This window comes from Blautia sp. HA8986 (assembly GCF_056504635.1).
This window is the reverse complement of sequence record NZ_JBWLUQ010000003.1, coordinates 173,015-230,129: the sequence shown is the minus strand read 5'-3', so window position 1 is coordinate 230,129 and position 57,115 is coordinate 173,015. Positions and strand designations below refer to the sequence as shown.

The window sequence follows — 57,115 nt, the reverse complement described above, 5'->3', positions numbered from 1 at the left end:
CATCAGCAGGGATTTCAGATAGGATTCATCCCATACATATTTCCCATTTTCCGGGTCTTTCTTTTCCCATTTTGTGTAATAGGTGCGGAGTCCCCGTTTCCGGTGCCACCATGACGGGCAGGGAATCTGCTGGCGTTCCAGTTCTCTGGATATAAAGTTAATCCCATGACCGTCCACCGCCCACTGGAAAATTTTCCGGACAATCGGTGCTGTCTCGTCGTCAATCAGGAGATGTCCCTTTTCCTCCGGGTCTTTCTGATATCCCAGTGGTGGAACAACACCTGTAAACTTTCCCTTGGTTGCCTGCAGGTGATAGGACGCATGGACTTTCTTGGAAATATCTCTGGAATACATCTCGTTCAGCACGTTCTTAAATGGGGCAATCTCATTGTCTCCGGCAAAGGTATCCACATTATCATATAATGCGATATACCTTACTCCATGCTTTGGGAAAAACTCCTCCATCAGAAATCCTGTCTGTACATGGTTTCGTCCCAGTCGGCTCTGGTCTTTGGTAATTACAAGATTCACCAGTCCTTTTTCACAGGCTTTGAGAAGTCTCTGCAAATCAGGTCGGTCTGTGTTCAATCCTGTATAACCATCGTCCTGAAACACATCCACCACCTGCCAGCCCTGTGACTGACAGTAATTCACCAGTATGTCTCTCTGGTTGGAGATGCTGGCACTCTCTCCGGTCAATTCGTCATCTTTGGAAAGTCGGCAGTATACACCAACTCTCCAGGTTGCATTTCTTTCTATATTGTTACTCATATATCTGTTGTTCATCTGATACCTCCGTTACTTTGCACATCCTACGCAGATTTCAGATTACTGAACTCATAATCATTATACTGCTTATCTTTCATTATTGCAAGTTTATCTTTTGTTTTCGTGTCACGTATTTTCTGTGCGATCACCTCTGCAAACACTTCTTTTGCGTCCTGATCACCGTCAAAATATACTCTGATGTTGATAATTTTCTTCTTCACTGCCATTGTAAAACCTCCATTTTTTGCAAAAAAAGAGCAGCTAATCCATTTTTACAGATTAACTGCCCAGACTGTTGGTTACATATATTAAAATTTTTGTATTAACATTTCAGAAATTGGGGATATAATAAAGACAGGGATAAATCCCTGTCAGATGAACTGCATATTTTAATTTTCCCATTGAAAACAAGAGGAATGTGTGGTACATTTGTTATAGGAAAAGCACCCACTCCAAAGTGGATGCCGCCTGAGTTGACTAAATGGTCTTACGACCACCGCCTATCCTGTTGGCAGACAGGATAGGCATTTTTATTTCCTCTTGTTCTTCCGATCAAGAAAGGCAATAATCGCAATTAACAGGCTACCAAAAGCGATCAGTAAACTGAGTACGCCTAAGAATATTGAGATAATCTCATAAGCTGTCATATCACGCACCTCCTTTCTTTCATCTCAGAACCCCGAAAGGCTCCGGTCTGTAAATATCAGGAGGCAGCCACACCCTGTCACAGGTGCTTCCCCGTAACATTGCTGTTACCGGATAATCATACCATTATATCCGCCATATTACAATTCATTTTTGTTCCAGATTCACAGCAATCCTTATTCTGTATGGATACCTGCTATTTCCGTTTGATTGCCTTGCACCGGCAGACGGCAGACGGCAGATAGGGTATCTATAAAGCCTGCCGTTCACTCCAAAATTCTGCCGTCACCCATTCTCCCTTGTTTTTTTAATCGAATGGTATTTTCCTGCTTTTCATTCATCCGATAATCCAGTTCTTCTTTCATCCGGCTTCTGGCTTCTCGCATGGTTCTCTGGGAGATTCCCTGTGCTTTTGCCTTTTCATCCAGTTCCCGGATTGTGACTGCATTTCCGTCTGCAAGCAGTTCATAGATCAGTTTCGTTCCCCGTTGCAGTTTTGTTTCTGTCGGCTTTCCTTCCTTTCCGTCCAGAAGATCATCTGCGGAAATCTCATAAGCTCCCACCCAGCGGAATCCTTCTTCATCTCCAAGTTTAAATGCCATCGTCTCACCTGGAGGTGCAAGAGAACTTTTCTCATGGATCAGTACTCTTGTTGTCGGGTCTTTCTTTACTTTCCCGATAAAAAGCAGGCTTCTCACCGCCGCCATGATATCAATAGAACCAAGTCCCCGGTAAGTACTCTGTGTCCCTGAAGATTTATTCAGATGTCCGATCAGCACAATCGCACAACCGGTCTTTTCAGCGATCATTCCCAGTTTCCGGAATACCGGACGGACTTCATTTGCCCGGTTCATATCCACATCGGCACCGATAAAAGCCTGTACCGGATCAATGATTAAAAGTCTGACCTGATTCTGACGGATTGCTTTTTCAATACGGTCATCGGATAACGTCAATGCTTCCTCTGTATCATCAATGACCATCACCCGACTCAGGTCTGCTCCTGCTTCCACCAGCCTCGGCTTAATCGTATCTCCCATACCGTCTTCTGCAGTCTGATAGATCACATTAAAAGGTTCAATCTCTTCCATGTTCGGGAAAGTCTTACGGTTCGTGCAGGCTGCGGTCAGCATCATGGCAAAATAAGTTTTTCCCTCTCCTGGATTGCCCTGAATAATCGTCAGTTTTCCAAATGGCAGATAGGGAAACCACAGCCATTCTACACTGGTCTGTTCAATGTCTTCATAACACAACATCGGCACCAGTTCTTCCTTCTCCGGTACTTTCATTGTAACTGTTTCAATGATTGATTTCTTCCTGTCTGCATTTTTATCACAGAGGATTTCATTCCAGTCCTTTCGGGACGGTTTCAGACGGATGACACTGTATCCGTCCGGGATTTCTATTGCCAATTTCTCACTGGCTTCATTCCCTGCATGGTCATTATCCAGGCACAGGAAAACCGAAGTAATCTGAGGGCGTTCAGAAAGAAAAGCCATCAGTGCCGCACTGGAAATGCCACCCAGACTCAGGTAGCTCCGCTTTTTCCAGTCTTTGGGAAATAATTGGATAAAAGAAAGCAGATCAATGGCTGCTTCAAACACAAACAACTGATTATCCGTCCCTCTGTGACAGAATCCGTAAGATTTATCAGATTCAGCCACATCTCCCCGGTATTTTGTTTCACCAGTTCCCCTGCAATGGGCATATCTTGGAATACCGTCTGCATCTCTGCCAACAAACACCACATTATGGTGCTTCTTTTCTTCATAAATATCCCCACTGCCGATCCATTCCTCCACCATATTCTTTTCAATCCCTCTGTTTTCTGTCAGATATCTGATGATTCTATCATTATTTTCCTCTTTCTCTGGTAATCGGAAGTCAGGGGACGGGGCGGGGCAGGTACTGTTCCTGCCTTCGCCTTCCTCCCCGGTTAGCATCTTGACAGCTTCCGGAAATGTGGCATTGTAAAATTCCATCACAAAATCCACCGGATAGCCACCCCTCCCCTGACTGTGCCTGTACCACCGGTTTCCGGATACCGTTACACTGTCATGCTTTTTCCAACGGTATTCCTTTCCGCTTTTCCCTAGTTGTTCTCCCTGTGCGCTCAGAAAAGAAACAAGATCTGTCTGATTTGCTCTTATAATTTGTTCTTCTGTATACTGCATTTTGCTCATCCTTTCCCGTCTGTCCTGCTGACAGACTGTTATAAACTCATGTCATAGTTTCGCTTTTTCTTCACTGCCTGTTGTTTTGCATCACGCTCTGCACACTCTTTCTTTTTTTCATCCAGTTTTCTCAGAAGAGAGGTCTTCTTTTCTGGATTCTGCTCCGACTGGTTCAACGGCTGTTGCTCTGCTTTCCCGTTTTCTTCAAGAATCTCTTTCGCCTGAACTGTGTAAAATGTCGGGAACTTCACCTGCTTCTCCCTTTTTTCTTCTGAACGCCCGGAAGTATCTGCTTCTGCCATTTCCCGGTCACGTCTGGCAATATCCGCACAGCTCTGTACCTTTTTCACAAAAGTTAGTTCCTCCTGGTACGGCTGATTATCTGCTTTCAGCTCTTCGATCCCCGCCTGAAGTTCTTCTTTCTCCCGTTTCCATCTGGCAGTTGGCACTTTTCCATTTTTATCCAGATGTTGTTTCAGTTCCCGTTCACATTTGCGGTAATAATTGATTTCTTTTTTATGCTGCTGATAATATCTCTCCCGTCTTTTCTGAAAATAGAAATGGTTATACTCATCAATCAATGGCTGATTTGTTTTTATTACCTCTGCCATCTTTTCCAGATTCTCAAGTTCCTTTAACTGTTTCCGCTTTTCAGAAATTTCTTTTTTACTGACAGAAACAACACCGTTCAGTTCCTCAATCCGTTCCTGCAAGTCATCCATCGTTTCTATCTGATGTGTCTGAAGATAACTGATGGATTTTGCAAACTCCTGTAAATTGGAGAGATTCTTACCTCTCTGTTTCATCTCCGCATAAAAATTGGGAAGTGGTGGTCTGCCCTGTGTCTTTTTATCATAATAATCCTGCAGGCTTTCCAGCAGTGTCGGGTTCTGCCTGCGATCCAGCTCTGCTTTCATTTCCTCATAAGCTGTCTTCATCCACTGAATGGATTCTTTCAGAGAAATAAACATCTGGTTAAACTGCCGGATTGCCCGGTTCAATTCTCCGATCACCGTTTTGATTCCCTTTTTCTCCATTGCCCGGACTTCATATCCCTCATGGATGGTCGGGATCAGGTCAATCCCCTGTTCTTTGTAGGAACGGTGGTCGATTCTGAATGCCATGTGGCACTCCCTGAATTTCCCATTTACTTTCTCTGTCCATGCCCGCCGCCATTCTTTTAAAAGCTCCGGATCATTCCATCCGGTAGTAGAAACAGCATTGAACATATCTTTTCCTTTGGCATCCTTCACCCGGTTTCCATCCTCATCAAGAATATATTCCCTTCTCTGCTTATTGCCCCAGATTCCTTCCTCTGTAAAAGGACGGATTGGGACAAGCACATGGAAATGGGGATTATCCGGTTCTTCTTCATTTTCCGCTTTTCCCTCATGGACTGCCAGATCCACGATCATGCCACGTGCCACAAACTGCTCCTGGCAGAACTCTTTTGCCAGTCTGATATTTTCCTCAAGTGTCAATTCATTCTGCAGTGCAATGTCAAACGAATAGGCAAGCTGTGCCTTGTTGTTCCGTTCCACATGCTCCACCTCGTTCCAGAGTGTTTCCCTGTCAGTCAGACGCTCTGGCACATACTCCGGTGTCAGGATTTCTGTAAATATCACACCTGACTTGCTCGTATAATCGTGTATCTTGTTGTAATAACTGTCAAAAATCCTCTGCCCGGAAATATAGGCTGCGGAAGCGACCACCATCTGCCCTTTCCCTCTGGATACATTCCTTACTGAAAAATGATACAGTGCCATTAACTGTCATCTCCCTTCTCTGTCTTTTTTACTGCTTCTGCAATCTGCTGTTGATCTTTGTGTAAGGCGGCTATATGAGCCTGCCGCACAATACTCTTGTTGTAACTGCTGTTCTGCAGTTGATTCATCATGTCCTGGACGTCTTCCTGTTCCAGATCTCTGGACAGCGGAAATACTTTCTCAAACTCTGCCCCTTTGACAATCAGCCGGTGGGAACGTTCCCTGCGTTCTACCAGCTTCTTCCGCTGCTCCAGAATGTTTTTGTGGTGAATTGCTGCCTCCAGTTCCTGTCTGCTCTTTTCCATGTTGGCCTTCAGTTCCTCCAATGACATGGATTCATACTTTGGATTTTTTGCTCTGCTCATTTTCTTGTACTCCTTCTTTTTTCTGTAAACAAAAAGAACCGGCTTATTCATGAATGCCGATTCCTGGGTATAAAAAACTGAGGTCGTTGTCCTGTGATTAGGAAATGCTGACCTCAGCGTTTTTGAAATATTTAATTGTTGCTCCTTGGAATGAAAGTCTTTGTCACCATTGTCGTATAAATTTAAACTCACATCCCATATCAGGATTTCTTTAATTCTTCCATATACAGTTCAGCTATATATGCCGGACCAGTGCACCACAGCTTTGTCTTCTCATCATACAGTGCTTTTCCTGTCTTTGAACACAAAAAATCTGTCAATACCTCGTTTCTGTCCTTGCCTGTCTCTTCTGCGATTTCATCTGTCACCATAGTGATCAGAAGGTCGATTGTATAATTCATTTTTTCCTTTGGAATTGTTACTTCAGCCATATCTTCTCACCTTTCACAAATTTCAGACACTCAATAGCTGCCTCAGTTTTAAAGCAGTATTGATCTTTCAATTTATTCGGCAGCAACTGTCTGATACAGAAATCGTCTGCTACTTTATCACCTGCAGTCCCAAAAGCACCCGCAAGATAAGCGGTAAGAGTAGCGTTTGTTGCATCATCCGCAATCTTTCCTGCAATGATATCATATTTTGCCATTTCACGTTCAACCTCAATAAACATTTTTTTCTTTCGGTGAGCGGCGATACAATGTAACCAGTCCACATCTGCATTTTCAAAAATATGCGTTTCAAGATTTTCTGAAAGTTTGAATTCAAAAGTTGAAATATATCCAAACTTCTGCCCCTCTTCAATTGTTCCGGTTGCGATGGCTTTGGCTATTGAGGTTCTCAGAAAACTTTCTGCCTGTTCCTTTGATGTGGTTAAATAAAATCCCTGTCCAAAATCTTTTCTCTTTGCACATTTGGCAAGATCTGGCTCTTTTACTTCACAATAACTTCCATGATAGAGAACAAATCCATCTTTTAACTCAAGCACTAATCTCTATCCCCTTTCTTTGCAAAAATTCAGTAATATCTTCAAGCACAGCTTCATCGCCTTCACAATGAAAAATCCCATAGCATTTTTCTATATATCCAAGAACATCGGCTTCTTTAAACAAGTGGATAATCTGTTCAACAGGTAAATGCCACTCTTCTGAAGCAAGCCGGATTAGTCTTGTTTGCATAAAAGTAATCTCTGTTTTCTCACTCATTATGAATCCTCCTCATTTTCTTAGTCAGTAAAACCGGAATTGTTGATTACCAAGGCATATTTCCAAATCGACTAATAAAAGTTACTGTTAGTCCGGTTTTATCAATCATTGCAAGTTTTACGATTGCGCCTGTACTGTTTGCTTTCCTCCGTCGACATTCAAATCTGTTGCCGTGGCACCTGGATCAGCGCAGTTCACCTCTTATGTCTTGGAGTCCTTTTGCATACTTCCAAAAGAACCCAGTCCGCTTGAAACATTTACGATAATAGTTTTATTTTTTTCTCATTGTCATACAATGCACCTACTTCCCCAGAATTTATTTTACCACGTATTCTTCTGTTCGTCTGTCACCTGCATCGTATCTGCATTTACCAGATAAAAATCTACCAATTCGGTCTCGTAATTGCCATCCGGATATACTTTTTCTAACACCAGTTCTTCGCAGGAATTACCATCTGCATCTGTCTTGGAACCATTATCGTACAGACAGTATCTCACATTCACCGTATTACCGTTCTTTGTTTCCTGCGTTTCGCTGACGACAGCATAGACTTCTCCCTTTGCATTCGCCGTGTAACTGAACGCCATATTTTGAAGTGTATTCTGCTCCTGAAGGTAATTATAAACTGCCAGCATTGCATTTTGAATTGTCAGACCATCATGCTGCCCTTCTGTCTCGTAATCTTCTATGGTATTTCCACTCTGAATATCCTCTGAATCTGTTGAATTCTCTGTATCCAAATCCGGTAATTCTGTAGTATCCTCTTCTTGATTATCTTCTTCATCTATTGTATCCGAAGACCACCACAGACCATCCATACTCTGCATAACAAATGGATTATTGGTTCTGTATCTCCGTTCACCACCATAATCTTCCTGCACAGTTATATACGTATATTTGCTGTCACAACCAGTCACCGTTTCTGTTCCATCCATTCCGAACACTACACTCAGACCACTCATTCCAATAATCAAAAGTGCAAATATCGCAGCAGCTCCATAGACAATTATCAATGCCACTTTGTTTTTACCGAATTGTATGGATAATGCCTGGCAATTGTGTCTGTATAAACTCACGATCCCCCAGATCAAAAGAACCGCCAGACTGATTGTAATAACAGTAATCGATATTTCTGCGAAACGATATCTCACTTCATATCCCATATCACGTTTTATACCATACCACAATCCATAGAAGAAGGTACTATACGCAAGAACCAAAGTAATGATACTGATCCGTATCGGATGCTCTTTTTTATCCGGCACTGCCTTCTTCAGTGCCTCTGCCATCTGCGCTGCCGCTCTCTGCTCTATCCACATAGCAAGCTCTGCTTTTGACGGATATGTGCATTTAGTATCCGGAATCCCTGCGTAACACATCTGGCTCTCTTGAATCCCTGTCGCATCTCCTGCTGCCATTGCTGTAACCACTTTCAGGTAATAATACAACTTCAACTGTGCTGGATTGAATTTATCTATACGAATATCTGCCAGCTCCTGTGCAGCCCGTTCATAATTGTTAAGGAGTACACTCATCCGTGCCATAACCAAAAGCATCTGATTCGCTACAGCAGGGTAACGGTGATATTGCTTCTCATATAAATACCGTGCATACTCATGTCGTTCTTCCGGTGTTAACCGATAGGACTTCTTTCTATTCTGTGCCAGCATCGCAATTCGCAGACCATAAGCCAATTCCAAAATTGCAATCAGCTGGCAGATAAATGCACCAAATCCCCAGATATCCGTTGTATACCGCACATAGGTCACCAACACAATGCCTAGCATTGCCGGAATCACGATCAACCATTTTGTCCAACCTGATCTTCTCATAAAAATCTCCTGAATTGTTTTTCTGAATATAGTATATTACCGCACACACCAATCGACCATATACATATTGTGACGATGCTGTTACTTACCATAACAGTTGCTGTTTCTAAGGTCATCTATTTATAGCCTGAGAAATAACTGGTTTCCCATCTCTGTCCAACAATGGAGTCAGTCCACCTGAATACCCACATGCATGATATAAATAATTCACACCAGTTTCCTTATCCACCCATATCTCAGTAGTAGTTAATGCTCCCTGAGAATATATTTTTTCAAATCTCTCTTCTTTCGCCATTTTCAATTTCCTCCCATAATCAATTTTTCGGTTTTATAAAAAATGTTTCTCTGTTACTTTCTCGATTGTATCATGACATACAGTTCCATCTTCGGCAATCGTCGATTTTCTGATAAATCTCGAATGATGCTTTAATACTCCATAAGCATACCAGTCATGGTTGCAAAATACTTTGCAGAACTCTGCATAGCCATGTTCCTTACAGGTATCGAAATACAGACACCTGCTGATTTCATAAGTAAATCCACTATCATCATCCTGCAAAATTTCTGTCTCCCAACATACCTTTTTTTCGCCCTCCAGATCATCTACCAGAGACTGTCTCACAATCTTATAGCCATTCGGCAATAAATCGACATGCTTTTTTCTCTTTTTCCGTTACCATATTTTCTCCCAACTTGCACACTAAGTCATAATTTTCCAAACACTAAAACTTGAATTTCTATTTCTGCTGCCATGCCATTACATAGTCTTTTTCTCCAGTAGCTTCATCCAAACCGCTATACTGAATCTCAAATCCTTCTCTTTGATAAAAGGATATTGCCCGTGTATTTTTTTGATATACATTTAAGATTAATTTGTTTCTTTTTCCCTTTACATAGTTTAGCAAAATTTTACCTATACCTTGAGATTGCATTTCGGCAGAAACAAAAATACCTTCAATGTATTCGTTACTTAACCCTATAAAACCCTGTATTTCCTGTTTATCCTCGTAAACATAGACAGTTGCCTGTAATAGAAGTTCTTTTACTAACTCAAAATTACTTTTCCAATATTGAGCAGAGATAAAATAATGTGTCTTTATATTTGTATCTAACCATATTTCTGCAACTTTATTTATATCCACTTTCCGTAATTCTCTAATCATAACGGTGATGCTCCTCAAACTCCGATTTTCTCAATTTTTCAGTCGAGTAGACTAAGACCTCTCAATCTTAGCCCCTCACAGATCCGTACGTGCGGCTTTCCCGCATACGGCTCCTCATAGTAACATTCGCTTCAATATAAACAATAGTACGTTTTAGGTTTTGCTAACGGGTAATACTTGAGCATTTCCACAAATCCATTCCATGTGTATGCCCGTCTACAACCTCTCCGATTCATGGCTTTGAATAGAAACTGTTGTACTCTATGCAGGAATGTTGTTATCTTCCGAAAATTCCATGTAACACCATAATACCGATAGTGTCCAATTAGTTTTACGTTCAACTCTTTAATTATTTCTCGCATTGGTCGATTTCGATTATCGTAAATCCAGTTCTTGTATGCTCTAACCTTTTGCTCTAACTTCTTTCTTGAAGTCTGTACCTTTGGCACGAAACCTCCCTTTCGAGTTTTGCTACAATAGAAGGTAAACCCCAGAAAATCAAATGTTTCAGGTTTACATTCTCCTCTTGCTCTACGATTCTGCTCTGCAAATCTCCCAAATTCAATTAGTCTGCTTTTACTACTTTCCAGCTCCAGTCCAAACTTTTCCATTCGTTCCTTTAACTCTTTATAGTATCTTTCAGCTTCTGACTTATATTGAAATCCTGCAACAAAATCATCCGCAAAGTTGACGAGAAAACACTCTCCCTGCATTTCCCTTTGCACCACCAGCTTAAACCACAGCGTCAGCACATGATGCATGTATATATTTGCAAGCATCGGACTCATTGCTGAGCCTTGTGCCGAACCTTCCTCTGTTGGCTCGAATTTTCCTTGCTCCATTATTCCTGCTTTAAGGTATTTACGTATTAGCCACAATAAGTTCTTATCCTGTATATTCCATTCAAGGAACTTCATCATCCAATCATGGTCGATATGGTCAAAGAAACCTTTGATATCGGCATCTACGATATAGCTGATTTTTCCATAGCTTATCCGTTGGTATACTTCTTTTATTGCTTCGTGACACCCCCTATTCGGTCTGAATCCATACATGCAGTTTAGGAATCTCGGTTCATAAATAGCTCCCAGTATTTTCTTCACTGCCATTTGTACAATCTTATCTTCATAGGAAGCAATCCCTAATGGTCGTTTCTTTCCATTTCCTTTAGGTATATATACCCTCAGTGACGGAAGTGGCTTAAAGGATTTGTTTTTCAACCTCTGTACCAGTTCCTTGATATTTCTATCAAGGTTCTTCCCATACTCATCCTTAGTTACCTTGTCAATTCCGACTGCTTTGTTCCCATCTAATTCCTTATGGCATTGCTTTAGCATATCTTCATTTATCAAGTGGTACACTGATGTAAATATAGGATGTTTTGATGTTGCTGATATCTCAGCTATTCTTACTAATTTCGTTTCCATTATTTCCTCCGTCCCTGAGTACGGATAATGTGTCCTCAGTAAGACCTTTACTATGCAATCCCCTTCCCTCCATCGGCATTGCCCGATTTCTACAGTACTATGGGATTGTCCGACCACCTACCATTCATTTGAAATACTCCGTTTTCAGTTGCAATTTCATACTCTTCTTCGAGAAATGGCAGGTTCTCCCCAGTTGATGTGTATTCACAATGTAAAACATGATTGGTTCTCTGACTCCGCAGTGCCACATAACACTCGCCATATCGCATTACATGATATTGTCTTCCGCACCAATTAAGACGTCGACCGACTGAAGTTAACGTTTCGAAGCTCAATCACTATTCAACCCTGCTTTCTTGCTGTCTACGCTTGTCAGATGCCGTTACCGGCATCATCCCAAGACTCGCTATTATCTGGTTGGCTAAACCTTGGATAAACCGGAATCCCACCGGCTTGACTACACACCCTTAGCTGGGCGCACAACTGGAATTTACGAACTACAATATCTTTTCGAGAAAAAGATGGTTTTTGTGTGCAATTACATCTCCAACTTTTTTAGAAGCACTAGCAATTATTTCAAATCCATTTTTTTGATACAAAGATAGCGCAGGAATATTTTGACTTCCTGTATCCAAACGTAGTGCCCTGCAACTATTTTTTTGTGCTAATTCTGTAGCGAATTTTATTAGTGATGATGCAATTCCTTTACCAGACATACTCGGACGTACCATTAAAAGGTGAATTACCATTACCTCATCTTCAGATAATTTTTCTTTCCAAGGAATAGTTGCATATTCTATTGGTTGAACTTTATCAATAATGATACTTCCAACAATTGTTCCGTTTTCTTCATATACAAACAAAGCACCAGCATAAATAGCCCGTTCTGCATCATCTTTCGTTGGATAAACCCCTTTCTTAAATACAGTAAAGGCTGTATGATTCAGTTCATACTGGAAATGCTCATTGTAAGTATCTTCAATCGAATTAACATCTTTTAGTATTGCTTTTCTAATCATAAAATCTCTCCACAAATTTTGATTTCACACTTTCTTTCCCCTTATATGTCTATATCTGAAATATTCAGTCACAAACTTTATCAGGGATAGGCATCTGTGCCGCAAGGGGATCTTCCCCTTGTACGAAATCTCTGATTTCGCTGTATTTCCCGGTTTGAGATTTCTTGAAATCGGGAACAGCACCGCAGGTCGCACGATACAGGCAGATGGAATTGCCTGTATAGAAGTGCGCTCTTAGCGTTGCTAAGAGATTTATGCCGTATCCGGCGTGTTATCTTTTTTCAATTTCTTTTTTCGACTTCTGAAGCATTCTTCCAGTTTTAATAATTTGACATGTCTGCTCTTGTTACTCATCATCTGTAAATTCCAGCATCTCATCAACGGTGCAGTCCAGCTTCTTGCAGATCTTCTCAATCGTCTCCATTGATACATACTGGTTTTTTCCCATCCTGGCAAGAATATTTCCACTGATCCCGGTGAGGTACTGCATCTCTATCCGCTTCATATTTTTATCTATGAGCATTTTCCATAATCTGTTATAACTTACGCCCATAAGCAACCTCCATATTTTTCATCTGAACATATTTTGATTATATCACGATTTCGTTAGGTTGAATACCTGTAATTTTTGATGTCTTCTGTAAAATGGAAAAGAGGATGCCCCGACAAAGGGCAACCTCTCCAACCATTTACTTCGGTTTAGTCGAATGGAACCTCACCTTCCGGTGCTTCCATAAATCCGTCCTTATCTGTTTTCGGTGTTTCCGATGAATCAGCTCCAACACCATTATCCTTGTTCTGGGCAAATTCATGTTCTTCCACGATCACATCTGTAGTATAAATTGTTTTCCCGTCCTTGTCCTTATAATTGCCAGTGCTGATACGACCGCCAATCACAATCCTCATTCCCTTGTGAAGATATTTCTGTGCAAACTCTGCACTCTTTCCGAATGTGACACAGGAAATAAAATCCGCTTCCTGTTCACCGTCACGTTTATATCTTCTGTTTACCGCCAGTGTATATCTTGCTACTGCCATATCATTATCTTTTCCGGCATATTTGATCTCCGGATTCTTTGTCAGTCTTCCCATTAAAACCACTTTATTCATAATCGTTACTGTCCTTTCCGCAGCTACGCTGCCATTGCATATTCTTCATCATCTGTTTCATCGTCCGGCATAAACATTGCACATGCTTCCGGTGGATTGGTATCATCCGGTGAAAATATTTTCCGGATCATTTCATACATGATCGGATACCGATATGCGATTTCTTCTCTTGCAAGGAATCTGCATACCCTGTAAAGATTCTTTTTCATTTCTTCATCTGTTGTAAGCATGGCAACCAGATGGATTCTCTCCCTTGTATAAATCAGATTCGGGCATCCAAACCAGTTAATCAACTGCATTTCTTTCATTTTCAGTTCTGTCATAAACTGCTCCTTTCCGGGCATTTTGCCCTGTAAACATTGTCATCAGTTTCATTCGTCCGGCGGTCTGGCGTGCGTTTCCCTGTCACCTGCAGCCGTCTCAGACTGCCTCTGCCTGCATCAGCAGGTCACTGACCATAAGGCTTCGGTCAGCCGCCCATCATCGGGAGTGTCATTATAATTTCGCTCGCTCTCAGAAAAAGAAAGGTCATGGCATAACTCCTGTTAGGCTTCCAGGGTGCACTTATCGGTTGTCAAGGTTCATCGAAGGAACATTCCAAAACGTCCTCTGATTACTAGAGTCAAATGACTTCGCAAGATGCAAAAGATTCGTGATATTTTTTTGCATTTTTATCATTTTTTCTTTTACTTTTGTTAGTCCCTTCACATACTCTGTACTGAGACAGGCAAAAGCGGACATCTTTGGGGTAAAATTTTTAAAATAATTGTTCCTCTACCTATAAAGCCTGGGAAGCGGTATTTACCAACCCCCTTTTGCAAGTTTTTTTCGCATAAATGAAATATTCCCTCACTAATAGCAAGTTTCAGAGGGCATTTGGACGGTACTTTTGCAGAAAAAATTATTTTTCCACTAATCACACGTGGGAATTTGAAGAATGTCAGATAATTTTGAAAAAATCCAAAAAAGAAGCACCGACCGTTATAGTCAGTGCTTGTAAGATATTATATTCGTTTTTCTCAGGAAAGATCATCCCAGTTTTTATATGTTCCATTGTACAGACCTGTAAGTTGTTTTATTGTAAGATTTTCCAGTGGATTTTCTTCATTTATCACAATAGCTATAGCATCTTTTCCAATGACTTTTGTTTCCAGAAGCTCTGCTTCATAATCCTTTAATTCTCTGGATGACATTGCGAAATCACACTCTCCACTTATCACCGCCGTAATCCCTCTTGAAGAATCTGTTGCTTTTACTTCTATTTCAGCATTTGGATTTTGTTTCTGATAGTCATCTGCCAGTGCTTTTACCATTGGTTCCATTGAAGTGGATCCTTCAATCAGAATCTTTCCTTCTGACTTGTCAGAAAGGAATGTTGTTGTACTGTCAGCCTGAATACAATATTGTTTCACAATATCCTGTCCTTTACTCTTTACATAAGTCAGGAAATCCTGTTCCACATCTGTCAGTTCTCCATTATAAGCCAGATAATAATCCCTGCAAAGAGGATAACTGTTATTGTCTATTGTTTTCTCAGAAGGAAGAACTCCGTTGATTTGAAGTATTTTTCCATTCGTATCTGTTGCGGAACTATATGCGACATAACCAACTGCGTTTTTATCTTCTTCCACCTTTTTCAGAACTTTCTCTGTAGAATCAACAACTATTCCTGTATCACTCTCAGGCAGTTTCAAAAGATTCTCAAATTCTGCTCTGGTTCCTGACCCTTCTTCTCGTGATACAGCTGTGACAGCTCCCATAGCAGACAGATCCGGCAATGGCTCTTCCTCGGTTCCACATGCTGTTATTCCCGTTGCCAGCATTATCATTATCAGCAGAAGTGCAGATTTTCGGATGTTTTTTTTCTTTACCATTTTATACTGCACCTCTTTCCATCATTGATTTTCCCGTCTCTTCATCAAGGTTTATAAAAGCCACATTATCACAGGCTTCTTCTGCAATGCTGACACAATTATCTGCCATACGGTCAAAATTATACATGATCCCAGAAAAATATCTTGTCATAGACGCATCACAAACCTCATTTTTTACACGGTTTAAATGTGCCTTACTGTATTTTTTCTCTGCTTTATGCATTTTTTTCTTATTTTTAAAAACTGTTTCAGCCACTACAGCATCACCCTTACGGATTGCCTCCATTGCTTTCTTTAAAAGCTGCTGGATAATATCAATGCAGTCTTCCATTTCTGAGGAGGCTTCACTGGTCAGTCTTTTTCCATTGTTATTTACTTTTTCACATATCTGGTCAATATCTTCACATCTGTCTGCAATCCTCTGAATACTATTGTTTACATACAGTAACCCTGCCGTCTGCTCAGACTGTTGTTCTGTAAGGTTTCCGCTTGCGAATAATCTGGTAATATATTCTGTCACACTGTCCTGTAACTGATGTACAATCTCCAGATTTTCTATAAACGAACCATGAGTTTTTGAGTCTCCATCTGCTACAATCGCCGTTTTTAAATCACTTAACAGAGATTCTGCCAGTTCTCCAAGTCGGTTCAGTTCCTTAGATACCAGAACCATAGCAGCCGCCGGCTGTTCAATCACTTTCATATCCAGATATTTGGGTTCAAAAGCTGCTTTCTCTGTTTTGTCATTTCCACGGATGATTGTTGTAACAATTTTTACCATCAGCGGAATCAGTGGCAGCCAGACCAGTGTACAGACGATATTAAACGTTGTATGTGCATTTGCAATCTGTCTTGAAATCACATCAATCTCATTTCCCTTTGGTGAAATAAACTGGACAAATTTTGCAAACCACGGAACCAGGAAAATAAAAACGCAGCTTCCACTGATATTAAAAATACTATGCGCAATTGCTGTACGTTTTGCATTTTTAGATTGTCCAATTGATGCAAGAAGTGCTGTGATCGTTGTACCTATATTATCTCCAAGAAGAATCGGAATCGCACCGGTAAGCCCTATTACACTGCTTACTCCGTCCGGTCCTGCCTGTGATGCAAAATTCTGCAGAACTGCAATCGTAGCTGAACTACTCTGCACAACCAATGTCATGACCGCTCCCAGTACAACACCAAGAACCGGAATGGATGAAACTTTTCCCATCAGATCAACAAAGACCGGACTTCCCGCCAAAGGTTTCATGACTTCACCCATGATTTCAATTCCTTCAAATAAAAGTCCGAATGAAAAAATTACCATACCGATATTTTTAACCTTTTCTTTTTTGCTAACAAAGTTCAGAATAAATCCAACAAAGATAATTGGATAAATATAATTGCTGATTTTAAATGCCATCAGCTGTGCCGTCATAGTGGTTCCTATGTTGGCACCAAAGATAACAGAAATTGCCTGCGGAAGACTCATAAGTCCCGCACTGACAAAACCGATAACCATAACTGTCGTCGCTGAACTGCTCTGCAATACAGCTGTTACAAGTGCTCCGGCAAGTGCTCCCATAATTGGATTTCTTGTAAGAAATCCAAGGATTTTTTTCATTCGTTCTCCTGCGGCTTTCTGAAGTGCATCACTCATGCTGTTCATTCCATAAAGGAACAAGGCAAGGCCACCGATCAGACCAAAAACCACTTTCACATTCTCGTTCATTTCTCTTTCCTCTCCTGTTATTATATAAGATCTACATTTTCCTATACAATTATAGAAGACAGAAATCAAATCTATGTGAGTGCTTGTGTAAAATAGGTGTAAAAATCAATGGAAATCTTTATAATGTTATAATTGACTTATTCATTTTTCACCTGCTGACATATAGTTTTCATTACGATTTATTATTCAGTCTACGTAATACCAACATCGCCTCATTCCTTACATTTTTGAACGTTCTGTCCGGTCTTCCAAGAAAATATCCTTGTCCGTAATGAACACCTAATCTACACAGACACTCCAACTCTGCTTCTGTTTCTATCCCTTCTGCAATCAGAATTGCTCCTGTCTCATTACAGTAATGCAACAGAAATTCCATCATAATTTCCTTTTTCTTATGTTTTTGAATATCTCTGACCAGTTCTATATCAACTTTTAAGTAGTTTGGCGATGTATTTACTACACGGTTCAGACCAGAATATCCAGCTCCAACATCATCCAAAGCTATTTCATATCCCTGATCTGCATAATGCTTCATAATCTGTTGCAGAATCTGATAGTTTTCTATATCCGACCGTTCCGTTATTTCAAATACAATGTCACAGGACGGTACTCCGGCTTTCGCAGCCTTACGGTTTGTAAATCCCTGTATGAACGATTTATCCTGAATGATATTACCATCTACATTAAGAAATAATTTTGCATGTTCTGGTTTATTCGCCGCTGCCTTCAATGCTTTATTTCTGCACAATTTTTCCAATTTCCAAACACAGCCTACCTGTTCAGCAATCACAAACAAATCTGAAATCATAAGAGTCGTATCATGCCTGTCGATACGACTAAGAGCTTCATATCCTGCCACATCTCCAGTCTGTAAATTTACAATCGGCTGAAATACCGGATATATAGCCTTTCTTTCTAATATTTTATAAAATTCATCTGCATTTTTTACTTTCATTATTTCTTCTCTGCCTCTGTGAATACATTTTCTGTAACCCTATCAACCCACTATATGATATCATCACTTTTTCATCCTTCAATCAGATTTAAGTAAAATCATAGTAAATTTTCACCATTGTTCAGCCAGACCAATTCTTATATAACACAAAGCAAATACGTACTACCACCTGTTTTTTATTATGAAAACTATATTAAATGAGGCTCTTACTGTCTATACAATAAAAGCCTCGTTATATATAGTCTATGTTCTGATTATTCAGATCTTACTGTCTTTTTCACACACCAGTCTTTCATAATCCAAAAATCCCCGGATATACATTTCTTTTGCCACAATTCCCTCCATTGCATTTTTCGCTGAAATAATCCTGTCCAGTGTCTGCCACATCTCCTGTCCGCCATCTCTGAGGACCGGTTCCAGTATTTCTATGTAATGATGAATTTCTGCTTCCAGAGTGAACATCTCCGGGTCAGATTCAAGAAATCTTTCCAGCTCCCGCTGGTATTCTTCATAATAACTTTCAATCAGTTCTCTTCTCATATCTAGAATCCCCCTTATACATAAATCAGTTCCTGCTTGATGATCTCAGCAGCCCGGTTGCGGATATTGTTACAGTGGCATAGCCATTCCATAGGATTCTGTCTCTTCAGTTCCTCGGAAACTCCCTCCGCACTTCGCATCTGAGTTTCGATCAATTCAAAGCGTTCCTGTGCCTGTTCATTCAGATCTGCCAAATAACTGTCCAGCCTGGCGGTCAGAAGAAGATATGTATAAGTTCCAGATTTATGTTCTTTCAGATATTCCTTCCGAAGCATTCCCCATAAGCCAATCGGTCTGGTTTCCTCCGGGTAGTAAAGATTCGGTAAATAATAGTCTCCCACTTTTGTGTATTCGATTTTCATGGTGTCTCCTTTCGCTTTGCATGAAATTGTCATGTTATCTGCGTAGGATGTGCATTTTCTCTTTAAAATCTTTTCACATAGAAGACATTAAGTGCTTCATGCCCTGGCTCTTGGCGCCGGGGTTGTCGTTGCCGTAACCTTCCAGCAGGTTGATAACGCCCCAGATACCGAGACCGGCACCGAGCGCGATAACGAGGGTCTGAAGAACGGTGATTGCCTGTTCAAAAAATGCCATATAGTTTGTTAGCCGGAATCTGATCAAAAAATAGGTTTGTCATGTTTCATAGGCATACAAAAGCCGGAACAATCTGCCGCCCGGTTTCCGGGGGCATGATTCCGGCTGTCCTCCTTTTTCATTATTTTTTCTCGTGATTGTCCGCTTTGTACGCCAATGGCCCATAGAGGGCAGGTGCGGCGAATAGATAAGATCACTCCCTTCTAAAGCGGAACGAAATTAAGCGCCCTTTGTGTCTACTTCATATACATCGCAGACCTCATTGGGCTTGAGTTTCAGCCTTGCGGACAAGAATGCTTCAATATCAAAAGCGTTCTTGTCATCCGCGTCGGCAGTGTACTTGAAATTGGGGTGCTTGGTGATGTCGTACTTATCCGAAAGGAAAGGACGCACACCGCGCAGCTGGAGGATACACTTGCCTCCATCCATAACAGCAAGCTCATCCTGGCTCATCAGCTCTTTGCCACAATGTCAAGTGGTAAATTCAAAAAAGGACAAGCACTATCAAAGAAAGCAGTCTTTCATAGTGCTTGTCCTTTTCTTATTCATGTTTTCTGCCTTGCATTGTTCGAAACGCAGAACTATAATATACTCGATGGAGGTGCGAAATGGATTATATGACATTGAAAGAGGCCGCTGAGAAATGGAGCGTGTCACCTCGTAGGGTAAATTATTATTGCGCTGGTGGTCGTATCCCCAGCGCTGTAAAGATGGCCGGTGTTTGGCTGATTCCCAAAACTGCGGAAAAGCCGATTGATGGCCGGACGAAACAGGGAAAGGAACAGAAGCATGAGTAAGATATTACTTTTGGAAGATGATTTGAGCCTGATCAACGGGCTTTCCTTTGCGTTCAAGAAGCAGGGATTTGAATTGAATATTGCCAGAACGTTGAAAGAAGCGGATGCGCTGTGGGCGGATGGCAGGTATGATTTGTTGGTACTGGATGTATCCCTGCCGGACGGCACCGGCTTTGAATTTTGCAAACGGGTGCGGCAGGTTTCCAAGGTGCCGATCATCTTTCTGACCGCTTCGGACGAAGAAACGAGTATCATTATGGGGCTGGATATGGGCGGCGACGACTATATCACCAAGCCCTTCAAGCTTGGAGTCCTGGTTTCACGGGTCAATGCCCTGCTTCGCCGTGCAAAGGATTTCAGCGCAACGGACACAGAACTGCAATCGAACGGAATCAAGGTTCTTTTGCTGCAGGGTCAGGCTTTCAAAAATGGGGAGCTGTTGGATTTGACCGCTGCTGAATACAAGCTGCTGTGCCTGTTTATGCGAAACCCCAATACGGTGCTTACCAAGGAGCAGATATTAGATAAACTGTGGGACTGCGACGGAAATTATATCGACAGCAGCACCCTCACCGTGTATATGCGGCGGCTTCGCATGAAGATTGAGGATAACCCCAGTGACCCGCAGATGCTCCTGACCGTCCGTCGCATGGGCTATAAATGGAATGTAGTAGGGTGAGGCAGCCTATGAAAATACTTGCAAATAAGGATATCAGAAATCTGTTTCTTGCGGTATCGGTTATCTGGGCAGCATCCCTCCTGCTGGCACAGGGCTTTTTATGGCTGCGCTATCAAAGGCTTTCTTTGTGCCTGCTGTTTATTTTTTTGTTGGCAGCGGCGGCTATATGGGTGGTTTGCTGCTCCTATTTCAAAAAGCAGAATAAGATCATGGAACAGGCGGTATCCCAGATCAATGTGTATCTTGACGGGGATAGCAACGCACGTATTGAATGCGACAGTGAGGGGGAGCTATATCGGCTGTTCCATTCCGTCAATTCCCTGGCGGCGGTTTTGAACGCCCACGCAGATAACGAGCTTCGGGAAAAGGAATTTTTGAAAAATACGATCTCCGATATTTCCCACCAGCTGAAAACACCGCTGGCGGCACTGAATATTTATAATGGCCTGCTTCATGAGGAAGATATAGAAGCGTCCTCCGTGAAAGAATTTGCTGACCTGTCTGAGCAGGAGCTTGACCGCATGGAAACGCTGGTGCAGAGCCTGCTGAAGATCACAAGGCTGGACGCCGGTTCCGTCACGCTGGAAAAGGGGGCCGAGAATGTGGCGGATATGCTGCGGGATGTTGAGCTGCATTTCGCATACCGGGCCAAACAGGAGCATAAAGAACTTGTCCTGTCCGGCCCGGAGGAGGTCCTTCTTTTCTGCGACCGCGACTGGCTGACCGAGGCCATTGACAACATCGTGAAAAACGCCCTCGACCATACGGAGAGCGGCGACGCGGTTCATATTACATGGAAAGCTCTGCCCAATGCCGTTCAGATCGCCGTAAAGGACAACGGCTGCGGCATCCATCCGGAGGACCTGCACCATATTTTCAAGCGGTTCTACCGCAGCCGCTTTTCCCAGGACAAGCAGGGCATCGGGCTGGGCCTGCCGCTGGCAAAGACCATCGTGGAAGCCCATAGCGGCACGATTGAGGTGGACAGTGAACTTGGAAAAGGCACGACCTTCACCATGAATTTTTTAATTCCTACAAAATTGTAGGCTGAGTGTAGGGTTACAGTAATATTTCGGTGCTATCCTTTCCTCATAGGCAGGAAAAACAAAAGCAGCCCGCCTATTTCGCAAAACATGAAGAAAGAGGTATATGCACGATGAATTTATTAGAGGTCAAAAACATTTGTAAGACCTATGGCAGCGGAGAAACCGCAGTCAAGGCTTTGAAGGATGTCAGTTTTTCCGTTCCCAAGGGGGAATATGTGGCCGTCGTGGGGGAATCCGGTTCCGGCAAAAGTACGCTGCTGAACATGATCGGCGCGCTGGACACGCCCACGACCGGCAAGGTGCTGATCGACGGTAAGGACATTTTTGCCATGGACGAGCGCAAGCTGACGGTATTCCGCCGCAGGAACATTGGCTTTATCTTTCAGGCGTTTAACCTTGTGCCGGAGTTAACGGTGGAGCAGAACATCATCTTCCCGGTGCTGCTGGACTACCAGAAGCCGGATAAGAAATATCTGGAAGAACTTCTTGCGGTACTGAACCTGAAAGAGCGCCGGAACCATCTGCCCAGCCAGCTCTCCGGCGGACAGCAGCAGCGTGTGGCGATTGGCCGTGCGCTCATTACCCGGCCAGCCCTGATCCTGGCTGACGAGCCGACCGGCAATCTGGACACCCAGAACAGCAGCGAGGTCATTGCCCTGCTGAAAGAAGCATCCAAAAAGTATGAGCAGACGATTATTATGATTACCCACAACCGTAGTATCGCGCAAACGGCTGACCGGGTATTGCAGGTATCGGACGGTAACCTCACCGATTTTGGGAGGTGCCGGGAATGAAAAGCTATTTAAGCCTTGTGCCGATCTCTGCAAAGGTGCGGAAACGGCAGAATCGGATGACCATTCTGTGTGTCATTATTTCGATATTTCTGGTGACAGCAATTTTTAGCGTGGCGGATATGATGATTCGAACCCAAAGCGACCGAATGACCGGCAAAAACGGAAGTTGGCACATAGAGTTGGACGGCATTTCTCAAGAAACAGCCCTGAAAATTGCGGAGCGGGATGATGTGGTTTCGATTGGTGCAGTTACGATATTTAACCCGGACGGAGAACTGCCCTACCGCATGGACGGAAAAAGGGTTGTACTTTATGGTATTGATGAATCCTATCTGACAATGAATTCAACTGGTGCCGCCGAAGGACGCTTTCCGCAGGGAATGGGCGAAATCATGCTCAGCAGCAATGCAGCGCGTGTCCTTCAAGTTGCAGTTGGGGACACTGTTACACTACGTACGCCGTCCGGAGACTGGGATTTTACAGTGTCCGGTTTGGGCGGTGTGGAGGAAAGCTACTATTCCGGGCAATATTCTTTGATGGATGCCTACCTGCCGCGCACAGCATTTGCAGCGCTGATGGAGCAGAACAACGTCCATAATCTTCAAACGTCATATTATGTCCAGTTTACCAGCGCGTCTAAGGCAGCTAAAGCAATCCCGGAACTGACGGCACAGCATAACCTGCCGGAAAATGCTGTCTCAGAAAACACCGGTGTGATGGCTATCGCCGGACATAGCGATAGCAGCGCCGCAAAAAATGTTTACAGCCTTGCCGCAGTTCTGTTTGTGCTGGTTCTTCTGGCAGGTGTACTGATGATCTCCGGCAGCATGAACAGCAATCTGGCACAACGAATCCAGTTCTTCGGAATGATGCGCTGTATCGGCATGAGCAAATCTCAAATTATCCGATTTGTCCGTTTAGAAGCGCTTAACTGGTGCAAAACGGCTGTGCCCGTAGGCGTTCTGCTTGGCACACTTGCCAGCTGGAGCATTTGCGCGGCGCTGCATTATGGCATCGGTGGCGAGTTTTCCACAACACCGGTTTTTCAAATCAGTCCTGTAGGTTTAGTCAGTGGCATCGTGGTCGGTATCGTGACCGTCCTGCTGGCGGCAGAGTCACCGGCGCGACGGGCGGCACGGGTCTCACCTGTGGCGGCGGTCTCCGGCACGGGAGAGAATCTTTCCGCTTCGCGTCATGCTTCAAACTATAGCTTTGGAAAAATCGAGTTGTCGTTGGGAGCCCATCACGCCATTGCCGGTAAAAAGAACCTGTTTTTAATGACATCTTCTTTTGCACTCAGTATTGTTTTGGTGCTCTGCTTTTCTGTACTGCTTAAATTTGCCGGCTTGCTTTTGCCCGGTCAAGCTCCGTGGCAGCCGGATATTCTCTTGAACGGGTACGGAAACGAACAGGTATTGTCCCGCAGTATGGCAGAACAGCTGCGTGCGATTCCGGGTGTTGGGTATGTCTGGGGCGCAACCGGTCTTACCAACACTCCTGCCAGCAGTCCGCAGAAAGAGGTAGAGCATGTGGTGCTGGGTTCCTACGATGATTTTATGATGGAAAAAAGCAGGGATCTCGTTGTAGCAGGCAGGATGGCCGATCAGGCAGCCAGCAGCAACGAAGTCATGACGATCTATAATAAAAACAACCCGTTGAAGGTTGGAGATACCGTTTATATAAGCGGAAGAGACCTTACCATTGTGGGGGCTTTTTCGGAGGGAATGTTCCCGGATGATGTTACAGTCATCTGCCCACAGGCGCTATTTGACCGTCTGGTCGGAGCGCAGAACTATAATATGATCGGCGTTTTGCTGAACGATTCAGCAACAGAGCAGACTGTAATGCAAATTGCCCACCTTGCAACAGACGAGATCATTGTATCGGATGTGCGAGAGCGTAATTCGCAGGAAGCTGCTACCTATCTGGCTTCCAGAATTGTCGTATATGGTTTTCTGGCGATTATTGGACTGATTTCTCTTTTTAATATTGTCAACAGCATTTCGATGAGCGTTTCTGCCCGTACAAAGCAGTATGGCGTCATGCGTGCAATTGGAATGGATGGCAGTCAGCTTACTCGGATGGTTGCTGCGGAAGCCTTTACCTATGCTGTTTCCGGGCTGATTGTCGGCTGTATTGCCGGTCTGCTGCTGAGCCGTATGCTGTACGCTCGACTCATTACACGCTATTTTGGCATGACATGGCATCTGCCAGGAATGACGCTCTGCCTTATCATTCTATTCGTATTTGCTGCCGCAGCTCTTGCGGTTCATGCCCCAGCGAAGCGGATTCGAAACATGGCAATTACTGAAACAATCAATGAATTATAATTGCAATCCACTTTGGAAAATTTAATGTAACATCTGCCGGACGACGGCAAAGAAAAAATCCCCATCCCTCATTAATTGAGAGATGGGGATCACTGATTATTCTGTAATCTCCGGGATTTCTCCGACAAAGTTATAAATGATCCTGACTTCCTGCACTTTCTGTCCGTCAATCTTCTTGACTTCACCCACCAGAATCTTGCTGATGAGCCGGTTCAGCACCGCCTCGTCCAGTTCTTCAATGGCGGCGTAGCGCCGGATTTCCCGGATAAAGGTGCGGACTTCGCTTTCCTGTTCGTCAGAGTGTCGCATCATCAACATCAGGTCTTGCAGGCGCTTCTGGTTGGCTTCCTGCTCCTGTTCCAGCGCCGCCGTCAGCTTCATAAAACGCTGCTCGGTCAGTATCCCTTTAGCCTTATCGGTGTAAAGGCTCAGGAACATCCCGTCAATCTCCTGATTTCTGGCTTCCAGCCGCTGGCGTTCTTTCTGCGTCTGGGAAGCGTCTATCAGATACCGGCGCTCCATCCGGCTGCTCAGTCGCTGATAAAATGCGTCGGCATCTTTGAGAGCCTGTGCCGCCAGTTCCTGAATGTCCTTCAGAACAAGGTCATACAAATCCCTTGCCTCGATCTTATGGCTGGTGCAGGCGTTCTTGCCCAGCCGGTTGTAGGTCTGGCAGATATAATACGCCTTGTCAATCGGCTCCCGCATCTCGCCGGTAAAACGGTTTTTTCCGGTTCTGCCCACCTTTTCATACCGCACCTGCATGGACTTTCCGCAGGTAGCACAGTAAATGATACCGTGGAACAGGTTATAGAAGGGACAGGAGTTGCCTTTCATAATGGTAGGTCTGCGGTCAATGATTGACTGCACCTGCTCCCATTCTTCCGGGGAAACGATTGCTTCATGGCAATCCTCAATGATTTCCCAGTCCTCACGGGGGATAATGTCATAGGTGTTGGAACGAATCCCTTTCTGATGTGTCCGGCAGACCAGATGTGCGCCCTTATAGAATGGGTTTCGCAGGATATGACTGATCCTTGCACCGCCCCACGCATAATAGTTGACGTCACATTCCGTATTGCTCTTTACCCTCGTGATAGGAACCTTGTCATCCATGAGCTGCTTTGCGATCCGCATACAGCCCCAGCCGTCCAGCGCCATGTCATAGATTTTTCGGATCACCGGCGCCGTCTCCGGGTCAAGGATCAAATGCCCCCGGTCATCCGGGTCACGCATCAATCCGAGAGGCGGCTGCCCACCACAAAACTTTCCCTGCCGGGAACGGGTCATACGCCCCGCCAGCACCTTTTTGGAAATATCCCGGCTGTACATATCATTCAGGATATTCTTAAAGGGCGTGATGTCCATTTCCTGGCGGGTCAGGCTGTCAACTCCGTCTGTAATGGCGATATATCGTACATTGTGTTTGGGGAAAAAGATTTCGATATAGCTGCCGGCCTCGATATAATTTCTGCCCAGTCTGGACAGGTCTTTTGTGATGACACAGCCAATCTTTCCCGCCTCAATATCAGCAATCATACGCTGAAAGGAAGGACGGTTGAAGTTGCGGCCTGTATAACCGTCATCCACATAATACTCATACTGGAACATCCCGTTTTTTTCGGCAAAGTCCCGGAGCATAAGTTTCTGGTTGCTAATGCTCATGCTCTCATTATCGCTGCCATCGTCCAGAGAGATACGGCAGTAAAGCGCTGTGATTTTTTGATTGACTTGTTTTTTCCTGCTCATAGTGTTCTCCTTCTATGAACAGGGACACGATACCATTATAATACCATGTCCCCGTTCCTGATTCAACCGCTTTACGCCGCTTTTTGTGCCATTTCCCGATGTTCTAACCATTCCTCGAAGTGTTCGCAGGTCTGGCGCTCGATCAGCTGCTCAAAGGCTTCCCGCATGGTTTTGTCCCCGGAAAACTCCCGAACCACCACGAACCGGACTTTTTTATTCTGCTTCTTGTTTTTCTCCATAGGCTACCTCCATAGTGTGACAGTCCAGATAACCGTGTGCCGGCAACGAAGTCCGGCAACCAGCCTATAAAAACCTGTAAATGAATATCTGACTGTCAATCTTTGCTTGATAAGTTTTCTTGTAAAATCTCGTTGCTTTCGTTGCCGGACAGAAAATACTTGTGAAAAATCCTTTATTTATGGGCTTTTTCTATATCAAAACCATAGATTTGCCAGCAACGAACCCGGCAACCAACTGGCAACCATCCCGGCAACAGACCATCATTCTCAGGCAATCCACTCCTTCGGAAGTTCCAGCTGGCGGCATTCTTCCTCGCTCAGTTCCACAAATCCGCCTTCGTTGTCGGACAGTTTGTTGTCGAAATTGTCACATTCCCAACCCTTTTGCCTGCCGTACCCGGCGAACATCCTGGGATTGGAGAAAGGCTTCCAGCCGGTCACGACTGTGTTCATGATCTCGTTGATATTGTGCAGCTGCCACCGCTTCGGCTGGTCAAAGGTATGCCCCAGCGCCTCCTTGAACAGCTGCTTGGAACAGACCATGTTCCCAGTGTAGTGTTCCAGAAAGCCCTGTATCTGCCCGGCCTCCGTATCCTCCGGCATGAAGTCCTTCTGCACCTCCACCAGCTGACGCTGGATGCTCTTGCTGAATTTCATGGAATACTGTCCGCTGCGGTAAATGGTCATGGCTTCTGCCCACACCTGCAAAAGATAGGCTCTGGAAGCATCCTCGTCCTCCAAAATATGAACCTCCGCATTCTCCGAGTAAATCATGATTGGGAGAAAGCGCCGGTTCCCGGCCCGATCCAGCGGCAGGAAGTCCAATGTGTTGGAAGAACCGCCGAACACACACTGCCGCAGCCGGTCTTTGGGCTGGGATTCATAAGGCGTTCGGTAGGTTTCCTTCTGTCGGCTGATAAAGGAGCGAATTTCTTCAATGCTCTTTGCGCTGCTGGTGGCAAGCATTTCCGACATCTCGATGATCCAGTGGCCTTGCAGCTTCTGGAACACCCGGTCATCGTCCAGCTTTTTCAGGTCATCGGAAAACCACTCGTCCCGGATTGCCAGCAGGCGGAAGAAAGTGGACTTCCCGGCACCTTGGCCGCCTACCAGACAGAGCATTTCCTCATATTTGGAACCGGGACGGAATACCCGGCGGATAGCGCCCAGCAGGAAGTGTTTCAGCATTTCTTCCACATAGTCGCTTTCATCAGCGCCAAGAAAGTGGTGCAGGCAGGAACGGATGCGGGGTGTCCCGTCCCAGACAAGGCTGTTCAGCACATCCTGAATCGGGTGATAGCAATTTTCGTTTGCTACAATGGAAAGTGCAGCTGTGATCTTTTTCTCACTGGTCAGCTCGTAGTTCTGCTCAAAATAGAGGAGAAGATATTTCACATCGGTATCTGTTAAGGCGCTGGTGTTCCTGCGCCAGCCCAAATCCCGTACAATGTCCACCCGGTCGGTCAGGAGATTTAACCGGATAGCATCCCGCAGGAGCGGATCACAGCAGAACACGATCCGGCAGTTGTCGATGGTATTGGCGGTTTTTCCCTTATCGGTGACAGAAAGGCTCTCCCGCACATCTTGGGCGCTCTGTTCCGGCGCTATGGCCTCGGCTGCGCTCATCACAGCCTGCCGGGTGGCTGGCGGTAAATTCTGATATTCGCTGCTCAATTTTCTTCACCTCTTTTCCATACTCAGCAACCACGGAAGCACGTTCTTCTATGCTGTCAGACAGGAGAATATCCAGCAGATATTCGATATATGGCTGCCTGTGCAGAGCCTCCACAAACAGGGGATGCCAGTCATCCTCCGGCTGTTTGGGAGCATATTCTTCTTTCCAGCGTTCCAGCAGACGCAGGTAATCGCACAGCACCCGAAAACATTTCTGCTCTGCCTGCCGGTATCGCACTTCCTCGCTGATTTTTCTTTTGATGATTGCCTTTCGTGGCGGACCATGACCTTTGCTGTCAAGACTGACAGAGAAATCCTCTGCCAGCTTCAAGGCAGCTTCCTTACTGCCCAGTCCAAAGAGGCGGGAAGTGAAATCAATCACATCTCCGTCCCCCTGACAGGCAAAGCAATGGAACCGCCTGTCCACCTTCATGCTGGGATGTCTGTCATCGTGAAAAGGACAACAGGCCATCCCGTTCCGTCCTACTGGAATCCCATAAAATTCCGCAGCCTGTCTTGTCGTGACAGACTGCTTTACTGTTTCAAATACATTCGATTTCCCCACCTCCAAACAAAACAAAAGGCACCCGGTTTCCTCAGAAAATCAGATGCCTTACAACTCCATATCCTGTTTTTTTGTCGGGGCGATCCGCCCCTCACGTTCCCATCGCTCCCGGTTCTTCCGGTCAGCGTCCAATTTGCCTTTCGCCAGCTTCTCTTTGATGGATTCTCTGGCTTTTTTCTTAATCTGCTCTTTGCCAGCCTGCTTGACCTCCGGCTTCAGCAGCACAGCCTGCACCTTTTTGAGAATCTTTTCTGCGGACTGCTGTAATTTTTCCCGTGCCCTTCCCAGTAGGGTATTTGCAATCTTCACCACTTCCGGCGAATTTTTTGCATTGGGGGATACCACGCTCTTTCGGTATTTCTCGATCACTTCCAAATCCTCAAGCTGGGTCTGTTCCCGTACCTTGTCTGTCACGACCTCCACTGCCTTGTCATAGGCCACATCGGAAACATCCTCCAACAGCGTCTCCACATCCTCGATTTTGAGCGTCAGTTCTTCCAGCTTTTGCTCCTGCGCCGCCATCTGTTCTTTCTGCTTCATCAGGATATAATCCTGCTTTTCCAGATAGTCACGCCCACCATAGGACGGCTCCTGTTCCAGATGAAGTCCATGCCGTTTGGCAATGTCAAACAGGATTGTCCGGCAGACTGCATCGAAAGTCTGTTTCCGGTTATTGTGCTTTCCTTTGGGCTGCTCCGGTTTTGGGAGAGGGATACCCAGTTCCTCCAGCGCCTTTTCCTGCTGGGGACACAATTCTCCATACCGATTTTCACAGTCGAACACATGGCGCTCGTGAATATGCGGTGTTCCCTCATCCAGATGGAGCGCCCAGTCTAAAATGTGGATATGAGAACCGAAACGGCGCTCAAATTCTTCATAAAATTCACTGACGATGAGCGCCAGCGTTTCCGGTGAGACGGATTCCTCTATCGTGCCGATCTGGTAGATGCTTTCTTCCGGACAGGTCTTGTTATTTTTCAAGAGGTCATCCACAGTACGGTTGCGCTCAATATGCCGGGTTTTCTCATTCCGGGCGTTCTGGGCATTTACATGGTCGGCATAATGCTCGTAGTAATACATCCGCTCAATTTCCTCAAAGCTGAAATCCGGCTGCTCCGGGTTATCCCGAAAGTCGTGGGTGGTAAATCCCCGGTAGCAGTCCCAGTACACATTTTGTCTGGCACGCTCAGCGTCAATGTGTTCGCTGTTTTCTACATCGAACCGGCGGTCATTGTGACGGGGATTGTAAGTGCCATGCTTCCCGGAGCGCCCATTGTGCCTTGTTAATTTCAAACATTTTTCCTCCTTCCTGCAAAGCTGTTCCGGGCTGGGGAGGGCGGCGAAGCCGCCAAACCTGCGGAATTTTGCGTCAGGTAATACCCAGTACAAGTTGACGCAGGCATCAACTTTCCCTGGGCAAGGCGTTTCACCCTTGACCCGATGGGACTGCCGCCCTCAACCCGCCAAGGCACTTCGTCCTTGACCCGATAATGGCTGCCGCCCTTAACCTGCCAATGGGCGTTGCCCCTTGACCCCAGCAGTGCGCTGCCGCCCCTGCACCCAGCCACAAAGGGATTGCATCCCTCTGTACTCCTGCACCGGAAAAACCGGCATCCACCGCTGATACGGTGTCCGCCAGCTTTTCCGGCTCCGTATCCATACATCTGCACCAATCGCAGGAAGTGGATACGGAATACGCCTGCGGGGATTACCGTTCAAAATACTGGGTGCAGACCCGGTATTTTTTGGTAAATCGCCCTCATTTCAAGCAATTTTTTCTTCTGTCTGTATGACTTGAAAGCCATGTTCCTTTGCGTACTCCCTTGCAGCCGCCAGCCGTTCTTCACTGTACGGCGGCACCAGCCGGATAGAAAGGCGGGATTTGTCCAGCACATAGGTCGCGCTGCCTTCCGGTGTGCTGCGCTCCAACCTACACAATAGCGGATACTTCCTACTGAAATCTTCCAGCCTGCGTTTTAAGCTGGCGTTGAAGGTGTAAATACTGGCAATGTTCTCGCCCTCGTTCCAGTTGATGATGGTTTCTTTTTCATATTTAGACAGCTTCCTCATACAGTTCCTCCTCATAATCGGTGTTTGCTTTCAGCACACGCAGGCGGTGCTTGATCCGGTAATACTCATCCATCTCCATGCGTAGGCAGTGATAGAAGCTGTCGTACCAGCTTTCGTCTGTCTCTGACTCAATTTTCCTGGTCAGATGAAGCATCTGCCCTTTAGCCTCCGGGTCAACGGTCAGCGCTGTCAGCCATTTCAGCCTTGTCACTGTGTTGTGATGGCTGGGGCAGGCGTAAGCGTAAAGAATTTTCTTTTCCTTCATATTCAGTTTCATAATGATCTACCTCCATTCATTTGCTGCGGTGCGGTATGCCCCGCATGGTTTACTTTTCTATCTGCCGGTCTGTCTGCAAGCCGCTCCTGCCCGGATTTTCTCCCGGCGTATTGTCCTCTTTGGTGCGCTCCCGTCGTCACAAAATCCATGATTTTGCGGGAACCCTTTTATCGCGTCACTTCCCCGGAGGTCATACCCCTTGCAGCCGGTCATTCGATTTTCAAGGTTCTGTGTCTCCTGACAAGAACCAGTTTACCGAAAAAAGGGGGCTGCTCCCGTATGTCCAAGACGTTGGAATAGCGCACAAAAACCGCATATTTCCACGCTCTCGGAAACGTGCTATAATGAAAAAAATATTGAAAAATGTTGACGAGAGGGGGTGCTTTGATGTACACAAAACTGTCAATCCCGGAACGGCTCAAAGACCTGCGGGTGGTGGATAAGCACCTGACACTGGAACAGCTGGCAGAACAAACCGGCCTGTCCAAGTCGGCGCTGGGGAAATATGAGGGCGATGACTACAAGGACATCAGCCCATTTGCGATTGCAACGCTGGCAGAGTTTTACGGCGTGTCCACCGACTATCTGATGGGGCTGTCGGAAAATAAGACCATCCCTAATTCTGATCTCCAGTCGCTCCATTTGAGCGATGAAATGATTGAGCTATTAAGAAGCGGCAGGATCAACAACCGTCTGCTCTGCGAGCTTGCCACCCATGAAGGTTTTCCCCGGCTCATGACGGACATTACCGTTATCGCTGACCGTATCGCCGGTATGCGTGTCAGCCAGATGAATCTGGAACTGGAAGCTGCCCGGCAGAGCGTCATGGAAAGCTATGCGCCGGGAGACGATGACCTTTATATGCGAACCCTTGAAGTCGCACAGATAGACGGAGAGGATTATTTCAATCACATCGTCCATAAAGACATTGACAAGATCGTAAAAGACATCCAAACAGCACACACAAACGACGCTACCACCGCTGATGAACGGCAGGAAACCGTAGCCGAAGTCCGGCAAAAGTTTGAAAAGCTTGTGCAGACGGGAACCAGCGGAGAGGAAGCCTTTATTCAGGTTTTCTGCGACCAGATGGAAATTCCTTATGAGAAACTGACTTCTGCGGAATTTACTGCCTTTTTGGGAATCCTCAGAAAATCCAAAAAAGCAAAACGAACTAAAAGTATGCGGGGAAAGGGCAGCCCAATTCCTCCCAACCGGAATGGCAGACAGAAGCGTTAATAAAAGAACCACCCGCTGGGTAATCCAGTGAGTGGCTCAAAAAAGATATGCTGTTATTTCTGACAGACATCCTACCTTTTTCAGAATCCAGCTGATCGTGTCCCTGTTCATGTAAAATTCAAGGCAACTGAACTCTTCATCAACAAGTATGGCATATCTTTCCCCAATTTTTGATAGTTGAGTGAATGGGAGGTTTCCCGTCCACGGCTCTCTCCGGTATTGTAGGTGTCGATGGTTTCCTTGCCCAGCACGGCAGCCAGCTCTTTGAGGGTAGTCGGCTCTTTACCGCCCAGGAAGATGGATGTATCCATGTTACCGATGATGGTATCTGCGTTATCCTTATAGATCGCCTTGAGCTGACTCTGTGCCTGCAACACCAGACAGGCAGAGATTTCACGGCTTCGGATGGTGGCCACCAGCTTTTCCAGTTTCGGAATCTGCCCGATGTTAGCACACTCATCAATCAAACAGCGCACATGAACCGGAAGCCTGCCGCCATACACATCATCGGCCTTTTCACAAAGCAGGTTGAATAACTGGGTGTAGCACATGGAAATGAGAAAGTTAAAACTGTCATCCGTATCACTCATAATGAGGAACAGGGCCGTTTTTCTGTCTCCCAGCGTATCCAGTTCCAACTCATCGTAGGATGTAACCTCGCGTAGCTCCGCAATATCAAATACGGCCAGACGCGCACCGCAGGAAATCAAAATCGACTTAGCGGTTTTGCCGGCTGCCAGCTTATATTTCTTATACTGCCGCACTGCGAAGTGGTTTGGCTTTTCCGATTCCAGTGCATCAAACATCAGGTCTACTGGGTTTTTGAACTCCTCGTCATCCTCACGGACTTCCATGGCGTTGATGAACTCGATGAGGGTGGAGAAGTTTTGCTCCTCCACCGGAGCTTCATAGTGGATATATCCAATCAACGCGCAATACAGCAATGTTTCCGCCTTGACCCAGAAATCGTCTCCGGCCTTGCCTTCGCCTTTGGTGTTGGCAATCAGCGTCGTAACCAGCTTCAAGATGTCCTTTTCGCTGTGAATGTACGAGAAAGGATTGTAGTGCATACTTTTTTTGAAGTTGATGGTATTCAACACCTTAATCCGGTATGGCTCATAGATTACCTTTCCGTGCTTGTCCTTCATGGGCTTTCCGTCCTTCCCCAGCTTGGGCGCACCCCTTTGGAGCATTTTTCCGCACTCCACCAAAATGGTTCCCTTCGGGTCTGTGACCACATAGGAACTGTGCATCTGCATCAGATTCGGTTTGAGCCAGAAGCGGGTCTTACCGGAACCGGAGCCGCCAATCACCAGCACATTTTTGTTTCTGGCGGTCTTTGGGTCCTTGGGGCGGCTGTTCATTGTCAGGCTCTCCGTTTTCGTCAGAATCACATTGTTCTGGAATACCGGGTCGATGTAGGGAGCAATGTCCTCATGGGTTCCCCAACGGGCGGAACCGTATTCCATGCCGTGCCTGTACTTCTTGGCGTTCTTGCTTTTCAGGTACACAGCCAGCCGCAGGCCGCCGCCGCAGCACAGGCCCACCAGCAGGTCCAGCGGGTGCAGGCTGGGCCACCAGCTGGCCAGCGCCACCGGCAGCGTGGAGAAGAACGAGAGCATTTTTGCCGAAGCGTCCGCACCCACGGCCATCCGCCACGCTTCACCGAAGTTGGTGGAGAAAAGCCCCATCAGGATATACGGCAGATTCAGCAAAATGAGCTTTTTGATGTTCAGCTGCTTTTTCATCGTTCCAGCTCCTTCCGCTTGTTCCGGTCCACGACGGCGTGTTTTACCAGTTCTTTGAACTGGCTCAGCTTTGCCAGCACGGACGGGCGCTCGGATTTCTCCGCCTTCTTGACCTTTTTCCCGGTGTACTCGGTAAAAGCAGCGGTCAGGGCATCCGCGTCCCGACCCTTGAAAAAGATCAGGTACTTGGGTGGGGAGCTGCTGCGGTCCTTCTTCACCGCATAGTCCACACCATATTTCCGGGCGATCTTCTCAAACTCCTTGATGGAGGGGTCGGTGATCTCGATGTTGGAAACGCCCTGATTCTGGCCGATCAGCTGTTTCACCGTCTGCTTGCCGTGGGGAATCACGGGGGTATCCCGGCTTTTCTGCTTTTGCAGCTTCTTTTCCTTGCGGTGGGCAAGGTATTTGGTGATGGCGGCTTTCATCAACCGCCCGGTAAACTTTGTTCCGCTGACTACCAGCGTCAAAGTCCTGTTTTCCACTTCCTCCTGCATAGGTCATCGCCTCCTTTCCACGGATTTTGCAGGGGTGGCACTTGATACTAAGGCGGGACCACCAGCCGCCGCAGCAGGTATTTCAGCATGGCAGGCTCCTTTCAGCGCAGCTGGTCGGAGCGGTCATAGTACAGATGGCCCTGGCGCACTTTGGCATGGCTGAAAATCTTGATGTGGCCCTTTTCCTGGTTCTCCAGGCTTTTCTGGTATCCGGCCTCCGTCAGAAACAGGCGGGTCCGTTCACCTTTCCAGCCCACCGGGGAATCGTCGGTCAGCACATCGAAGATAATCATGTGCCGGGTGTCCTCGGCAAACCGCTCCAAATCCATGTACTCATGGCCGTGGTAGTTCTGCGCCCCGGCTTTGAGGCGCATTTCCTCCATCAGCTGGCCCACGGTCTTACGCTCAGGCATGGCGTGCGCCTCCTTTCCCGCGTCCCTGGCCCTTCACGGTCAGGATACCGTCCAGGGTGGTGGCGGTGATCCGCAGGCGCTCGGCGGTGGCAATGTCATTCTTCACGATCTCGTCGATGCCGTGGCCGCAGACCACCAGCACATGTGACCGGCGCAGGTAGTCCCGCGCCATATCCAGCCCGTCCTTGTGTTCCTGGGGAATCTCGTCCTTGAGGAAGGTAGGCAGGAACAGCACCGGGCAGATGGGCGAATACCCGGCGTCGTACACCTGACGACAGTAGGCCGCAGCGTTCTCGGCGTTCTCATACTGGCTGTTGCTCCAGGGAGCCGTAATGTAGGCAAGAGGTCGTTTCATAGCAAAATCCTTTCTCCCGGTGTTTTCGGGTAGCAGAAAAGCGGCTGTTTACCAGCCGCCTGCGTACATATCGTGGTTGACTTGTGCGGTGTAGTGGTTGCTGATCGTGGTCGGCGCATTAAACAGCACCGCAAGCAGATACTGCTTCATGTTGCGGATTTCGGTGGTATTGTTCCGCAGGCATTCCATGACAAACTCGATGTGGGAGCAATCCAGCTTCAAAAAACGGGAGCGGACCACCTCATGGGGGAAGTCGCTGCCAGCGATCCGGGTGGTTTTCCGCTTGGCGCAGACGGTCTCCACCATCAGCTCCACAATCTCGTCCAGGTCCTCCCGATAGGTGGTAAACTCCCGGCACAGGTGGTCATACTCGATGTTCTCCAGAATCAAATCCCGATAACTTTCCATCTCTGAGACAGACATCGCATCCCTTCCTTTCCGTTCCGGCAGCTGTGCTGCCGCTGGCTCCCGGAAGGGAATGGAATCGGTACTTGCTCCCTGAGTAATTGATTTTTGAGTATTTGATTTCTCTATATTTAATTCTGCGGGCTTTTCCGTATCTGGTGAAGCCATATCCGGCTGGGGCGTATCCGGGTTCTTCGGCTGTGGCTGCTCATATATGACATACTCCGTATCACTGATGCGTCCCTGGCGGTCACGCAGTTTGTGCCGCACAATGTAACCGGCAGCCTCCAATTCCCGCAACGCAGCGCCTATGGCATCCACGCCCTCCTTACAAATCTTTGCAAGACCACGGGTGGTGTAATTCCAGTCCTCTGGCAAAGACAGCATCATGGAAAGCAGCCCCTTGGCTTTTAACGACAGATTTGCATTTCGTAAATGATGATTGCTCATCACGGTATAATCACGGGTCCGTTCAATGCGAAAAACGGCCATCGACCTCACTCCTTCCGAATTTGGGGTACAAAAAAACCGCAATCCTCATTCCAAAGAATTGCGGTGTTCAACACTTTTCAAATTTTCTTGCATAGAGCCAAAACAGCGGCTTTTGAGGACGCGCCTCTGTAAATGGCTCCTCCTGGGTGAAAGGAAGTGTTTGCATCACGCGGTCAATATCCGTTGTATCCATGTCATGCTGAGATTTGCAATCTTCCCGGATTGCTTCTTGAATTTCCTTTACCGTACACATAGTCATTCCTTTCCTTTCGTTGTATAGGTTTATGAGCGGCGGCGTTTTCTTGGTTTGAAATCGAGGATATGTCCCTCAATCACACGAGCGTAACGCTTGATCTTGATCTCCCGGCGCTGCTGGCTTTGCAGAGCGGCCTGATACCCGTCCTCGGTCAAAAACAGCCGCATTTCCTCTCCGGGACTGCCGTAAGCTGCGCTGGGACGCAGGACGGAAAACTCAATCATCCAGCGTGTGTCATCCCAAAACCTCTCTACGGCGAGAATGTTGTGTCCTTTCAGCTCACGGGCTGAAATATCCCTCATAGGCGGCTCCTTTCATCGTTCCTGGTCTCTCTGACGCTTTTTCTGCCATGCCTCCAGCAGCTTGATGATGGTTTCCTGCATCCGCTGGGGCGTATAGCTTTTAGGGAAATACTTCCGCAAGGTATCAGAGGTAAATGTCACTCGGTCCAGATCGCTTTTCTTTTCCTCACCCATGATGACACGCATCATATCGAGGGTCAGATGCCCCTCCTGACTGTATTTCTTGAGCCGCTGGGCTTGAGAAAGAGAAGGGGTAGCCTGTTCGCTGTCCATTGCGTCCAACAGGTCTACCTGTTCCTCCTTTTTGAGAAAGGACAGCTCATAGGCAGGGTTCAGGGCAATCTTCTTTTCATCCACCATGTCCAGCAGTTCGGGAATCAACTCTGTCAGACGGATATAGCGCTGAATTTGATTTCTGCTTGAACCAGCCTGCTGAGCCAATATTTCATCGGCTCTCAACTTCGTCCCAACTTGGGACGAAGTTAAATCAACTCGCTCTCCCTGATGTTTCATGGCGTCCAGCTTCATCTTGTAGGCAAAGGCTCTTTCACTTGGGAGCAAGCTTTCTCGTTGCAAATTGCTGTCAACCATAATGATCGTGGCGGCATCATCATCCAAATCCCGAACAATGACTGGCATGGTCTCCTTGTCTGCCAGTTCACTGGCTCTGTGCCGCCTGTGTCCGGCTACCAGCTCATAACCACCCTCCGGGTCCGGTCGAGCAATCGCCGGAACCAGAACGCCATACTGCTTGATACTGTCAGCGGTCTCCATCATGGCTTCGTCATCCTTGACTTTGAATGGGTGGTTCTTAAAGGGATGCAATTCAGACAGCGGAATCTCCTGAATCTTTTCCAGCTTTGCATCTTGACGGCCTTCTTCGGTGGAGAACAGATCATCTACCGAGGCCAGCTCTATTTTTTTCGCGCTGCTTTTCAAGTTTCAACACCTCCTTCGTCAGATTTCGATACCCCTCTGCCACTTTGCCGCCAGGGTCATGGGCGAAAATACTTTTTCCCTCTGCGCTAATTTCCTTTGCCCGGACAGAGTGGGGGATCTCTGTGCCGAATACTTTGATCTTGCTGCCATAGGTCTCACGCAGGAGCGCGGAGATCTCTTTGGCAAAGTTGGTTCGGCTGTCCACCATCGTCAGCAGGATACCGTCTATCTGGAGCTTGGGGTTGATCTGCCGCTTTACCTTGTTTACCGTGGAGAGCAGCTGTTCCAGCCCTTTGGCGGGCAGATACTCCGCCTGAACGGGAATGATGATCCTGTTCGCAGCGGCCAGCGCATTGACCGTGAGCATCCCCAGGGAGGGCTGACAGTCGATGAGAATATGGGAGTATTGCCCCTTCAGCGTGTCCAGATATTGCCGCAAGATAGTCTCACGGCTCATGGCATTTACCAGGGATACCTCCATACCGGATAACTGGATGTCCGCAGGCATCAGGTCAACGCCTTCCGCATGATGCAGAATACCTTCTCCAGTGCGTATAGGCTGATCCATCAGAATTTTGCCCATTGCATCGGACAATGTAAATGGCAACTTGTCCGGTTGCGGATTTCCCAGGCTGATTGTCAGGCTCCCTTGTGGGTCCCCGTCGATCAGAAGGACTTTCTTTCCGGCCTGCGCCAGCCCGATTCCCAAGTTGGCACAGGTCGTTGTCTTGCCAACGCCGCCTTTCTGGTTAGCAATGGCGATGATTTGCGTGTTCATTGACTTCACCTCATTTCTAATTATTGCTGTTGCTTCTGGAAATAGAAAAAGCCGCCACTTCAAAATTAACAGTGAAGTGACGGCTCTTTCTATCGCCGGAATACGAGTTCCTGAAATGAAAAAAGCACCCAGCATTTATACTGTGTGCTACATCAAATTCATATTCAATTATTCAAATTAGCTCAAACTATGCCAAACTGCCACAGCCAAAAAACGAGGGAAAGGAGGGCTGAAAAGCACCCCAAAAATCGGCTCTCGGTTAACCACTTTGGGAACCACTTCCCCCTCTTTTCGCCCTCTTTTTGGCCAGTTAACCACTTGCGGACCACTAAAAATTGGATGAAATCGGCTCTCGTTTTGCCAAATTTGGTCAAACCATATCAGCCCGTTTAGATATAGCAAAAGCCCGGAAAACCTTGATTTTCCGGGCTTTTTGAACCATTTTGATATAGTCTGAGCAGTCGATTATCGCTTGCTGAACTGCGGAGCGCGACGAGCTGCTTTGAGACCGTATTTCTTACGCTCTTTCATACGTGGATCACGTGTAAGGAATCCTGCTGCTTTAAGAGCTGGTCTGTAGTCTTTATCTGCCTCGAGGAGTGCTCTGGAAAGACCATGACGGATTGCTCCAGCCTGTCCTGTGTATCCACCGCCGTGAACGTTAACGATCACATCGAATTTACCCTCTGTCTCTGTTAAAGTGAGTGGCTGACGAACGATAACTTTCAGAGTCTCAAGACCGAAGTACTCATCGATGTCTCTTTTATTAATAGTGATTTTACCTGTTCCAGGTACCAGGTAAACTCTCGCGATTGATTTCTTTCTTCTTCCTGTTCCGTAGAATTTTGCGCTAGCCAATGTTTTCTACCTCCTATTAAAATGTTAAAACTTCAGGCTTCTGAGCCTCATGTTTGTGCTCTGGTCCTGCGTATACGAAAAGTTTCTTGTTCATAGCTCTTCCAAGAGGTCCTTTCGGAAGCATTCCCTTAACTGCGAGCTCGATAACCTTCTCAGGTTTCTTTGCTAACATTTCTTTTAATGTGGTTTCTTTCATTCCACCAACATAGTCGGAGTGGTTATAATAAATCTTCTGCTCAAGCTTCTTGCCTGTAACTTTGATCTTATCAGCGTTTACAACGATTACATAATCTCCTGTGTCAACGTGCGGTGTAAACTGAGGTTTGTTCTTTCCTCTTAAAACACTTGCAACACCGGAAGCCAGACGTCCCAGAGTGCAACCCTCTGCGTCAACTACATACCATTTTCTTTCGATTTTATCCGGATTAGCCATATAAGTCTGCATGGTCCTACCTCCTGTTATTTATCAACGATAATGTTTCTCAAACCGCGGTACTTCCGCGAAAAAAAGTAAATGGAAACGCGGGTGCAAAATAAATCGCGGAAATGTCCGAAACCGCTGATAAAATGCCATCGCCGGGGCTATTGGCTCAAGCATCTTCGCACTACGTCACATTGAGTTATTATATTATAAGGCACCTTGCCTGTCAACTGTTTTTTGCTTTAATTTTCAACAAAATTCACCGTATTTCCTTCATCCCTGTTGTGCCTTATTGATCATCTGCTTTCCACTGACCGGGATCAGGATTTTCAGCTCAAACCAGTTATCCTTCTGGCAGGCTACTGTGGAACCGCCATACTTCTCCACCGTTGCACAAATACTCTTCATCCCGTAACCGTGAAGCCTTTTATCCTTCTTTGTAGTCACAGGCATTCCATTTCGAAACTGGATCTTCTCGTCACAGTAATTCTCCGTGCGAATCCGCACAAACTGCTTTTCCCTGGAAACATACAGCCAGATCAGACGTTTTTCCTTCTCCTTCTGCCTACTGACGCTTTCAATGGCATTGTCCAGCATATTTCCGAACAGGGCACTGATATCCATATCCTCCATAAAAGACAGGCTCTGTCCTTCCATGATCACCTTCAGCTCGATCTCTCTTTTCTGGCATACCATGGATTTATTTGTGAGAACCGCATCCAGGATCTGATTTCCGGTTTTGTTCTGTGTCTCATAGACCTTGATCTCGTGTTCCATCTGATCCAGATATTCTCTGGACTTTCCGGTATCTTCCTGGCTTCTCAGAAGATTGATCTGGTGCTTCAGATCATGATATTTCTGGTTAACCACATCAATGCTCTCTCTGGACAGCTGATAATTTTTGTACTGCATCTCCATAATATTCCGAAGAGCATCTTTTTCCAGGCGCATCTGCATCTCTTTTACCTGGATATGATAGGCATACAGCACAGCCATACCGCTTAGGTCCACCAAAGTACGGATAATAAAGATATCCATGACAAAACGTCCGCTGAACAGTCCGTTCTGATCCAGATAACTCAAATTACTCATTCCGAAAACCGAAGCCGCTACAATGACAACAACCAAAAACTCCCGTCTTGTTACATTCAGCTCCTCGATATCCTTCTTCAGATAGCGCTCCATCAGAAACAGGATTCCGAAAAGCGCCCCGTAGACAGCCCCCATGATCACCCATTCCCACCAGAATCCACATCCGGTAAGATCATGGATATAATAAAAGATCTGCCAGCACAGCGAAGCCGCAAACTCTCCGTTGATAAAAGCCTTCACACAGAAAAAGCCTGCCTCCCGTGCCGTGAACCGATTACATATATAAATATAAAAATAGATCAGAGCGATGATCACTACCATCGCCGGAATAAACAGCGCGTTTCCCACCCCATGTGTCCATGTCATAAATAATAAAAGGAGGACAAACTGAACACAGCTTACCGCACCCAGCTTCCATCCCTTTAATTTTTTCTCATTGGAGCCTGCGATCACAAACTCGGACATGGCATAAGCTATGGCATAGTAATAACCGGGTGTGTTCAACACCTCTCCTGCATTCATTTGCCCACCTCATTCAAATATTCATTTAACGCGTCAAGGAAAGGCTTCCGTCTGCTGCGGCTGACCTGAATCACGTCGCCGTTCACGCATACGTCACTTCCCACATAATTCTCCACATATTCCAGATTTACAAGATAGCACCGGTTGCACCGGGAAAATTTCGCCGGATCAAACTGGCTGTCCGCATCCTTCATGCTTCCCTTGGTACTGTATTCCCCTTCCGTTGTATGATAGATCAGAAGATGATCCTGCACCTCCACATAACAGATCTTCGATACATCCAGCTTCTGTTTTCCACCCTTCAGGGAAATGGTGATATACTCTCTGGCCGAAGTCTTCAGCCTGGAAAGCGCCCTTCCCATACTTTCCGAAAAAGAAAACCAGGAGATCGGCTTCAGCATGTAATCCAACGCATTGACCTTATATCCCTGTATGGCATACTGTGGGGCATTGGTGATAAAAATGATCTCCACATCCTTATCCAGCTCCCGGATCTTCTCCGCCGCCTTCATCCCATTCATAAAAGCCATCTCAATATCCATAAGGAGAAGATCATAGTCAGCAGAATATCCTGTAACGATATCCTCGCCATCCTGAAATTCCTCAATAAAAAATTTCAGATTCTGTTCTTTTTCGTATCTGTGGAGACAGTCCAGAAGCGCCCTTCTGTCCTGCCCACTGTCTTCTACTACCGCAATACGGACCATAGCTGCCTTCACCCCCATGAAAACTACATTTCACATGAGTTCAGTATACCAAGAAAGCAGCTTTGAAACAACAGTAAAATCAGTCTTCTTCCCAGGTTCCGCCTGCTGCCAGCACTGCTTTTTTCTGATTTTCCTTAATGATCCTGTGATCTTCCTCGATGTGTTTTTCCACATCCAGTCTGCTCATCATAAATACAATGATGGCAAAAGTGATCACTTCCATTCCAAGGAACGCAAAAGCAAGGACGTTTTCCACACCGCCCATCTGACGGTATACGATATTTCCTGTATGATCAGCCACATTACTGATAACCGTAAGTGTTGACGGATCACAGGCAACTCCTGTGTTGGTATAGCCTGCAAAAGTAAGCAGGCCGTTAATGATACCGGTACAGATTCCGGTGAGGCCTACCATGATGGAGCCATATACAGACATGGTAAATCCATCGCTCCGGAAACCGTTTTTCGCTTCCAGATGATCAAGAACATCGGACAGCAGTGCCATTGTCACATACATAGCCGGAATGCTTCCGATTCCCTTCAGAATCATTCCCACACAGACCAGCACAAAGCTGTGTACATTGATAAAGCATACCAGACCGCCGATAACCGAGAAACATAAGCCAAGGACAACGGCCCGCTTCTTTCCAAGCTTGTTTGCGATCGGCCATGCCACGAACATACCTACCGCTGTGGGAAGTCCGCCGATCAATCCCAGAGTTGACATCAAGGTTCCTGATGTCTGCTCCGGATTTGCGGAATTGATCACGCTGTCAAACATCCATCTGGCATAAAAGCTCATGGAACTGTTTTTGACTAGCTGTCCCATCTGGAACAGAAGAAAATAGAGAATGATGATCCACCAGTATTTGTTGCAGATACATCCCTGCACCTGTTTTTTCAGCGGGATCTTTTCTTCCTTTATGTTCAGATTGATGTTCTCTTCCGTAATACGTTCTCTTGTAAAATAATATTCCAGAAGGATACCCAAGAAACAGAAGAGACACAAAACGATGGAAATGATCCTCCAGTGTGAATAGCTTGCCGCAACATCGATTTCACCGTTATCCGACACAAAAAGATAACTCTGAAGAAGAATCGGAACGATAATGCTGGCACCGATTCCCGCAGAAGCAACCATAGCCGCATTGGAAAATGTGGCAAGCATACCTCTCTGGGAGGAATCTCTCGTAGAAAGCGCTACCATGGAGCTGTGTGCCGTATAAAAGCATGGATATGCAAGCGCATAGTACAGGTTGTAGGACACTGCGATCCAGATCATCTGTACAGCTCCGCTCTGATCTGTCGGAGTCATGAACAGAAGGATCACTGCAACTACGATCATTGGTGCGGAAAGCAGCATATACGGTCTTGCTTTTCCCTGGGAAGTCCTGGTATTGTCGATCCATCTTCCGATCAGAAGATTTCCCAGTACGACAAAGATTACGGATACCACCGGAAGCATGGTCGCAAACACGCCAAACTTCGTCCAGCCGAGAACATCCACATAGTAACGGTTCAAATAAGCACCAAAAATAGAGTTTGCAAGCATGGCGCAAAAAGGTGCCAGAAAATATCCGATGATCATCTCCGGAATCTTTACATTCTCTGATTTTATTTTCGTGTGAAAAATTGGATTTTCCACAATTTTAGTGATTTTCACAGATATTTTCCTCCTACTTCAGATCAAATGCGTGGAAATCAAAGGAGCCTTTTCCCTCATAGCAGAAAAACAGTGCTTCTTTTTTTCCGAGGCCCGCAAGCTTTGCGGAAAAGTTTTTCCGTTCTCTCCCTGCCTTTACCTGAATGGAAGCTACCGGTTTTCCGTTCTCTTCGGTTCTTATATAAACGGTTCCTCTGGCATTTCCGCAGATATTGATACGAATCTCTTTCGTCTCTGACAGGTCAAAATATTTGTACCCTGCCACAGCCCCATCGCACATATGCGCTACATACTGGTCCTCGCCGGATTCCCTGTCTCCGCCCTTCTGGGTAAGATAAGGATGGCCCATTTTCGGATGCTTCAGCATGCTTAAAAAACGCGTGCCTTTCTTTCCGTAAACATTGCAGGCAATATAGGAAGGATAATGCCCAGTCCCATTTAGCGGACTGTTATTCAATCCACAGGAAGTCATCTCCGCCTGGAAGAATTTTCCGTTCTCAAAACGGATTTCTTCTGCGCAGGCCTGCCTGGATGACTGCTTACGATTGCTGTGTCTGTGATAGAAAATATAATATTTCCCATTGATCTCGATCAGGCTTCCATGTGTGTTACCTGTGGAATTTTTCGCATGCTTCACATCATCGACTCCCGGAAGACCGATATCGCCGTTGCTGACCAGGATCCCGCCGTACTGAAAACCGCCGGTAGGATGGTCACTGAACGCATAGCACAGTTCATGGCTGTTCAGGGAACTGTAGATAAAATAATAGGTGCCGTTAAATTTTCGCATGGAACTTGCTTCCAGGAAGGCATGCCCCTCATAAGCAGTTCCTTTGGATTCTTTTTCCCCGGCAACGCCGATATAACCCGGGCCTTTTTTTACCGTGAGCATGTCTGACGGATCCAGTTCAAAGCACATAGGACCATGCTCGGTAGGCTTGGAGCCATCGAGAAGGATCGGATTTCCCTGAAGCGCAAAACCGGTATACAGATAAAGTTTTCCGCCATCATCCATAAAGATCGCCGGATCAAACTGGAACGGCTCTCCTTTTTTTCCGATCGGGGTATTGTCCTCATAGTGGACATATCCGTAGAACTCATACTTGCCTGCAGGCTTGTCGCAGACAGCAACAGAGATCATCTTCGTACCGCCCATAAAATAATAAAGGTAAAAACGACCATCAGGCCCCTGCACCATATCCGGTGCAGCGAGGCCGTTAGTCAGTCGGATCCGCGGTGCCGCAGGATCCTGTTCTCTCTTGTAGATACATCCTTCGTATCTCCAGTTGCCCAGGTCGTCTACCGGTGCTGACCAGCAGACGTAATCTCCTAGGCAGAAGTTCAGTCCGTTAAACAGGTCATGGGAACCGTAAATATAAACTCTTCCATCTACGACATGCGGTTCCGCATCCGGTACATATTCGTAGCTTGGCAGATACGGGTTGAATGCCTGTTTTGTTTTCATCTAAATTCCTCCATTTAAGTGATGTTTCTTTATGCTTCGATCTTTCTTCTGTTAAGGAAACCGGAGATTATGGCGATCACAAGCGCCAGCACATAGGCTACTACGGCTACCTCAAAAGTAATTGTCAGTTTTGCAAGTCCGACACTGACACTCTGGATATAAGCTGCTGCGTTTTTTGCAAAAACGGCAGTTGCAACAGCTTCCAGAATGGAATACACGATCGTCATGTTATCCCACATCGGACGATAGCCTTTCGCCAGTGTCAGGATCATTTCCATGAGTCCTGCCACGATGGCGATCAGGGTAAATACCACGATCAAAGCTTCCAGATTATTTTTTTCCAGTCCATACATGATGTATCCGATCAGCGCAACCACAAGGACGATCACAGAAAGTCCTGATACATAGATCCCGGCTGCTGCTTTTCCAAAAAATTCCTTGATATTCATCAGTTCTTCCTCCTACTGCTCTTTCTTGATCTTACGCGCCTTGCGGATGTAAAGTACCAGACACAGAAGTGTCAGTGCACCGAAGAGTACATCCACACCGATCAGGCCTTTCTGCCATACGGTAAGTACATAATCTACATTTGTGCTGTCTGTCACACCATTCATAAGGTTGCTGTTTACATAAGCGTATAATGTATAGTGAAGAGATTCTTTGATACGCTTCTGAAGTGCCAGATCATTCTTTACTGTTTTTGCATTCAGATCACTGTAGGAATCAAGGCTTGTATTCAGAAGAAGGTCTGTTCCTGCAAGAAGTCCTTCTTCCCATCTCTGATAATCCTCAGAGGAAAGCATATCTGTGTTTTCCCAGCCTTTGAAGCCCCACTCATTTCTTACGACTTCTGTGCTTAAGCCTTCGCTCATTCCGACCCATGTGCAGCCAATGCGGTTATAGGCATTCATAAGACCTTTCGCCTGGCCTTTTACAAAGCTGATCTGGAATCCACGGAGCTCATTTTCACGAAGTGTCTGCTCATTTCCGAATGTAGCAAGGCCGCTTCTGTTTACTTCCTGATTGTTAAATGCAAAGTGTTTTGGAGCGAGGATACAGCCTTTGTCCTGTGCTTTGAGGATCTCTGCCGCTCCCAGCTCTCCGGTAAGGACACTGTCCTCAGAGAAGTATTCCTGATTTCTTCCGCAGTATGGTGTGCGGTGAAGGTTCAGGCCAGGTGCATATATGGTTGTAATGTTGGTCCACAGAGAATCCTCTGCAAAAATATCTCCCTGGTCTGCTGCCAGCTCTTTGTTAAAAGTAGCTGCCAGTGTCGGCTCTGTCGGGAATGTTCCACACTCATAGGAAGCATTCTCATCCTTGGAAGAAACATAAGTAGGGTCATCAGACTCACTGCTCTTCCAATATGTAGAAAGTACTTTTCCGCCAAAGGCATCAATAATTCCGTTTGGTCCGTCTGCGTCCAGTCCTCCGATCAGGTCAATGGAGGCGATCGGCTCAATACCAGATCCGCCAAGCTGAATAAAGTTTGTTGCCTCATCCAGTGTGATCTGGCTCAGCAGCTGATCCCATTTTTCATCATCATAATCAAGGCCTTTCAGGTCAATGATATGAAGATCTCCATCCTGTCCCCATTTCACCTCAGATGTATCATCATCTTTGGAAATGGTGTAGGAATTACCTTTGATCAGTTTCTGCATTTCCTCCGTTGCCTCAATGCTGTCATAAGTCTGCGGCCAGGTTCCCTCCCAGTCGTTTCTGGAAAGATAGGTAACGGTGCCTTCCTGATAATTATTGAGATCTGCGTCCTCAAACTGGTTTGTGATCGCATTTCCTGTTACAGAAGACATTGCGTAAGTTGTGGTATCAAGACTGTCCTCTTTATAGGACACTGCCAGATCTTTATTTCCGTCTGCGTCCATGCCGTCTGCCGTTGTATAACCTTTTGCTGCAAGGATATTGTTCAGTGCCTCATGTGCGCCGTTTCCAACTGCAAAATAGTAATCGCCGGCGTCCATAATATAGGTCTTTGCTGTTTTGTAGTCATAGCTTGCGAAATATTCTTTCGGTGCGCTGACTTCTACTGTTTCGGATTCTCCCGGTTTCAGCTCTTTTGTTTTCTCAAAACCGATCAGCTGGACAGAAGCTTTTTCCACATTGTTTTCTTTATCATAATCCGTGTACGGAGTCTGTGCATAAAGCTGTACCACATCTTTTCCTGCCACATCGCCTGTGTTGGTGACTTCAACAGAAAGTGTCACGGAATCTCCGGAATAATCAAAGTTTTTGATATTCTGCTCAAAACTTGTATAGGAAAGACCATAACCAAATCCGTAGGAAACCTCCTGGTCATAATTCCAGGAACCGTTATCACCGGATGCGCCTGCTTCGGAATCCGCATTGCCCTGTTTCAGTACGGTATCCTCATATCTTGTCTCATAATATTTATATCCTGTGTAAATGCCTTCGCTCTCTACCACATAGTTGGAACCACTGTAGTTAGAAGCACCGAAATTTTTCTCTGTTGCGTTTGTGAAAGTATAGCTTCCGAAATTGGCCATAGCCGGGGAAGATACGGAGCTTACTGCATAAGTATCCGGCAGATGTCCGGAAGGACTTACTTCACCGGTAAGAACAGAGGCAACACCCTTAAGTCCTACCGTTCCCGGCTCACCGATCCAGAGAATACTGTCGATGTCTTTATCCTCTTTCAGTTCCTCGATCTCCATCGGGTTATCAGAGTTGATCAGAACGATAACTTTGTCGAAGTTCTTCTTTGCTTCGTTGATCATGTCACGCTCTACATCCTGCAGTCCCAGTGCCAGATGTGTTCCGTCGCCATCCTTTACATTGTCTGTACTGGTTCCGAAATCATCTGCCTCACTGCCCTGACGTCCGATCACAACAATCGCCGCATCATTGTAATCACTGTAGCTTGCACGCTCGGTATCTGTATATTTATCAACCGGAACCTCACCGGTACGGATCGTCTGTGCTTCCATCTCCGCACCTGTAAATCCAAACCAGGTCGGTGCCAGTGACATCCGTTTATAATCCTTGCTCATGCTCTCATAAAAGCTCCACATGGTAGGATTGACTTCCATTCCCGCATCCTCAAAACATTCCTTAAAACTTAAATCCTGTTTTGCAGGAGAACTGCTTCCTACGGTTCCGCCGTAAACCGGAGCGTAACTTGTCATTCCGAAAAGTGTGACCTTTGAAGATTTCTTAAGCGGAAGTGCTTGATCGTCATTTTTCATAAGCACCGTTCCCTCTTCCTGGATCTTTGTCATCACATCGTTTCTGGCATTGATCAGATCTGTGGTGTTGTCATAATCTGATTTGTAGTAATAGGCATCATCACTGTCACTGGTCTCACCGGTAACGGAAATGTTTGTGGTTCCCAGATACTCGTTGATTTTTGATGCCCAGGCATTGGCGATGGTCGTTGTTCCAAGCGCCACGACCAGAAGCGAGGATGTAAGGCCCGTAAGACCACGCAGAGCCTTTGTGGATCGTTTGTTCTTCATCTTCTCTATTCCTCCCGAAGTTCTGTTTATCAGTTGTCCTGAGTATAGCATCGATTTTTGTTTTTTTTCATTCTGACCGCCAACGGTAATTTTTTTAACGTAATCGGAACGTGATTTTTGTGTAGTTTTTACATGTTTTATTGATATTGCACATATTTTTTGTGTAGTTTTTATGCACTTTTCACAATCGAAATTTCACAGCAATACCGTTCCTTTTCATCCTCTGCAGTCAGCTTCACCATTCCGGTTCCCGCTGCACGGACCACTGCCATAGCTTCCCCGTAATAGGTCTTTGTGGTATCCTGCGCATAATTGCCCTCTACGTAAGCACAGGCGCTGCCAAGACCTTCCAGCGTTCCGTTTTCCACGGAAACTTTCAGCGTATGTTTCTCCATGGGCTTCCAGTTTCCTTCTTTGTCTGTATATTGCAGTGGCACAAAAAGAAGCTCTCCCGGCTTTGCGCAGGTCTTCTCCGGGCGAATGGATAAGGTGGTGTCCGCTCCTGCTGTTTTCATAGTCTGGCGGCCCATCTCTCTGCCTTTTTTATCATAAGAAACTGCTGTGATCTCTCCGTCATGATAGGTGACCTGGAATTTCGCTCTGCATTTTTTCACCTTTTTCCGGCCTGCGCTTTCTCCGTTGATCCGAAGTTCCACCTCTGCTGCTCTGGCAAAAACCTCCACCTCTGTTTTTTCTCCGTCACATCCTCTCCAGGACCAGCTTTCCAGTGCTTTTGTAAGAGCCCATCCGGTAAGCTGCAGTTTTTCCTTCTGATAGACAGGCTTTACTGCCATAAAAGGCCCTTTTGCCTGTTCAAAAGCTGTTTTTGTATAGGCGGCCTCTGCTCTGGGTTTGCCCAGAAGGTCGATACGGCCGTTGTTTCCTGTCATTCTGGTATGCGGCTCTTTACCCTTGTAATCCCTGTACTCTGCGGCACCGTCTCCGGTTTCTCCCATATAATCCCAGCCTGCCCACACAAAATCTCCGATGATCCTTTTGTTCTTTTTGGCCAGTTCCCAGAAATCATAGGCATCCTTGCAAAAAGTCTCGCTTCCCAGGATCAGACGTTTCGGATATTTCCGAAGATCATGTTTGTAGCGGAAAATCCCGTAATTATATCCTGCAATGTCCATGGCTGCATAGGCATCCTTTGTTTTCCAGTCACAGGGTGGAAGGGTTGCTCCCATTTTCATAAAGGTATCTCCCGCCAGGCACGCAAGAGTATTATAAAACTCGCTACCTACCGGCTTTTTCTTTTTATCAGCATCCTTCGCCGTATTCCCAGCTGTTTTTTCTGCCTTTTCATCACTGTATACCCCCAGCCCGATGGAGCTTAAAAAATTAAAGAAAATATTGATGCCGCAGGTCACCGGCCTGGTATCATCCAGGCTGTGAAGGTATTCTGTCATACATTTTGTAAAAGCGATGCCTTTTTTCTGGGCAGTTTCCGCCACCTCGTTTCCTGTGGAATACAGGATCACCGAAGGATGATTGAAATCCTTTTCCACCATATCTTTCAGGTCCTGTTTCCACCAGTCTTTTAAGTCTGTGGCATAATCATATTTTGTCTTATGGATATACCAGACATCCACGTACTCATCCATCACCAGCATGCCCTGTCGGTCACAGGCATCCAGAAGATATTTGGAACAGGGATAATGAGAGGACCGGATCGCATTGTAGCCGTTTTCCTTCAGGATACGGACCTTTCGCTCCTCTGCTTCCGGAAACGTGCAGGCTCCCAGAAGACCGTTATCATGATGGACACAGGCACCGCGGAGAATCACTCTTTCTCCGTTTATGGTCATTCCATCTCTTTCATTCCAATGCAGGGTACGGATGCCGAAAACTTCTTCTGTCTGATCTTTTCCGAAGTCTACTTTTAACCGGTAGAGATGAGGATTCTCCGGGCTCCACAGTTCCGCATCCGGAATTTCAAGAAGAAACACGGCTTTCGGATCCTTCGTACCCGTTCTTCCTGTTTCTCTCTTTTCGGAACTCTTTTTTGCAGTAAGTACTATCTGTTCTCCGTCTAACACCTGCACTTCTACTTTTCCCGGAATCGATGTCTTCACCTCCACCTGGATCTGTGCAGGCTTTAGACTGATGGTTCGGATTCGGATGCCGTTCACCGGAATATGCTCTTTTTCTCCAAGATACAGATTTACCGGACGGTAGATCCCGGTTCCGGAATACCACCGGCTGTTTGGCTGGTCGGCATTTCTTGCGATCACACGAATGGTATTTTCCGCGCCGTAACGCAGAAAATCATTCAGTTCCACATAAACATTTATATATCCGTAAGGACGGAACGCTGCTTTTTTCCCATTGATATAGACCTCTGCATTGTGATATACCCCTTCAAATTCCAGAACAGCCTTCTTGTCCGCATCCTCTTCCGGGACAAAAAAGCTCTTTATGTATTCATAATCTCCACCGATGTACCAGCCGATATTTCCCTCTCCCCGGCTTTCCTCTGTACGTGGCTCACTTCGCATAGCATCATGGGGAAGCGTGACTTTTTTCTCCGGTTCTTCCCTTGTGATACATCTGCAGGTCCAGTTTTTATTAAAATCTATTTTTTTCATCCTTCTCGTTTCTTCCTTTTCTTTTCTGTGTGGCATACTTTTCTGTGACACAAAAAAAGCCAGGCAGCACATGTTTCAGTGTTGTCCGGCTCCGTTCCTCTCATATCCAGAACCCGGCTGCTTTTCTCTGCTTTCCACTATACCTTCTGCATACCCAAAATGCAAACACAGTTGGCGGTCAAAACCTGACCGTTTACGCAAAGCAGCAGCCCTTTTCTTTTATTTGTCAGACAAATCCTTTTTTCCGCACATTCCTGTAAACTACGATCTGATAGATCACAACACTGATCCATCCAATTCCCGTAGCAACAGCAACCGCCTCAAGTCCCATCCTGCCAATGAGCAGATAAGACAGAACCACACGAATAGAAATATGCAGTGTGCTTCCGATCACCGGAACGGAAATTTTTCCGATTCCACGGAAGAATCCCACCCCTGCGTTTCCGATGAAATTCAGAATGTAAAAGACAGATACCACATTCATATATAATACGGCATTTTTTATTACGGTTTCTGAGGGATTCCCCATGAGAAGCTGTACTGCGCCTCTTGTCAGGGCAGCCTGCAGAACAGACAGAATGATGACAAATACAATCATCAGTCCTAGTCCCTGATGAAATCCTTTCAGTGCTCTCTTTTTATCTCCTGCGCCACGGTTCTGGGCTACGAATACAGAGATGGCTGTGGAACCGCTGTCTCCGAAAGAATTGGAAAATCCCTCAATTCTGGTGGTCACCGTATATGCGGAAATAATCTCTGTTCCACCGGAGTTTACCGCTCCCTGAACCAGCATCTTTCCAATGTAGATACTGGATTGATGAAGAGCCGATACCGCCCCAAAATTGGCAGTCCTCTTCAGAAGCGGCAGATCCATCCCCATATCTTTCCGGCTGAAAAAGAAAATCGGATGTTTTTTCCTCATGCTCCACAAACACACTCCTGCTGAAAACAGCTGGGCAATCACTGTAGCCAGTGCTGTGCCGGCAGTTCCCATATGGAGTCCCAGCACAAACGCCACATCCAGTGCCAGATTCATACACATGGCGATAAAAAGCGTCCACAGCGGCGTTTCCGTATCCCCGGCAGCCCGCAGAACTGCAGAACACCAGTTATAAAGAAACGTAGCTGGAAGGCCGATAAATATGATCCGAAGATATACCACAACATACGGCTCCACATCCAACGGTGTCCGGATCAGTCCAAGCACCGGGTACAGAACCAGCAGGCTTATAATACTTAAAACAATGGTAAAGCCTCCTCCCGCACTCAGCGAAAGGAAGCTTTCTTTTCGAAGTTTTTCGTAATTTTTCTGCCCGTAGAGTTCTGCAAAAATAATGGACATTCCATTACAGCCTCCATTGAGGATAAAGATAAACAGGTTCATAATACTCCCCGCAACACCAATACCCGCAAATGCTTCTGTTCCTACATATCTTCCCACAATAAAAGAATCTATAGTGTTATAAAACTGCTGCAAAATATTTCCAATAACCAGAGGGATAGTCAGTGCTATCAGTTCCCTTCTGATGTTCCCATGCAGCAGATCCTGCGTATTTTTCATTTCAATGTCTCTTTGGCCTTCTGATCAGAAAAATTCAATTCCCATCAATGTCAGCCCCTGAGCCGGTGCTGTGGGGCCTGCCGCCCCACGGTCGCAGGCTTTCAAGATCTTATCCATACGTTCCGGCGGGTACTGTCCGTTCCCGATCTCGATCAGAGTACCAGAAATGATACGCACCATATTGTAAAGAAATCCAGTTCCTGAAATGCGGATCGTCACCATATCTCCGTCCCTCCATACATCCATGGAAGTTACTGTACGGATGGTCGTCTTCACCTGTGCACCGGAACCGCAGAAGCTTGCGAAATCATGTCGTCCGATCAGATAGGAAGTTGCCTCCTTCATCTTATCCACATCTAGCTTGTAATGATAAAAATAGGAATACAGCCGTTCTGTTGGAACCGGAAATTTCCGGTTCAGGATACGGTATTCATATGTTTTTTCGCTGTCACAGTAGCGTGGATGGAAATCCGGCTCCACCTCCTCAGAGAGCTGGATGCGGATATCTTCCGGAAGTCTCTGGTTCAGTGCGTAGGAAAATTTTTCCCCGGGGATCCTGGATTCCGTGTCAAAAACCGCCACATTTCCAAGAGCGTGAACCCCTGCATCTGTACGGCTGGCACCGATGGTCTCTATCTTTTCTCCAAGCAGCTCACTTAAGGTATCATTTAAGACACCCTGGATGGTTGTTCCGTTGGGTTGTGTCTGCCAGCCGGAATAATTGGTTCCATCGTAAGCTACTACAAGTCCTACTCGTTTCATAAAATAATATACCTCCTGATACAGGCAGCTCCTGACACTGCTTATCCATAACAGAATACTCGCAGTCTCACAGGAATCTGCCTGGCTCGGTTACAGTCCCACTACACGGAACACAACGCCAACTGCAAGATATGCCGCAAGGATCACATACGCAATGTAATCCCTTTTCTCATAATGCAGCGGTTTCATCTGGGTCCTGTGATCTCCGCCGTGATAACATCTCGCTTCCATTGCCATAGCCAGATCATTGGCACGGCGGAAAGCAGAAATAAACAGTGGTACAAGAAGCGGAACCATATTTTTCGCCTTCTGGATCAAATTTCCGTTTTCAAAATCCGCGCCTCTGGCGATCTGTGCTTTCATGATCTTATCAGTCTCCTCAAGAAGAATCGGGATAAACCGAAGAGCAATGGACATCATCATGGCGATCTCATGAACCGGCACGCGGATCCTATTCAACGGACGGAGCAGTCTCTCCAGTCCGTCTGTCAACTGATTCGGCGTGGTAGTCAATGTCATGATGGATGATCCTATCACAAGATATACAAGACGGATCGCCATTCTTCCTGCAAGAACAAGCCCCTCCCTTGTGACCTTGATAATTCCGAAACGCCACAATACTTCTCCTGGTGTCAGGATGATATTAAACACAACCGTGATCAGAAGGATCATGACAATAGCTTTCAGACCCTTGAACATGAATTTCACCGGAACCTTGGATATTGCGATCATGACTGCCAGAAATACTGTTGCCACCGCATATCCCAGAAAAGTATGGAACAGGAACACAGAAATCAGAAATCCCAGAGTTCCCAGAAATTTCGTCCGGGGATCCAGTCTGTGAAGAACGGATTTGGCCGGATAATACTGGCCAATGGTAATGTCTCTGATCATTTTTCCGCTCCTCCTTTGTTCAGTAATGGCGAATTCACCTGCCTGAGTGCAACGAGGATACTGTCTCTGGCTTCTTCCACTGTTGTGGCATCTGCATCCACGGAAAGACCATGTGCCTTCAGTGCATGCATAATATAAGTAATCTGCGGTGCGGCAAGTCCCATGGTTTCCAGTTCTTTATAATGGGAAAAAACTTTCTTCGGCTCATCGTCAAATACCGCTTCTCCATGATTCATAACAATGAGACGCTCCACATATTTGGCAATGTCCTCCATGCTGTGGGACACCAGGACAATAGTGATTCCCCTTACTTTATGAAGCTCTGCGATCTGATCCAGAATATCATCACGGCCCTTCGGATCAAGCCCTGCTGTAGGTTCGTCCAGGATCAGGATCTTCGGGTTCATGGCAAGTACACCTGCAATGGCAACTCGTTTCTTCTGGCCTCCGGAAAGCTCAAAGGGTGATTTTTTGAAATTGGATTCTTTTACTCCAACCTGTGTCAGTGCCTGCTTCGCTTCTTTCTCCGCCTCTTCTCTGGAAAGTCCCTGATTCATAGGTCCAAAGCACACATCGGAAATCACATCATTCTCAAAAAGCTGATGTTCCGGATACTGGAACACCAGTCCAACTTCGCTCCGAAGCTGTTTCCGGTCGTATTTTTCTGCCCACACATCTTCCCCGTTGTAGAGAACCTGTCCGGATGTTGGCTGTACCAGCGCATTCAGATGCTGAATCAGCGTGGATTTTCCGCTCCCAGTGTGTCCGATGATCCCGATAAACTGACCGTCCGGGATCACAAGGCTGACATCCTGCAGCGCATGGCTCTCATAGGCTGTCCCTGGGCTGTAGGTATAGGTTACATTTTTTAATTCGATTGACATAATGCGCTCACCAGCTCCTCTGTAGTCAGTATTCCATCCGGAACATCCACGCCGGATTTCTTCAGTTCATATGCAAGAAGTGTTACCTGTGGTACATCCAGTCCATACGCTTTGAGGGTATCCACCTGGGAAAAAATCTCTTTAGGATTTCCCTGCATCACAACATTTCCGCTGTCCATGACATAAACACGGTCAGCATGGATCACTTCCTCCATGTAATGCGTGATCAGAATGACTGTAACTTTTTCCTTGCGGTTCAATTCCCGCACTGCCTCCAGAACTTCTTTTCGCCCGTTGGGGTCCAGCATGGCTGTAGGCTCATCCAGAATGATGCATCTGGGACGCATGGCCATCACGCCTGCAATAGCCACTCTCTGCTTCTGGCCTCCGGAAAGCTTGTTTGGGGACTGATAACGATAAGCTGTCATGCCAACTTTTTCCAGGCTGTCATCTACACGTTTCCAGATATCGTCTGTGGGAATGCCCATGTTCTCAGGACCGAATCCTACATCCTCTTCTACTACAGTTCCTATGATCTGATTATCCGGGTTCTGAAACACCATTCCTGCTTTCTGGCGCACTTTCCAGAGTTTTGTTTCCCTGGCTGTGTCAATACCGTCTACCAGCATGGTTCCTTCTGTCGGAATCAAAAGTGCATTCATATGTTTCGCCAGTGTAGATTTTCCGGAGCCGTTATGTCCCAGTACTGCCACAAATTCCCCTGCTTCAATGTCCAGGTTTACATCATTGACTGCACGCTGCATGTCTACCACATTGCCGTCATCGTCATATCTCTGATAGTCAAATCCCAGCTTGAGCGCCTTGATAATTCCCATCTTTTTGTTCTCCTCAATCCTCTGTAGCTGCCGGTTCTGCTAATCCAGTCAACTCATCGATCAGTGCCCATATCTCGTCTCTTCCCTGCTTTGTCTCCGCAGAAAACGGAAGGATCTTTCCATCTTTCGGAAGTCCCAGTCCTGTGCGGATCTCCTTCAGGCTCTTTGCCACCTGGCTGCGTTTCAGCTTGTCAAGCTTGGTCGCGATGATCACCGGCTCATATCCGTTATGGCAGATCCAGTCATACATCTGCTTGTCATTGGCAGAGGGTTTATGGCGGATATCCACCAGAAGAAAGACTGCCCGGAGCTCCTTTGACTCGTGAAGATAGCCCTCGATCATCTTTCCCCATTTTTCCTTCTCAGCTGCGGAAACTTTAGCGTAGCCGTAGCCTGGCAGGTCCACAAGATACATTGCTTCGTTGATATTATAAAAATTAATTGTCTGTGTTTTTCCCGGCTGTGCACTGGTTCTGGCCAGAGCCTTGCGGTTCATCAGACCATTGATCAGGGAGGATTTCCCTACATTTGATTTTCCCGCAAAAGCTACCTCCGGTCTTCCTGTGTCC

General features: G+C 46.2%; 60 protein-coding genes and 2 pseudogenes (2 of these 62 cut by a window edge). 6 read left to right on the top strand and 56 right to left on the bottom strand.

What is annotated here, in order from left to right; all coding sequences use genetic code 11:
• The 25 genes and pseudogenes from AC04Q4_RS15850 to AC04Q4_RS15730 form a co-directional block, all read right to left on the bottom strand.
• On the bottom strand, positions 1-786 hold the 5' end (the start) of the coding sequence (locus AC04Q4_RS15850) for a recombinase family protein (protein ID WP_015521926.1). 912 nt of this gene lie to the left of the window's left edge; the window shows 786 of its 1,698 coding nt (coding positions 1-786); the start codon lies at positions 784-786; the stop codon falls past the left edge of the window.
• Between the two features lie 26 nt (positions 787-812).
• The gene (locus AC04Q4_RS15845) at positions 813-995 is read right to left on the bottom strand and encodes a hypothetical protein (RefSeq protein WP_015521925.1); all 183 of its coding nucleotides are present in this window, start codon (positions 993-995) and stop codon (positions 813-815) included.
• A 303-nt stretch (positions 996-1,298) separates the two neighbouring features.
• Positions 1,299-1,415 carry a putative holin-like toxin gene (locus AC04Q4_RS15840; protein WP_015543458.1) on the bottom strand — a complete coding sequence of 39 codons (117 nt, stop codon included), beginning with the start codon at positions 1,413-1,415 and terminating at the stop codon, positions 1,299-1,301.
• Positions 1,416-1,679: 264 nt separating this feature from the next.
• Complete coding sequence (locus AC04Q4_RS15835) at positions 1,680-3,587, bottom strand: AAA family ATPase (RefSeq protein WP_023843669.1); 1,908 nt, start codon at positions 3,585-3,587, stop codon at positions 1,680-1,682.
• Between the two features lie 38 nt (positions 3,588-3,625).
• Complete coding sequence (mobQ, locus tag AC04Q4_RS15830) at positions 3,626-5,353, bottom strand: MobQ family relaxase (RefSeq protein ID WP_173900119.1); 1,728 nt, start codon at positions 5,351-5,353, stop codon at positions 3,626-3,628.
• Positions 5,353-5,718: a DUF3847 domain-containing protein gene (locus AC04Q4_RS15825; RefSeq protein WP_015543456.1), complete on the bottom strand. Its 366-nt coding sequence runs from the start codon at positions 5,716-5,718 to the stop codon at positions 5,353-5,355. Before AC04Q4_RS15825 ends, mobQ begins: the two co-directional genes overlap by 1 nt.
• A gap of 200 nt (positions 5,719-5,918) precedes the next feature.
• A complete protein-coding gene (locus AC04Q4_RS15820; RefSeq protein ID WP_003864582.1) occupies positions 5,919-6,149 on the bottom strand; it encodes a hypothetical protein in 231 nt (76 codons plus the stop codon).
• Entirely contained in the window at positions 6,137-6,703 is a 567-nt protein-coding gene (locus AC04Q4_RS15815; RefSeq protein WP_020944841.1) for a DUF3990 domain-containing protein, read from the bottom strand. Before AC04Q4_RS15815 ends, AC04Q4_RS15820 begins: the two co-directional genes overlap by 13 nt.
• Positions 6,696-6,920 (bottom strand): DUF3791 domain-containing protein, encoded by a 225-nt coding sequence (locus AC04Q4_RS15810; protein WP_003864584.1) that lies wholly within the window; start codon positions 6,918-6,920, stop codon positions 6,696-6,698. Before AC04Q4_RS15810 ends, AC04Q4_RS15815 begins: the two co-directional genes overlap by 8 nt.
• Before the next feature lie 321 nt (positions 6,921-7,241).
• Positions 7,242-8,753 carry a hypothetical protein gene (locus AC04Q4_RS15805; protein ID WP_003864585.1) on the bottom strand — a complete coding sequence of 504 codons (1,512 nt, stop codon included), beginning with the start codon at positions 8,751-8,753 and terminating at the stop codon, positions 7,242-7,244.
• A gap of 112 nt (positions 8,754-8,865) precedes the next feature.
• Positions 8,866-9,048, bottom strand: a complete 183-nt coding sequence (locus AC04Q4_RS15800) for a DUF6440 family protein (protein WP_003864586.1) — start codon at positions 9,046-9,048, stop codon at positions 8,866-8,868.
• A gap of 33 nt (positions 9,049-9,081) precedes the next feature.
• Positions 9,082-9,396, bottom strand: coding sequence for an L-2-amino-thiazoline-4-carboxylic acid hydrolase (locus AC04Q4_RS15795; protein ID WP_040466130.1), 315 nt, complete (start codon positions 9,394-9,396; stop codon positions 9,082-9,084).
• A gap of 94 nt (positions 9,397-9,490) precedes the next feature.
• The gene (locus tag AC04Q4_RS15790; protein ID WP_003864588.1) at positions 9,491-9,916 is read right to left on the bottom strand and encodes an N-acetyltransferase; all 426 of its coding nucleotides are present in this window, start codon (positions 9,914-9,916) and stop codon (positions 9,491-9,493) included.
• Between the two features lie 131 nt (positions 9,917-10,047).
• Positions 10,048-11,343 carry a group II intron reverse transcriptase/maturase gene (gene ltrA, locus AC04Q4_RS15785; RefSeq protein ID WP_009323505.1) on the bottom strand — a complete coding sequence of 432 codons (1,296 nt, stop codon included), beginning with the start codon at positions 11,341-11,343 and terminating at the stop codon, positions 10,048-10,050.
• Positions 11,344-11,840: 497 nt separating this feature from the next.
• A complete protein-coding gene (locus tag AC04Q4_RS15780; RefSeq protein ID WP_003864592.1) occupies positions 11,841-12,362 on the bottom strand; it encodes a GNAT family N-acetyltransferase in 522 nt (173 codons plus the stop codon).
• A gap of 346 nt (positions 12,363-12,708) precedes the next feature.
• Positions 12,709-12,915, bottom strand: coding sequence for a helix-turn-helix domain-containing protein (locus tag AC04Q4_RS15775; RefSeq protein ID WP_003864593.1), 207 nt, complete (start codon positions 12,913-12,915; stop codon positions 12,709-12,711).
• A 146-nt stretch (positions 12,916-13,061) separates the two neighbouring features.
• The gene (locus tag AC04Q4_RS15770; protein ID WP_003864594.1) at positions 13,062-13,472 is read right to left on the bottom strand and encodes a single-stranded DNA-binding protein; all 411 of its coding nucleotides are present in this window, start codon (positions 13,470-13,472) and stop codon (positions 13,062-13,064) included.
• A 23-nt stretch (positions 13,473-13,495) separates the two neighbouring features.
• Entirely contained in the window at positions 13,496-13,795 is a 300-nt protein-coding gene (locus tag AC04Q4_RS15765) for a hypothetical protein (protein WP_015543455.1), read from the bottom strand.
• 696 nt (positions 13,796-14,491) lie between these two features.
• Positions 14,492-15,346: a substrate-binding domain-containing protein gene (locus tag AC04Q4_RS15760; protein ID WP_015543454.1), complete on the bottom strand. Its 855-nt coding sequence runs from the start codon at positions 15,344-15,346 to the stop codon at positions 14,492-14,494.
• A 1-nt stretch (position 15,347) separates the two neighbouring features.
• Positions 15,348-17,066 (bottom strand): Na/Pi cotransporter family protein, encoded by a 1,719-nt coding sequence (locus AC04Q4_RS15755; RefSeq protein WP_020944839.1) that lies wholly within the window; start codon positions 17,064-17,066, stop codon positions 15,348-15,350.
• A 172-nt stretch (positions 17,067-17,238) separates the two neighbouring features.
• Positions 17,239-18,021: an EAL domain-containing protein gene (locus AC04Q4_RS15750; protein ID WP_003864600.1), complete on the bottom strand. Its 783-nt coding sequence runs from the start codon at positions 18,019-18,021 to the stop codon at positions 17,239-17,241.
• A gap of 258 nt (positions 18,022-18,279) precedes the next feature.
• On the bottom strand, positions 18,280-18,561 hold the full coding sequence (locus AC04Q4_RS15745; RefSeq protein WP_003864601.1) for a hypothetical protein: 282 nt from the start codon (positions 18,559-18,561) through the stop codon (positions 18,280-18,282).
• 14 nt (positions 18,562-18,575) lie between these two features.
• On the bottom strand, positions 18,576-18,923 hold the full coding sequence (locus tag AC04Q4_RS15740; RefSeq protein ID WP_015543451.1) for a TnpV protein: 348 nt from the start codon (positions 18,921-18,923) through the stop codon (positions 18,576-18,578).
• Between the two features lie 73 nt (positions 18,924-18,996).
• On the bottom strand, positions 18,997-19,158 hold the full coding sequence (locus AC04Q4_RS15735) for a Maff2 family mobile element protein (RefSeq protein ID WP_070104001.1): 162 nt from the start codon (positions 19,156-19,158) through the stop codon (positions 18,997-18,999).
• A 219-nt stretch (positions 19,159-19,377) separates the two neighbouring features.
• Positions 19,378-19,623 (bottom strand): annotated as a pseudogene (locus AC04Q4_RS15730) (VirD4-like conjugal transfer protein, CD1115 family); the annotation flags it as partial.
• Positions 19,624-19,766: 143 nt separating this feature from the next.
• Between AC04Q4_RS15730 and AC04Q4_RS15725 the strand changes: the two are divergent.
• The 5 genes from AC04Q4_RS15725 to AC04Q4_RS15705 all read left to right on the top strand — a co-directional run bounded on the left by AC04Q4_RS15725 (position 19,767) and on the right by AC04Q4_RS15705 (position 24,804).
• Positions 19,767-19,955, top strand: a complete 189-nt coding sequence (locus AC04Q4_RS15725; protein WP_013976939.1) for a helix-turn-helix domain-containing protein — start codon at positions 19,767-19,769, stop codon at positions 19,953-19,955.
• Entirely contained in the window at positions 19,948-20,634 is a 687-nt protein-coding gene (locus AC04Q4_RS15720) for a response regulator transcription factor (RefSeq protein WP_013976938.1), read from the top strand. The genes AC04Q4_RS15725 and AC04Q4_RS15720 overlap by 8 nt, the downstream gene beginning before the upstream one ends.
• An 8-nt stretch (positions 20,635-20,642) precedes the next feature.
• Positions 20,643-21,680 carry a sensor histidine kinase gene (locus AC04Q4_RS15715; protein ID WP_041727635.1) on the top strand — a complete coding sequence of 346 codons (1,038 nt, stop codon included), beginning with the start codon at positions 20,643-20,645 and terminating at the stop codon, positions 21,678-21,680.
• Positions 21,681-21,790: 110 nt separating this feature from the next.
• Entirely contained in the window at positions 21,791-22,474 is a 684-nt protein-coding gene (locus tag AC04Q4_RS15710) for an ABC transporter ATP-binding protein (protein ID WP_013976936.1), read from the top strand.
• Positions 22,471-24,804, top strand: a complete 2,334-nt coding sequence (locus tag AC04Q4_RS15705; protein ID WP_117477254.1) for an ABC transporter permease — start codon at positions 22,471-22,473, stop codon at positions 24,802-24,804. Before AC04Q4_RS15710 ends, AC04Q4_RS15705 begins: the two co-directional genes overlap by 4 nt.
• Before the next feature lie 96 nt (positions 24,805-24,900).
• Here AC04Q4_RS15705 and AC04Q4_RS15700 read toward each other — a convergent pair whose 3' ends face one another.
• From AC04Q4_RS15700 to AC04Q4_RS15670, 7 genes are all read right to left on the bottom strand, one after another.
• A complete protein-coding gene (locus tag AC04Q4_RS15700) occupies positions 24,901-26,553 on the bottom strand; it encodes a recombinase family protein (RefSeq protein WP_013976934.1) in 1,653 nt (550 codons plus the stop codon).
• Between the two features lie 71 nt (positions 26,554-26,624).
• Entirely contained in the window at positions 26,625-26,792 is a 168-nt protein-coding gene (locus AC04Q4_RS15695) for a hypothetical protein (protein ID WP_013976933.1), read from the bottom strand.
• Between the two features lie 267 nt (positions 26,793-27,059).
• Positions 27,060-28,418: a virulence-associated E family protein gene (locus AC04Q4_RS15690; RefSeq protein ID WP_117477255.1), complete on the bottom strand. Its 1,359-nt coding sequence runs from the start codon at positions 28,416-28,418 to the stop codon at positions 27,060-27,062.
• A complete protein-coding gene (locus AC04Q4_RS15685; RefSeq protein ID WP_276312753.1) occupies positions 28,345-29,046 on the bottom strand; it encodes a CHC2 zinc finger domain-containing protein in 702 nt (233 codons plus the stop codon). Before AC04Q4_RS15685 ends, AC04Q4_RS15690 begins: the two co-directional genes overlap by 74 nt.
• 33 nt (positions 29,047-29,079) lie before the next feature.
• The gene (locus AC04Q4_RS15680) at positions 29,080-30,324 is read right to left on the bottom strand and encodes a plasmid recombination protein (RefSeq protein WP_013976930.1); all 1,245 of its coding nucleotides are present in this window, start codon (positions 30,322-30,324) and stop codon (positions 29,080-29,082) included.
• A 471-nt stretch (positions 30,325-30,795) separates the two neighbouring features.
• Entirely contained in the window at positions 30,796-31,101 is a 306-nt protein-coding gene (locus tag AC04Q4_RS15675; RefSeq protein ID WP_013976929.1) for a hypothetical protein, read from the bottom strand.
• Positions 31,085-31,378 carry a hypothetical protein gene (locus tag AC04Q4_RS15670; RefSeq protein ID WP_117477256.1) on the bottom strand — a complete coding sequence of 98 codons (294 nt, stop codon included), beginning with the start codon at positions 31,376-31,378 and terminating at the stop codon, positions 31,085-31,087. The genes AC04Q4_RS15675 and AC04Q4_RS15670 overlap by 17 nt, the downstream gene beginning before the upstream one ends.
• A gap of 387 nt (positions 31,379-31,765) precedes the next feature.
• On the opposite strand from AC04Q4_RS15670, the gene AC04Q4_RS15665 reads away from it, so the two are divergent.
• On the top strand, positions 31,766-32,617 hold the full coding sequence (locus AC04Q4_RS15665) for a helix-turn-helix domain-containing protein (RefSeq protein WP_117477257.1): 852 nt from the start codon (positions 31,766-31,768) through the stop codon (positions 32,615-32,617).
• Between the two features lie 152 nt (positions 32,618-32,769).
• Here the strand turns inward: AC04Q4_RS15665 and AC04Q4_RS15660 are convergent.
• The 24 genes and pseudogenes from AC04Q4_RS15660 to yihA form a co-directional block, all read right to left on the bottom strand.
• Positions 32,770-34,365: pseudogene (locus AC04Q4_RS15660) on the bottom strand (VirD4-like conjugal transfer protein, CD1115 family); the annotation flags it as partial.
• Positions 34,362-34,862 (bottom strand): PcfB family protein, encoded by a 501-nt coding sequence (locus AC04Q4_RS15655; RefSeq protein WP_002592129.1) that lies wholly within the window; start codon positions 34,860-34,862, stop codon positions 34,362-34,364. The gene AC04Q4_RS15655 and the pseudogene AC04Q4_RS15660, both read right to left, overlap by 4 nt.
• A 101-nt stretch (positions 34,863-34,963) precedes the next feature.
• A complete protein-coding gene (locus AC04Q4_RS15650) occupies positions 34,964-35,275 on the bottom strand; it encodes a DUF5720 family protein (protein WP_188886762.1) in 312 nt (103 codons plus the stop codon).
• A complete protein-coding gene (locus AC04Q4_RS15645) occupies positions 35,268-35,630 on the bottom strand; it encodes a DUF7768 domain-containing protein (protein ID WP_002592131.1) in 363 nt (120 codons plus the stop codon). Before AC04Q4_RS15645 ends, AC04Q4_RS15650 begins: the two co-directional genes overlap by 8 nt.
• 48 nt (positions 35,631-35,678) lie before the next feature.
• Positions 35,679-36,527 carry a DUF6017 domain-containing protein gene (locus AC04Q4_RS15640; protein ID WP_476389273.1) on the bottom strand — a complete coding sequence of 283 codons (849 nt, stop codon included), beginning with the start codon at positions 36,525-36,527 and terminating at the stop codon, positions 35,679-35,681.
• Between the two features lie 67 nt (positions 36,528-36,594).
• Positions 36,595-36,786, bottom strand: a complete 192-nt coding sequence (locus AC04Q4_RS15635) for a hypothetical protein (protein ID WP_431835234.1) — start codon at positions 36,784-36,786, stop codon at positions 36,595-36,597.
• A 23-nt stretch (positions 36,787-36,809) separates the two neighbouring features.
• Complete coding sequence (locus AC04Q4_RS15630; protein WP_188886763.1) at positions 36,810-37,085, bottom strand: DUF5720 family protein; 276 nt, start codon at positions 37,083-37,085, stop codon at positions 36,810-36,812.
• A gap of 12 nt (positions 37,086-37,097) precedes the next feature.
• Positions 37,098-38,024, bottom strand: a complete 927-nt coding sequence (locus AC04Q4_RS15625) for a ParB/RepB/Spo0J family partition protein (protein WP_002592135.1) — start codon at positions 38,022-38,024, stop codon at positions 37,098-37,100.
• Positions 37,981-38,802, bottom strand: a complete 822-nt coding sequence (locus tag AC04Q4_RS15620; RefSeq protein ID WP_002592136.1) for a ParA family protein — start codon at positions 38,800-38,802, stop codon at positions 37,981-37,983. Before AC04Q4_RS15620 ends, AC04Q4_RS15625 begins: the two co-directional genes overlap by 44 nt.
• Before the next feature lie 465 nt (positions 38,803-39,267).
• Complete coding sequence (gene rpsI / locus AC04Q4_RS15615) at positions 39,268-39,660, bottom strand: 30S ribosomal protein S9 (protein ID WP_173738305.1); 393 nt, start codon at positions 39,658-39,660, stop codon at positions 39,268-39,270.
• Between the two features lie 16 nt (positions 39,661-39,676).
• The gene (gene rplM / locus AC04Q4_RS15610; RefSeq protein ID WP_021650595.1) at positions 39,677-40,105 is read right to left on the bottom strand and encodes a 50S ribosomal protein L13; all 429 of its coding nucleotides are present in this window, start codon (positions 40,103-40,105) and stop codon (positions 39,677-39,679) included.
• Positions 40,106-40,354: 249 nt separating this feature from the next.
• Entirely contained in the window at positions 40,355-41,695 is a 1,341-nt protein-coding gene (locus AC04Q4_RS15605) for a GHKL domain-containing protein (RefSeq protein ID WP_476389272.1), read from the bottom strand.
• Positions 41,692-42,402: a LytTR family transcriptional regulator DNA-binding domain-containing protein gene (locus AC04Q4_RS15600; RefSeq protein ID WP_476389271.1), complete on the bottom strand. Its 711-nt coding sequence runs from the start codon at positions 42,400-42,402 to the stop codon at positions 41,692-41,694. Before AC04Q4_RS15600 ends, AC04Q4_RS15605 begins: the two co-directional genes overlap by 4 nt.
• Before the next feature lie 79 nt (positions 42,403-42,481).
• Positions 42,482-44,065 carry an MFS transporter gene (locus tag AC04Q4_RS15595; RefSeq protein ID WP_476389270.1) on the bottom strand — a complete coding sequence of 528 codons (1,584 nt, stop codon included), beginning with the start codon at positions 44,063-44,065 and terminating at the stop codon, positions 42,482-42,484.
• A 13-nt stretch (positions 44,066-44,078) separates the two neighbouring features.
• The gene (locus tag AC04Q4_RS15590; RefSeq protein ID WP_178775611.1) at positions 44,079-45,530 is read right to left on the bottom strand and encodes a family 43 glycosylhydrolase; all 1,452 of its coding nucleotides are present in this window, start codon (positions 45,528-45,530) and stop codon (positions 44,079-44,081) included.
• 29 nt (positions 45,531-45,559) lie between these two features.
• Positions 45,560-45,979 (bottom strand): hypothetical protein, encoded by a 420-nt coding sequence (locus tag AC04Q4_RS15585; protein WP_178775613.1) that lies wholly within the window; start codon positions 45,977-45,979, stop codon positions 45,560-45,562.
• A 12-nt stretch (positions 45,980-45,991) separates the two neighbouring features.
• On the bottom strand, positions 45,992-49,021 hold the full coding sequence (locus AC04Q4_RS15580) for a glycoside hydrolase family 3 C-terminal domain-containing protein (RefSeq protein WP_178775615.1): 3,030 nt from the start codon (positions 49,019-49,021) through the stop codon (positions 45,992-45,994).
• A 170-nt stretch (positions 49,022-49,191) separates the two neighbouring features.
• Entirely contained in the window at positions 49,192-51,609 is a 2,418-nt protein-coding gene (locus tag AC04Q4_RS15575) for a glycoside hydrolase family 2 TIM barrel-domain containing protein (RefSeq protein WP_476389269.1), read from the bottom strand.
• A 226-nt stretch (positions 51,610-51,835) separates the two neighbouring features.
• Positions 51,836-53,170 (bottom strand): MATE family efflux transporter, encoded by a 1,335-nt coding sequence (locus AC04Q4_RS15570; protein ID WP_195456268.1) that lies wholly within the window; start codon positions 53,168-53,170, stop codon positions 51,836-51,838.
• A gap of 24 nt (positions 53,171-53,194) precedes the next feature.
• Entirely contained in the window at positions 53,195-53,932 is a 738-nt protein-coding gene (truA, locus tag AC04Q4_RS15565; RefSeq protein WP_173738306.1) for a tRNA pseudouridine(38-40) synthase TruA, read from the bottom strand.
• Between the two features lie 90 nt (positions 53,933-54,022).
• Positions 54,023-54,826: an energy-coupling factor transporter transmembrane component T family protein gene (locus AC04Q4_RS15560; RefSeq protein ID WP_195456266.1), complete on the bottom strand. Its 804-nt coding sequence runs from the start codon at positions 54,824-54,826 to the stop codon at positions 54,023-54,025.
• Entirely contained in the window at positions 54,823-55,710 is an 888-nt protein-coding gene (locus AC04Q4_RS15555; protein WP_476389268.1) for an energy-coupling factor transporter ATPase, read from the bottom strand. The genes AC04Q4_RS15560 and AC04Q4_RS15555 overlap by 4 nt, the downstream gene beginning before the upstream one ends.
• Positions 55,695-56,546: an energy-coupling factor transporter ATPase gene (locus tag AC04Q4_RS15550; RefSeq protein ID WP_173738309.1), complete on the bottom strand. Its 852-nt coding sequence runs from the start codon at positions 56,544-56,546 to the stop codon at positions 55,695-55,697. Before AC04Q4_RS15550 ends, AC04Q4_RS15555 begins: the two co-directional genes overlap by 16 nt.
• Before the next feature lie 13 nt (positions 56,547-56,559).
• On the bottom strand, positions 56,560-57,115 hold the 3' portion of the coding sequence (gene yihA, locus AC04Q4_RS15545) for a ribosome biogenesis GTP-binding protein YihA/YsxC (protein WP_119238703.1). 56 nt of this gene lie beyond the right edge of the window; 556 of the gene's 612 nt are visible here — the last part of the coding sequence; its start codon lies beyond the right edge, outside the window; its stop codon occupies positions 56,560-56,562.

Bases quoted from the DNA above. Each gene is read 5' to 3' on its own strand.
- AC04Q4_RS15770 (WP_003864594.1), bottom strand. From the start codon at position 13,472: ATGAATAAAGTGGTTTTAATGGGAAGACTGACAAAGAATCCGGAGATC.
- AC04Q4_RS15575 (WP_476389269.1), bottom strand. From the start codon at position 51,609: ATGAAAAAAATAGATTTTAATAAAAACTGGACCTGCAGATGTATCACA.
- ltrA (WP_009323505.1), bottom strand. From the start codon at position 11,343: ATGGAAACGAAATTAGTAAGAATAGCTGAGATATCAGCAACATCAAAA.
- AC04Q4_RS15740 (WP_015543451.1), bottom strand. From the start codon at position 18,923: ATGAAAATCGAATACACAAAAGTGGGAGACTATTATTTACCGAATCTT.
- AC04Q4_RS15585 (WP_178775613.1), bottom strand. From the start codon at position 45,979: ATGAATATCAAGGAATTTTTTGGAAAAGCAGCAGCCGGGATCTATGTA.
- AC04Q4_RS15690 (WP_117477255.1), bottom strand. From the start codon at position 28,418: ATGAGCGCAGCCGAGGCCATAGCGCCGGAACAGAGCGCCCAAGATGTG.
- truA (WP_173738306.1), bottom strand. From the start codon at position 53,932: ATGAAACGAGTAGGACTTGTAGTAGCTTACGATGGAACCAATTATTCC.
- AC04Q4_RS15555 (WP_476389268.1), bottom strand. From the start codon at position 55,710: ATGTCAATCGAATTAAAAAATGTAACCTATACCTACAGCCCAGGGACA.
- AC04Q4_RS15800 (WP_003864586.1), bottom strand. From the start codon at position 9,048: ATGGCGAAAGAAGAGAGATTTGAAAAAATATATTCTCAGGGAGCATTA.
- AC04Q4_RS15655 (WP_002592129.1), bottom strand. From the start codon at position 34,862: ATGCAGGAGGAAGTGGAAAACAGGACTTTGACGCTGGTAGTCAGCGGA.
- AC04Q4_RS15725 (WP_013976939.1), top strand. From the start codon at position 19,767: ATGGATTATATGACATTGAAAGAGGCCGCTGAGAAATGGAGCGTGTCA.
- AC04Q4_RS15840 (WP_015543458.1), bottom strand. From the start codon at position 1,415: ATGACAGCTTATGAGATTATCTCAATATTCTTAGGCGTACTCAGTTTA.
- AC04Q4_RS15675 (WP_013976929.1), bottom strand. From the start codon at position 31,101: ATGAGGAAGCTGTCTAAATATGAAAAAGAAACCATCATCAACTGGAAC.
- AC04Q4_RS15805 (WP_003864585.1), bottom strand. From the start codon at position 8,753: ATGAGAAGATCAGGTTGGACAAAATGGTTGATCGTGATTCCGGCAATG.
- rplM (WP_021650595.1), bottom strand. From the start codon at position 40,105: ATGCAGACTTATATGGCTAATCCGGATAAAATCGAAAGAAAATGGTAT.
- AC04Q4_RS15630 (WP_188886763.1), bottom strand. From the start codon at position 37,085: ATGAGGGATATTTCAGCCCGTGAGCTGAAAGGACACAACATTCTCGCC.
- AC04Q4_RS15635 (WP_431835234.1), bottom strand. From the start codon at position 36,786: ATGACTATGTGTACGGTAAAGGAAATTCAAGAAGCAATCCGGGAAGAT.
- AC04Q4_RS15560 (WP_195456266.1), bottom strand. From the start codon at position 54,826: ATGATCAGAGACATTACCATTGGCCAGTATTATCCGGCCAAATCCGTT.
- AC04Q4_RS15705 (WP_117477254.1), top strand. From the start codon at position 22,471: ATGAAAAGCTATTTAAGCCTTGTGCCGATCTCTGCAAAGGTGCGGAAA.
- AC04Q4_RS15650 (WP_188886762.1), bottom strand. From the start codon at position 35,275: ATGCCTGAGCGTAAGACCGTGGGCCAGCTGATGGAGGAAATGCGCCTC.
- AC04Q4_RS15600 (WP_476389271.1), bottom strand. From the start codon at position 42,402: ATGGTCCGTATTGCGGTAGTAGAAGACAGTGGGCAGGACAGAAGGGCG.
- AC04Q4_RS15765 (WP_015543455.1), bottom strand. From the start codon at position 13,795: ATGACAGAACTGAAAATGAAAGAAATGCAGTTGATTAACTGGTTTGGA.
- AC04Q4_RS15750 (WP_003864600.1), bottom strand. From the start codon at position 18,021: ATGAAAGTAAAAAATGCAGATGAATTTTATAAAATATTAGAAAGAAAG.
- AC04Q4_RS15570 (WP_195456268.1), bottom strand. From the start codon at position 53,170: ATGAAAAATACGCAGGATCTGCTGCATGGGAACATCAGAAGGGAACTG.
- AC04Q4_RS15715 (WP_041727635.1), top strand. From the start codon at position 20,643: ATGAAAATACTTGCAAATAAGGATATCAGAAATCTGTTTCTTGCGGTA.
- AC04Q4_RS15720 (WP_013976938.1), top strand. From the start codon at position 19,948: ATGAGTAAGATATTACTTTTGGAAGATGATTTGAGCCTGATCAACGGG.
- AC04Q4_RS15670 (WP_117477256.1), bottom strand. From the start codon at position 31,378: ATGAAACTGAATATGAAGGAAAAGAAAATTCTTTACGCTTACGCCTGC.
- AC04Q4_RS15735 (WP_070104001.1), bottom strand. From the start codon at position 19,158: ATGGCATTTTTTGAACAGGCAATCACCGTTCTTCAGACCCTCGTTATC.
- AC04Q4_RS15550 (WP_173738309.1), bottom strand. From the start codon at position 56,546: ATGGGAATTATCAAGGCGCTCAAGCTGGGATTTGACTATCAGAGATAT.
- mobQ (WP_173900119.1), bottom strand. From the start codon at position 5,353: ATGGCACTGTATCATTTTTCAGTAAGGAATGTATCCAGAGGGAAAGGG.
- AC04Q4_RS15790 (WP_003864588.1), bottom strand. From the start codon at position 9,916: ATGATTAGAGAATTACGGAAAGTGGATATAAATAAAGTTGCAGAAATA.
- AC04Q4_RS15620 (WP_002592136.1), bottom strand. From the start codon at position 38,802: ATGAACACGCAAATCATCGCCATTGCTAACCAGAAAGGCGGCGTTGGC.
- AC04Q4_RS15745 (WP_003864601.1), bottom strand. From the start codon at position 18,561: ATGAGAAGAGAACTGATTGAAAGTTATTATGAAGAATACCAGCGGGAG.
- AC04Q4_RS15775 (WP_003864593.1), bottom strand. From the start codon at position 12,915: ATGGGCGTAAGTTATAACAGATTATGGAAAATGCTCATAGATAAAAAT.
- AC04Q4_RS15695 (WP_013976933.1), bottom strand. From the start codon at position 26,792: ATGGAGAAAAACAAGAAGCAGAATAAAAAAGTCCGGTTCGTGGTGGTT.
- AC04Q4_RS15835 (WP_023843669.1), bottom strand. From the start codon at position 3,587: ATGCAGTATACAGAAGAACAAATTATAAGAGCAAATCAGACAGATCTT.
- AC04Q4_RS15755 (WP_020944839.1), bottom strand. From the start codon at position 17,066: ATGAACGAGAATGTGAAAGTGGTTTTTGGTCTGATCGGTGGCCTTGCC.
- AC04Q4_RS15645 (WP_002592131.1), bottom strand. From the start codon at position 35,630: ATGAAACGACCTCTTGCCTACATTACGGCTCCCTGGAGCAACAGCCAG.
- AC04Q4_RS15825 (WP_015543456.1), bottom strand. From the start codon at position 5,718: ATGAGCAGAGCAAAAAATCCAAAGTATGAATCCATGTCATTGGAGGAA.
- AC04Q4_RS15845 (WP_015521925.1), bottom strand. From the start codon at position 995: ATGGCAGTGAAGAAGAAAATTATCAACATCAGAGTATATTTTGACGGT.
- AC04Q4_RS15760 (WP_015543454.1), bottom strand. From the start codon at position 15,346: ATGGTAAAGAAAAAAAACATCCGAAAATCTGCACTTCTGCTGATAATG.
- AC04Q4_RS15580 (WP_178775615.1), bottom strand. From the start codon at position 49,021: ATGAAGAACAAACGATCCACAAAGGCTCTGCGTGGTCTTACGGGCCTT.
- AC04Q4_RS15590 (WP_178775611.1), bottom strand. From the start codon at position 45,530: ATGAAAACAAAACAGGCATTCAACCCGTATCTGCCAAGCTACGAATAT.
- AC04Q4_RS15665 (WP_117477257.1), top strand. From the start codon at position 31,766: ATGTACACAAAACTGTCAATCCCGGAACGGCTCAAAGACCTGCGGGTG.
- AC04Q4_RS15820 (WP_003864582.1), bottom strand. From the start codon at position 6,149: ATGGCTGAAGTAACAATTCCAAAGGAAAAAATGAATTATACAATCGAC.
- AC04Q4_RS15710 (WP_013976936.1), top strand. From the start codon at position 21,791: ATGAATTTATTAGAGGTCAAAAACATTTGTAAGACCTATGGCAGCGGA.
- AC04Q4_RS15700 (WP_013976934.1), bottom strand. From the start codon at position 26,553: ATGAGCAGGAAAAAACAAGTCAATCAAAAAATCACAGCGCTTTACTGC.
- AC04Q4_RS15640 (WP_476389273.1), bottom strand. From the start codon at position 36,527: ATGGCCGTTTTTCGCATTGAACGGACCCGTGATTATACCGTGATGAGC.
- AC04Q4_RS15780 (WP_003864592.1), bottom strand. From the start codon at position 12,362: ATGATTAGAAAAGCAATACTAAAAGATGTTAATTCGATTGAAGATACT.
- AC04Q4_RS15605 (WP_476389272.1), bottom strand. From the start codon at position 41,695: ATGAATGCAGGAGAGGTGTTGAACACACCCGGTTATTACTATGCCATA.
- AC04Q4_RS15810 (WP_003864584.1), bottom strand. From the start codon at position 6,920: ATGAGTGAGAAAACAGAGATTACTTTTATGCAAACAAGACTAATCCGG.